Source organism: Demequina rhizosphaerae (assembly GCF_000971255.1).
Lineage (GTDB): Bacteria > Actinomycetota > Actinomycetes > Actinomycetales > Demequinaceae > Demequina > Demequina rhizosphaerae.
In genome coordinates, this window is sequence record NZ_BBMC01000003.1 from 455,215 (window position 1) to 512,060 (window position 56,846).

A 56,846-nucleotide genomic window follows, 5' to 3' on the forward strand; every position below is an offset into this window, starting at 1 on the left:
CGGACCCTCCCACGGAGACCGCGACCGACGCCTACCGCCGCTGGCGCGTCACACTCGCCGACGGCACCCGCGTGCGCGCGCAGGCGAGCCTGCGCTCCGGGCGTGCCGTCCTCACGCTCACGTGGTCCCGGCTGGGCTCCGAGGAGGACCGCGCGCGGGCGCGGGCGGCGCTCAAGGACCTCCTCGCGCGCCTCTGATCGGCCCGCCCCCGCCCCCTCTCGGTCCCGCCCCCGCCCCCGCTCCCTCGCGGCCGGGACACTGGGTACTCCCCTACGGCGTTTCGGCGCTCGTGCGGGACGCGGGGTACTCCTGGGCCGCCGGAGTACTGGGCGTCCCGGCCGACGGGGCGGTGGGGCTGGCGGAGGTCAGCGGGCGTCGATCTTGACGAGCAGCATGAGCACCAGGCCGAGCGCGACGACCGTGATGAGGCCCAGCACTCCCCAGATGGTCGCGCCGGTGAGCGCGATCGCGAGCGTCCACATGAGCGGCGCGAGGAACGAGACCGCGCGGCCCGTGGTGGCGTAGAGCCCGAAGATCTCGCCCTGCTTGCCCGGAGGGCACACGCGCGCCAGCAGCGAGCGCGATGCGGACTGCACCGGACCCACGAAGAGGCACAGGGTCAGCCCCGCGATCCAGAACACGATCGGCCCGACGTCGTGCAGGAAGGCGACCGCGAGCCCCGCGACCACCATGCCGGTGAGCGAGCCGATGATGAGGCGGCGCGGACCGATCCAGTCGTCGACCAGCCCCGCGAGCATCGTCGCGAGCCCGGCGACCAGGTTCGCGGCGATCCCGAACATGATGACCTGCGTCGCGTCGAAACCGTACGCGACCGAGGCGATCACGGCGCCGAACGCGAAGACGCCCGCGAGGCCGTCGCGGTAGACCGCGCTCGCGCCGAGGAACCACACCGTCGTGCGCGACTCGCGCCACAGCGCCACGAGGTCGCCCCACAGCCGCGTGTAGCTGCCCAGCATCGACACCGGCGGCCGTCCGGTCGCGGGAGCCTCCGGCACGAAGCGGAACACCGGCCACGCGAAGGCCGCCGCCCACAGCGCGCAGCCGACCGCGATGACGCGGTACGCCATGCCGTTGGACGTGTCCATGCCCCACCAGTCGGCGCCGTCGGCGACCACCACGATGACCAGCGCGACGATGCCGCCGACGTAGCCGAAGCCCCAGCCGAGGCCCGACACCCGCCCCACGTTGCGCGGGCTGCTCACCTGCGAGATCAGCGCGTTGTAGTTGACGCCGCCGATCTCGCCGAACACGCTGCCGAGCGCGATGAGCCCCACGCCGAGCGCGAAGAACGGCGGCGCGGCCTGGACGAAGAAGAGCCCCAGCATGCACAGCACCAGCAGGCCCGTGAAGAGCGCGAGCCAGGCCTTCCGCTTGCCCGAAGTGTCGGCGCGCTGGCCCAGCACGGGCGCGAGCACCGCGACGAGGATGCCGGCGACCGTCATGCCGGTGCCCAGACCGCCCGCGAGCTGGGACAGGCCGAGGTCGTACGCGGGGTGCCCCTCGCCGAGCGACGCGATCTCGGGATCGAGGAAGGACTCGGAGGTGAGGTAGAGCGCCACGAAGACGAACGTGACAATGACGGAGTTGAACGGCTGCGTCGCCCAGTCCCACAGCGCCCAGGCGACGACGCGGCCCCACCGCGTCGGCTGGGCCGCGTCGTCGGGGGCCGCCGCGTGCGAGGTCGCCTCGGAGGTCATGGCCCTAAGAGTGCCGTCCCCGGGTGAACGATGCGCGTCCAACACGCCAACGCTGGCTGAACGCCGGGCCCGTTGGTGGCACGATCGGGTTATGGACGACGCCGGGACCTGGGGCGACGATGTGCTCGCCGGGTTCGAGGCGCGCGCGCTGGGCCCCGCCACGCTGGTCCGGGCAACGCCGCCGATCGACTCCCCGCGGGGCGCGGTGCTGCACGTCCACGGCTACAACGACTACTTCTTCCAGACCCACCTGGCGGAGTTCTTCGCGGGGCTCGGGTTCGCGTTCTACGCCGTGGACCTGCGCCGCGCGGGCCGCTCGCTGCGGCCCGGGGACGTGCCGCACCTCATCGGCGACATCGGCGAGCTCGGCGACGACATCTCCGCCGCCGCGGAAGCGATCGCGGCAGAGCTGTCCGGCGTGCCCCTCGTGGTGCACGCGCACTCGACCGGCGGCCTCGCCGCCGCCATCTGGGCCGCGGACCGGCCGTTCCCCGTGCTCGCCGGGCTCATCCTCGACAGCCCGTTCTTCGCCCGGCCGGACAACCGGCGCGAGCGGGTGCTCCTTCACGCCGTCGGACCCGTCGCGCGGATGCGACCCGGCGCCGTCCTCGCGCACCACCCGTCGCGCTACGCCGCTCATCTCCTCTCCGAGCAGGGCGGCTCATGGGGGTTCGACCCCGACTGGAAGACCCCGCTCGGCATCCCCGCCCGGGCCGCGTGGCTGGCCGCCGTCCGCCGGGCGCAACGCAGGGTCGCGCGCGGCCTCGACATCCGCGTTCCGGTCCTGGTCGCGCGCGCTGGCTCGAGCGGCCCCGACACGCCCGACAACCCGCTCCTCGGCGTGCAGGACACGGCGGTCGACGTGGCGGCGATCGCGCGCCTCGCTCCCCGGCTCGGACCCGACGTCACCGAGGCCGTCATCACCGGCGGCATCCACGAGCTGTCGCTGTCCTCCCCCGTGCCCCGCGCCGCCTACCTCGCTTCCATCCGCTCCTGGCTCCCGAAGGCGATCCCATGACCCTCATGCGACCCGACCACCCGTACTTCGACGCCCCGTTCGCGGCGCTCGCGCATCGCGGCTTCTCCCTCGACGGCCTGGAGAACTCGATGACCGCGTTCCAGTCCGCGGTCGACCTGGGCTTCGCCTACGTCGAGACCGATGCGCACGGCACCGTCGACGGCGTCGCGGTCGCCCTTCACGACTCGTCGCTCGATCGCACGACCGACGCGGAGGGCGAGGTGTCCGAGCTGCCCTGGGCGCACGTCAAGGAGGCCCGGATCGGCGGCGTCGAACCGGTGCCCCTGCTCGAGGACGTGCTCGGCACGTGGCCCGAGCTGCGGGTGAACATCGACGTCAAAGCCGAGTCCGGCATCGTCCCGATCGCTGAGGCCATCGAGCGCACGGGCGCCCACGACCGTGTGTGCGTCGCCTCGTTCTCGGCGGAGCGACGCGAGGCGACCGTGCGGCGCCTCAGCCGTCCGGTCGCGACGAGCGCCGGCACGGGCGAGGCCGCGCGGTTCTTCCTGGGAGGGCTCCTGGGGCTGGGGACGCTGCGCTCGCTCGAGCACGTCCACGGACTGCAGATCCCCTGGCGCGTGGGCGTGGTCCCCGTGCTCACGGAGCGGCACGTGAGGCTCGCGCACGATGCGGGCCGCGTGGTCCACGTGTGGACGGTCAACAATCGCGCGGAGATGGAATCGCTGCTCGACGCCGGCGTCGACGGCATCGTCTCCGACCGGGCGGACCTGCTCCGCGAGGTGCTCGAGGCCCGCGGCCTATGGTGAGGAGATGAACAAGACCATCCCCACCGACGTGCCGGTCGAGGCCTTCGTCCAGGGCGTCGAGCCCGCGCGAAGGCGCGAGGAGGCCGAGCGCGTGGTCGCGCTGCTCACCGAGGTCACGGGCGTCGAGCCCGTGATGTGGGGCCCGTCCATCATCGGCTGGGGCGCGCTGCACTACCGCTACGCCACCGGGCGGGAGGGCGACATGCCCAAGGTCGGCTTCTCCCCGCGCAAGGCGCAGCTGACCTTCTACGGGCTCAAGGACACGCCGGAGGGCGAGGGGCTGCTGCCCCAGCTGGGCACCCACACGGTCGGGGCGGGATGCGTCTACGTCAAGCGCCTCGACGGGATCGATCTCGAGGTGCTCGCGGACCTCGCGGAGATCGCGTTCGCGCGGGGCGACTTCGACGCCACCGCCGGGTAGGGACCTGGCCGGGGGCGGGCCCCGACGCGGGGAAGGAGGGAGCGACCGATGAGCGATGACGACCAGCAGCCGCCGATCCGGCCGCTGCCGTTCGCCGCCGGCATGCTGCTCGGGTCGCTCATGGGCTTCCTCATCTGGATGGCGACCGACACCTTCGCGCTCTTCCCGGCGTTCATCGGCATCGGGTTCGTGCTGGGCCTGGTGTTCTCCCGGATGAGCGGCGGAGGGCCGCAGTAGCCGCCGGCCGGCAAGCCGGGTCTCTCAGGGGCCTCTGCTCGAACGCCGGCGAGCGATCGCTCGCACGCGGCGCCAGGCGCGCAGCTATGGAGCCGCCGCATCTCCCGGAAGCGCGCCACCCACCCCATCCGACTATTTCAGGATTTCCTAAAACAGTGCGGCGGGGGTGCGACGGTCGGCCGGACACGCCGGCTCTCGCGCGCGACGCGCCGCACGGCGACGCCCACGCACACCCGCGCACGGTGACGCCCACGCACACCCACGCACGGTGACGCCCACGCGCACCCACGCGCTCCGACATGAGGCCACGCCACCACCGCGGAGCCCGCCACCCAGTCCCGCCACCTATTTTGGGAATTCCTAAAACAACGGGATGGGAACCTTGCGGCTGTCGCGGCACGCCGGGGTCGCGCGCGACACGCGACCCGCGCGCCTCGCGCCCTACTTCTTGCGGCCCCGCTTCTCGCGCACGCGCACCGAGATCTGGATGGGCGTGCCCTCGAAGCCGAAGTTCTCGCGCAGGCGTCGCTCGATGAAGCGGCGGTACTGCGGGTCGAGGAAGCCGGAGGCGAAGATGACGAAGCGCGGCGGGCGGGTCGCCGCCTGCGTCGCGAACAGGATCTTGGGCTGCTTGCCGCCGCGCACCGGGTGCGGGTGCTCCGCGACGAGCTCGCCGAGGAACGAGTTGAGACGACCCGTGGAGATGCGCTGGTCCCAGCTCGACAGCGCGAGCTCGAGCGCCGGGAGCAGGCGGTTCGTGTGCCAGCCGGTCTTGGCCGACAGGTTCACGCGCGGCACCCACGTGTGCTGTACCATGTCCTGCTCGATCGAGCGCTCGAGCATGAAGCGCTCGTCCTCGCCCACGAGGTCCCACTTGTTGTAGACGAAGATCATCGCGCGGCCGGCGTCGACCACCTGCTGCACGACGCGCAGGTCCTGATCGGTGAGCGCCGCGGACGCGTCGAGCAGCACCAGCGCCACCTCGGCGCGCTCGATCGCGGTCTGCGTGCGCAGCGAGGCGTAGAAGTCCGCGCCCTTGGTCATGTGGACCCGGCGGCGGATGCCGGCGGTGTCGACCAGGGTCCACGGCCGGTCGCCGATCTCGACGATCTCGTCGACCGGGTCGCGCGTGGTGCCCGCGATCTCGTTGACGACGACGCGCTCCGCGCCGGCGAGCTTGTTGAGCAGCGACGACTTGCCGACGTTGGGGCGGCCGACGAGCGCGATACGGCGCGGCGCGTGCTCGTCGATCTCGATCTGGTGCATCTCCTCGGGAAGCACCGCCATCGCGGCGTCGAGCAGGTCGCCCGTGCCGCGGCCGTGCAGCGCGGACACGGGGTACGGCTCGCCGAGACCCAGGTTCCACAGCGCGGCCGCCTCGAGCTCGCCCTGCGGGCCGTCGACCTTGTTGGCGGCCAGCACGACGGGCTTGTCGGCCTTGCGCAGGAGGCGCACCACCTGCTCGTCGGTCGCGGTGGCGCCGACCACCGCGTCGACGACGAAGACGATCGCGTCCGCCATGTCGATCGCGGCCTCGGCGGCCTGCGCGACGGACAGGTCGATGCCGGTGACGTTCTTCTCCCAGCCGCCGGTGTCGAGCAGCGTGAAGTCGCGGCCCGCCCACTCGGCGCGGTACGCGACGCGGTCGCGCGTGACGCCGGGGGTGTCCTCGACGACCGCGAGGCGCTTGCCGATGATGCGGTTGACGAGGGTCGACTTGCCGACGTTGGGGCGGCCGACGATCGCGAGGACGGGCAGCGCCTCCTCGGTCTCGGGCAGCGCCTCGCCGGTCAGCTCGGCCAGGTCCTCGGGGGTGAGGTCGTACTCGTCGAGGCCGGCGCGCAGCGCGGCCTCGCGGATCTCGTCGAGCGACTCGGGCGCGTCCGACTCGTGGGGCGCCGGAAGCGGCTGCTCGTCCGTCATGCGTGGTCCTTCTCTTCGCGCGTCTCGCGGCGCGGGTCGTCGAGCGGAAGCTCGAGGTCTGTCGTGTCAAGGGTACGTGTCACCTGGTCGCGCAGCGCCTCGGCGAGCCTCTCGGCCGCCCACGCCTGCTTCGCGCGGCCGCCGCGGACGTCCGCGGGCGGGGTGAGAACCATGGGCTCGCCGAACGCCACCAGCAGCCGCCGACCGGGCCGGGGCCACACGTTCACGGACTCGCCGGTGTGCCGCGAGCCGATGATCGCGGTCGGCACGACGGGCGCGCCGGACTGGATGGCGAGCCACGCGGCGCCGCCGTGGACGGCCTCCGCGGTGCCGCCGCCGCGCGTTCCCTCGGGGAACACGCCGATCACGTCGCCGCGGCGCAGCACGGCCAGGCCCTGCGCGAGGGCCTCGCGGCCGGACTCGCGCACGGTGATCTGCTGCGCGGCGTTGAGGATCGCGCCGAGCGGGCCGGACATCATGCCCTCGCGGATGAGGAAGTGCGAGCCGCGCGGGATGACGCCGTGCACGACCGGGCCGTCGATGAGGCCCACGTGGTTGCACACGACGATCGCGGCGCCCTCGGCCGGGACGTTGGCGCGGCCGCGCACCTCGGTGCGCCACAGCACACGCGCGAGGAACCGGCCCACCCAGCGGGACCAGCGCGGTCCCCAGCGGCTCGGGACGGGCGCGCTCACTCCCCCGCCTCGTCGGCGGCCTCGGCCGCGGGGGCGTCCGCCGCATCGTCCCCGCTCTCGCCGCGGGTCTCGGCGACCAGGTCGAGCACGGCCTGGACGGCCTCCTCGATCGTGAGGTCGCTGGTGTCGAGCGTGTGGACGCCGTCCGCCGCGGTGTGGAACGAGACGACGGTCGCGTCCTTCTTGTCGCGGCCGAGCACGGCCTCGCGGACGGTGGCGACGTCCGCGCCCTCGCCGGCACGGCGGGCGACGCGGATCTCCTCGTCGGCGGTCATGAGGATGCGCACGTCGGCCTCGGGCGCGATGATCGTGGTGATGTCGCGGCCCTCGGACACGATGCCGCGGCCCTCCGAGTAGCCGCCCTCGAGCTCCGACGCGATGACCTCGCGCTGCCAGTGGCCGAGCGCGGCGCGCGCCTCGAGGTTGGTCGCCACCTTGGAGACGGTGAGCGCGACGGCGTCGGAGCGGATGAGCGAGGACACGTCCTCGTCCTCGAGCAGCACGCGCGGGTTGCGCGGGTCGAGCACGAGGCCGACGTTCATGGTCTCCACCATGGCGGCGACGTCGGACTCGATGCCGAGGTCGACCCCCTCGCGCATGCACCACAGCGTGGCGACGCGGTAGGTGGCGCCCGTGTCGAAGTACGCGAGCTGGAGCCGGCGCGCGACCTCCTTGGCCACCGTCGACTTGCCGGTGCCCGCGGGCCCGTCGATCGCGATCGAGATTCCGGTCATGATGCAGCGATCTCCCAACCCTGCCGCTCGAGCGCCGCGACCAGGTCGGGCGCGCGCGAGGGCAGCACGTAGAGCGTCGTGAGTCCCACCGGCTGCCGCGGCGAGTGCTCGATGGCGATGTCCTCGACGTTGACGTCGACCTCGGCGGTGTGCGCGAGCAGGCGCAGGAGCTGGCCGGGGGTGTCGGGGACGATGACGGTGACCGGCGTCCAGTCGCGCGTGGCCCCGCCGTGCTTGCCGGGGATGCGCGCGGTCTCGAAGCGGCCGCGGTCGATGAGGTCGGTGAGGGCCTCGCCGATGTCGTCGGCCTCCCTCACCTCCTCGAGGTCGGTGATGATGTGGTCGAGCGTCTCGACCAGGTGCCCGCGGTTGAGGCGCGCGATGTCCGCCCACATGCCGGGCAGCGAGCCCGCGATGCGGGTGACGTCGCGCAGGCCCTGGCCCGCGAGGGCGACGTCGTCGGCGTCGAGGATGCCGAGCGCGGCCGCGACGGCCGATGCCGCGACCTGCGGCGCGTGCGAGACGCGGGCGACCGCCGCATCGTGCGCGTCCGCCTCCATCGTCACGACGTCGCACTGGAGCGCCTCGGGCACGCGCGCGACCAGCGCGATGGCGTCCTCGGTGGCTCCGTTGGGGCACAGCACCCACGGGCGCGCCTTGAACAGGTCGCCCTGCGCGCCCAGGCCGCCGGAGACCTCGCGGCCGGCCATCGGGTGCGAGCCGACGTAGCGGGACGATGCGCCGGTCGCGGTGGCCGCGGCGGCGATGGGGGCCTTGACGCTCGCGACGTCGGTGACGACGGCGTCCGGATAGCGGCCGAGCGCGGCCGCGACCACCGCGGCGGCGGCGGACGGCGGGACGGCGACGATGACGAGCTCGGGCTGCTCGGCGCCCGGCTCGCCACCGGCGCCGATCGAGCGCGCGAGGGCCTGCGCCTCGGCGTCGTTGTCCTCGATGGTGACGGTCCAGCCCTCGGCGGACAGGCCGATGCCGATGCTCGCGCCGATGAGTCCGGCGCCGATGACGTGCGTGCGGGGAGACATGCCGCTCCTACTGGGCCAGGTCGCGGCGCAGCTTGACCGCGTCGCGCAGGTACACATGGGCGACCTCGTCGCGGGGCCGGTCGAGGTACGCGTGCATCATCACGCGCACGACCAGCGGGAGCGCGCCCGGGACGGCCATCTCCTGCGCGCACATGAGCGGCACGGCGCCGAAGCCCATGGTGCGGGCGGCCGCGGCCGGGAAGTCGCTCACGATGTCCGGGGTGCACGTGAAGACCACCGAGATGAGGTCGTCGGTCGAGAGCGAGTTCTCCCGCATCATCGCGTCCACCAGCTCGGTCGTGCGGTCGTGCAGGTGCTCCTTCTCGTCGCGGTCCAGGGTGATGGCGCCACGGATCGCTCGGATCGTCATGGCGACCATCGTATCGGTCGCGGGGGTCCCTCCCGGGCCCCTGCCGGCTACATGCCGGCGGCGTCCATGAGGCGGCCGACGTCCACCGGGCCCAGCTGGCGGACCTCGCCGGGCGCGAGGGTGCCCAGACGGATCGGGCCGAACTGCGTGCGCACGAGCTCGAGGACGGGGTGGCCCATCTGGTCGAGCATGCGGCGCACGATGCGGTTGCGGCCCTCGTGGAGCTCGACCTGCACGAGCGACGAGTCCTGGGTGACGTCGAGGATGTGGCAGGCGGTCGCGCGCACGGGACCGTCGTCGAGCTCGATGCCCTCCTTGAGGTGCGTGCACAGGTGCTTGGAGACGCGGCCGCGCACCTTGGCGACGTAGACCTTGGACACGCCGTGCGTGGGGTGCGCGAGGCGGTTGGCCAGGTCGCCGTCGTTGGTGAGGAGGATGAGGCCCGTGGTCTCCGCGTCGAGGCGGCCCACGTGGAAGAGGCGCTCGTCGTACTGCTGCACGAACTGGTCGAGCGCGGGGCGGCCCTGCGGGTCGCTCATCGTGCTCACCACGCCGAAGGGCTTGTTGAGCACCACGGTGACGTGGCTCGCGTCGACGGCGATGCGCTCGCCGTCGACCTCGATCACGACTTCCTCGGGCACGACGCGCACGCCGAGCTGGTCGACCACCTCGCCGTCGACCTTGACGCGGCCGGCCTCGATGAGGTCCTCGCACTTGCGCCGCGAGCCGACGCCCGCGGACGCGAGCACCTTCTGCAGCCGGATGCCCTCGGGGCGGTGGATCTCGAGCTCGGCCATCAGCGGCCCTCCCCATCGATGTCGGCGAGGTCGGGAAGGTACGGCGCGAGCGGCGGCAGGTCGTCGAGCGTGGACAGGCCCATGCGCTCGAGGAACTCCGTCGACGTGCCGTAGAGGACGGCGCCCGCGCTCTCCCCCACCTCGGTCACGAGCCCGCGCGCGGCGAGCGTCTTCATGACGGAGTCGACGTTGACCCCGCGGATCTGCGACACCTGGCCGCGGGTCACGGGCTGGCGGTACGCGACGACCGCGAGGGTCTCGAGCGCCGCCTGCGACAGGCGGGCCGACTGGCCCTCGACGATGAAGCGGCCGACGACGTCCGCGAACAGCCGCGACGAGTAGACACGCCAGCCGCCGTCGACCTCGCGCAGCTCGAAGCCGCGCGGCGCCTCGGGGTCGGCGTACTCGTCGCGCAGGGACTCGAGCGCCGCGGTGACGTCCGCGACCGGGACCTCGACGGCGGCGGCGAGCTCCGCGGCGGGCACGGGCTCGTCGACGACCATGAGCACGGCCTCGAGCGCGCCACGCAGGGCTGCAGGGTTCACGGCCTCTCCTCACCGGGTGCGGCCGCGATCCCCGCGGCCTCGGAGGCGACGCCCATCGCATCGTCCTCGTCGAACTCCGCCGACACCTCGACGGCGGACTCGCCGCCGGTCCACCGGACCGTCAGCTCGCCGAGGGAGCGTACCTGATCGAAGGCCACCACGGCCTCGCGGAACAGCTCGAGCAGCGCGAGGAAGCGCGCCACCACGACTCCGGTGCTGCCGGCGTCCCGCACGAGCGACCGGAACGACACGGCACCCTCGCGCTGCAGCCGGTTGGTGATGACCGCGGCCTGCTCCCGCACGCTCACGGCGGGGTTGTGCAGGTGGGCGATGCTCACGGAGGGGGCCGCCTTGGGCTGGAGCGCGTGCGCGGCGAGCTGCGCGAGCATCTCCGGCGTCGCGGTCCACACGAGCTCGGGCAGCAGCATCGCGAACTGCGGCTCGAGCGGGACGTCGCGCGGCACACGGCGCGGCGCGGACAGCAGCTCCGCGAAGCCGGCCGCGGCCTGCTTGAACGCGCGGTACTGGAGGAGGCGGGCGAACAGCAGGTCGCGCGCCTCGAGCAGCTCGAGGTCCTCGACGTCGTCGACCTCGCCCTGCGGCAGCAGGCGCGCGGCCTTGAGGTCGAGCAGCGTCGCGGCGACCACGAGGAACTCCGAGGCCTGCGACAGGTCCCAGTCGTCCTCGTGCGACGCGATGGTCGCGAGGAAGTCGTCGGTGACCCGCGCGAGCGCGACCTCGGTGATCTCCAGCTGGTGCTTGGAGATGAGGCTGAGGAGCAGGTCGAAGGGCCCCTCGAAGTTGTCGAGGTGGACCTCGAACCCCTTCGAGGACTCGGTCGCGACCTCGGCGGTCACGCTAGGCGGCGACCCCGCGCGCCACGAGCTCGCACGCGAGCTGACGGTAGGCCTCGGCGCCGGCGTGCGACGGGGCGAACGTGGTGATGGGCTCCGCGGCGACGGTCGCGTCGGGGAACTTCACGGTGCGGTGGATCATCGTCTCGGTGACCTGGTCGCCGAACGCGTCGCGAACCCGCTCGACGACCTCCTGCGCGTGCAGCGTGCGGCCGTCGTACAGCGTCGGCACGATCGCGTCGATGGTGAGGCGCGTGTTGAGGCGGTCCTGCACCTTGCGGATGGTGTCGACGAGCAGCTTGACGCCGCGCATCGCGAAGTACTCGGCGGCCAGCGGGATGACGACGCCGTGCGCGGCGACGAGCGCGTTGACGGTGAGCAGGCCGAGCGACGGCTGGCAGTCGATGAGGATCGCGTCGTAGTCGTCGAGCACCGGGCGCAGCGCGCGGGCGAGCGCGCTCTCGCGGGCGACCTCGCCGACGAGCTGGACCTCGGCGGCCGACAGGTCGATGTTGGCGGGCAGCAGGTCGAGTCCCGGCACCTTGGTCTCGAGGATGACCTCGCGGGTGGAGACGCCGGTCTCCATGAGCAGGTTGTAGACCGTGCTCTCGAGCGCGTCGGCGTTGATCCCGAGCGCGGCCGAGGCGGCGCCCTGCGGGTCGAAGTCGATGAGGAGCACCTTGCGCCCGTACTCGGCGAGCGCGGCGGCGAGGTTGACCGACGTGGTGGTCTTGCCCACCCCGCCCTTCTGGTTGCACAGCGCGACGACGCGCGCGGGACCGTGGCTGGGAAGGGGTTCGGGTGCAGGGAAGTCGGTCACGCGCCAACCCTACCGCCTGGTTGCGGCCGTTCTCAGCGGGCGCGCGGGTGCGTCGCGGCGTACACCTCGCGCAGCGTGTCGCGCGTGACGAGCGTGTAGATCTGGGTGGTCGTGACCGAGGCGTGGCCCAGCAGCTCCTGGACGACGCGGACGTCGGCGCCGCCGTTGAGCAGGTGCGTCGCGAACGAGTGCCGCAGCGTGTGGGGCGACACGTCCTCGACCCCGGCGCGCTCGGCCGCGACGCGCAGGATGGCCCACGCGGACTGGCGCGACAGCCGCCCGCCGCGGGTGTTGAGGAACAGCGCGGGCGTGCCGCGGCCGGCCTGGGCGAGCGGCCCACGGGCGCGCACCAGGTACGCGTCGAGCGCGTCGACGGCGTAGCCTCCCACGGGGACGATGCGCTCCTTGCGGCCCTTGCCCCGCAGCAGGACGGTCTCCTCGCCGCGGTCGAGGACCACGTCGTCGACGTCGAGGCCGACCGCCTCCGAGATGCGGGCGCCGGTCGCGTAGACGAGCTCGAGCAGGGCGCGGTCGCGCAGCGGCGCCGGGCCGTCGCCGGTCCCGGCCTGCGCGAGGATCCGGTCCACCTCGTCGGTGCTGATGGCCTTGGGCAGGCGCTTGGGGATCGCGCGGGGCTTGACCTGCGCCGAGGGATCTCCGGCGGTCCACCCCTCGAGGACCGCGAAGCGATGCCACCCGCGCACCGCGACCACGGTGCGGGAGGCCGATGCGGGAGCCAGGGCGCGGCCGCCGTCCTCGCCGGTGCTGACGCCCTGGGCGAAGGCGGCGACGTCTTCGCGGGTGACGTCCTTGAGGTCCGCGAGGCCGCGCGCGGCCAGGAAGGTGGCGTAGCGGTCGAGGTCGCGACGGTACGCGGCGACGGTGTTCGGGCTCAGCCCGCGCTCCACGGCGACGTGCGCGAGGTACGCGTCACGCTGCCGTTCGAGCATCGTCAGCGGACCGACAGCACGTCGGTGAGGAAGGGGTCCACCATGACCGCGGCGAACACGATCGAGAGGTACGTGATCGAGTCGCGGAACAGCCGCATCTCGTGGAGCTTCGACTCCCCCGCGCGCGAGCGGCGGTACATGCGCACGCAGCCGGCGAGGAACCAGGCGCCCGCGGCGGCGGCGACGCCGACGTACACCCATGTCATGCCCGCGACCCAGGCGAGCGCGAGGGTGGTGGCGACCATCGCGGCCGCGTAGCCGATCATCTCGATCGCGACCGTGCGGGCCGGCGCGATCACGGGCAGCATCGGCACGCGCGCGTTCTCGTAGTCGCCGCGGAACTTCATCGACAGCGGCCAGTAGTGCGGCGGCGTCCAGAAGAAGATGATGAGGAACAGCAGGAACGGCGTCCACGCGAGCTCGTTGGTGACGGCCGCCCAACCGATGAGGACCGGCATGCAGCCCGCGATGCCGCCCCACACGATGTTCTGCGCGGTGCGGCGCTTGAGGATCATCGTGTAGCCGACGACGTAGCCGAGGATCGCGAGCACCGACAGCACCGCGGCGAGCGGCGAGCCCACGACGAGCCAGAACCACAGCGTCGAGACCACCGACAGCACCCACGCGAAGACGAGCGCGCCGCGCTCGGACACCGCGCCGGTCACGAGGGGTCGGCGACGGGTGCGCTTCATCACCGCGTCGATGTCGCGGTCGAGGTAGCTGTTGAAGACCTGGGCGCCGCCCGCGGACAGCGAGCCGCCGATGAGCGTGCCCGCCAGCAGCCCCAGCGAGGGCCAGCCGTCGGCGGCGAGGACCATGGTGGGGATGGTGGTGACGAGCAGCAGCTCGATGATGCGGGGCTTGGTCAGCGCGACGTACGCTCCGATGGTCGCCATCACCCGGCGGGGGGCCGCGACGGGCACGGCGGCATGAGCCTCGGGGGTGGCGATCGGCATGCGGACAAGTGTAACCGCGCGCACCGGGACCAGGGTCCGTGGTGGGCTCGTCCCGACGCGTGAGATGGCACCGCTCCCAGAAATGTGAACGTACTACAAAGCCGCCCGGCCCTTGTAGGCTGACCCCCGTACCCGATACCTGTCGAGGGAGACACCTGTGACCATCAACTGGACCGACGTCGACCGCCGGGCGGTCGACACCCTCCGCGTCCTCGCGGCCGACGCCGTCGAGAAGGTCGGCAACGGCCACCCCGGCACGGCCATCTCGCTGGCCCCCGCCGCCTACCTGCTCTTCCAGAACGTGATGAAGCACGACCCGGCGGACTCGCACTGGCTCGGGCGCGACCGCTTCGTGCTGTCCGCGGGCCACTCGTCGCTCACGCTCTACCTCCAGCTCTTCGCCTCGGGCTACCAGCTCTCGCTCGACGACCTCAAGTCGCTGCGCACCGAGGGCTCGCTCACCCCGGGCCACCCCGAGTACGGACACACCGACGGCGTCGAGATCACCACGGGCCCGCTGGGCACCGGCATCGCGTCCTCGGTCGGCATGGCGATGGCCTCGCGCCGCGAGCGCGGCCTCCTCGACCCCGACGCCGCCCCCGGCACCTCGCCGTTCGACCACCATATCTACGTGATCGCGGGCGACGGCTGCCTCCAGGAGGGCGTGGCGCACGAGGCCTCGGCGCTCGCTGGCACGCAGGAGCTCGGCAACCTCATCGTCATCTGGGACGACAACAAGATCTCGATCGAGCACGAGACCGACATCTCCTTCACCGAGGACGTGCTCGGCCGCTACGAGGCGTACGGCTGGCACACCCAGAAGGTCTCGTGGGTCACCGAGGACGGCTACCAGGAGGACCCGCAGGCCCTCTACGACGCCATCGAGGCGGCGAAGGCCGAGACCGGCAAGCCCTCGATCATCGCGCTCAGCACCATCATCGGCTGGCCGTCCCCCACCAAGCAGAACTCGGGCGGCGTGCACGGCTCGGCGCTCGGCGCCGCCGAGGTCGCGGGCCTCAAGGAGGTGCTCGGCTTCGACCCCGAGCAGTCCTTCGCGGTCGAGCCCGAGGTCCTCGCCCACATGCACCAGGTCAAGGACCGCGGCCAGGCCGCGCACTCGGAGTGGAACGCCGCGTTCTCCCGCTGGGAGGCGGAAAACCCCGAGCGCGCCGCGCTGCTCGAGCGCCTCGTCAAGCGCGAGCTGCCCGAGGGCTGGGACGATGCGCTCCCCACCTTCGAGGCCGGCACCAAGGTGGCGACCCGCGCCGCTTCGGGCAAGGTCCTCACGGCCCTCGCGCCGGTGCTGCCCGAGCTGTGGGGCGGCTCGGCCGACCTCGCGGGCTCGAACAACACCACGATGGCCGGCGAGCCGTCGTTCCTCCCGCCGCACCACTCGACCCACTCCTGGCCCAACGGCCAGTGGTACGGCCGCACGCTGCACTTCGGCATCCGTGAGTTCGGCATGGGCGCGATCCTCAACGGCATCACGCTGCACGGCCTCACCCGCGTGTACGGCGGCACCTTCCTGGTGTTCTCCGACTACATGCGCGCCTCGGTCCGCCTCGCGGCGCTCATGCAGATCCCGACCACCTTCGTGTGGACCCACGACTCGGTAGGCCTCGGCGAGGACGGCCCGACGCACCAGCCGATCGAGCACATCGCGACGCTCCGCGCGATCCCCGGCCTCGACGTGATCCGCCCCGCGGACGCGAACGAGACCGCGGCCGCCTGGAAGGCGATCCTGGAGACCACCGACCGTCCGTCGGCGATCATCCTGTCGCGCCAGAACCTGCCGGTCCTCGAGGGCACCTCGACGGAGGGAGTGCTCAAGGGCGCCTACGTCGTCGCGGGCGCCGACGAGGACGCCGACGTGCTCCTCATCGCCACGGGCTCCGAGGTGTCGGTGGCCGTCGAGGCGCGCGAGCTCCTGGCCGCCGAGGGCGTCAAGGCCCGCGTCATCTCGATGCCGTCGCGCGAGCGCTTCTCGCGTCAGGACGCCGAGTACCGCGAGTCGGTCCTCCCGGCGGGCATCAAGGCGCGCGTGTCGGTCGAGGCCGGCTCGGCGCTCGGCTGGCGCGACCTGGTCGGCGACGCCGGCCGCACGGTCGCGGTCGACCACTTCGGCGAGTCCGCCGACGGCGCGCTGCTGCTGAAGAAGTACGGCTTCAACGCGGAGAACGTGGCCGCCCAGGCACGCGAGAGCATCGCCGCCGCGGGCTGATCCGCACGATCCACGACGAGGGGCCCCGCCGACGGCGGGGCCCCTCGCTGCGTCTCCCCCGCCCCCGGCCGACCCGTCGCCCACTACCGCCGCTCGTCGCCCCGCCCTCATGCGGCCGCCCCGCCCTTATGCGGCAACTTCGAGAATTCTGGGAGGGAAGCGCACGTTCTTCTCCCGGGATCCTCCAAGTTGCCGCACCGCCGCACCGCCGCACCGCCGCACGGCCGCACCGCCGCACGGCCGCACCGCCGCACGGCCGCACCGCCGCACCGTCGCAGCGGTGACCGCCGACCGCCGCCCGTCTCACCTGGTGGCGCCGCCGCATCGTGCCCGCGCAATAGGATGACGGGAGCGTCCCTGTCCGACTTGACGTCCCCCCTGGAAGGTCGAAGAGTGAACAATCCCCTGCGCGATCCGCGTGATCGCCGCCTGCCCCGCATCGCCGGATCGTGCGGCCTCGTCATGTTCGGCGTGACCGGCGACCTCGCGCGCAAGAAGCTCATGCCGGCGGTGTACGACCTCGCGAACCGCGGCCTGCTGCCGCCGGCCTTCGCGCTCACCGGCTTCGCCCGCCGCGACTGGGACGAGCAGGACTTCGCGCAGGTCGTCCACGACTCGGTGAAGAAGTACGCGCGGACGCCGTTCCGCGAGGAGACGTGGCAGCAGCTCGCCGAGGGCATCCGCTTCGTCCAGGGCACGTTCGACGACCCGGAGGCCTTCCAGCGCCTGCGCGAGACCGTCGAGGAGCTCGACCGGGAGCGCGGCACGGGCGGCAACCACGCCTTCTACCTGTCGATCCCGCCGTCGGCGTTCCCGCAGGTGGTCACTCAGCTGCGCGAGTCGGGCCTGTCGGACCCGCACGAGGGCACGTGGCGCCGCGTCGTCATCGAGAAGCCGTTCGGCCACGACCTCGAGTCCGCGGAGGAGCTCGACGCGGTGGTGTCGGAGGTCTTCCCGCCCGACTCGGTGTTCCGCATCGACCACTACCTGGGCAAGGAGACGGTGCAGAACCTGCTCGCGCTGCGCTTCGCGAACCAGCTGTTCGAGCCGATCTGGAACTCGCAGTACATCGACCACGTGCAGATCACGATGGCCGAGGACATCGGCATCGGGTCGCGCGCGGGCTACTTCGACGGCATCGGCACCGCCCGCGACGTCATCCAGAACCACCTGCTCCAGCTCTTCGCGCTCACCGCGATGGAGGAGCCCGCGAGCTTCGAGGCCGACGACCTCCGCATGGAGAAGGAGAAGGTGCTCCGCTCGACCGTGCTGCCGGAGGACCTCGGCGAGGGCACGGCCCGCGGCCAGTACGCGGCCGGCTGGCGCGGCGGCGAGCAGGTGGGCGGATTCCTCGACGAGGACGGCATCTCCGCGGACTCGATCACCGAAACGTACGCCGCGATCCGCCTCGAGGTGCCCAACCGGCGCTGGGCGGGCACCCCGTTCTACCTCCGCGCCGGCAAGCGCCTGGGCCGCCGCGTCACCGAGATCGCCCTCGTGTTCAAGAAGGCGCCCTCGCCCCACTTCCAGGAGGTCAGCGGCGGCGACGCCGGCGCGAACGCCCTGGTCATCCGCGTCCAGCCCGACGAGGGTGTGACGCTGCGCTTCGGCTCCAAGGTGCCCGGCACCGCGATGGAGGTGCGCGACGTCACGATGGACTTCGCGTACGGCAACGCGTTCACCGAGAGCTCGCCGGAGGCCTACGAGCGCCTCATCCTCGACGTGCTGCTCGGCGACCCGCCGCTGTTCCCCCGCCAGGAGGAGGTCGCCCTCTCCTGGAAGATCCTCGACCCCATCACCGAGTACTGGTCCACCCAGGGTCAGCCCGAGCCTTACCGCAGCGGCACCTGGGGCCCGCCCAGCTCGGACGCGATGATGGCCCGCGACGGACGTGCCTGGAGGCGCCCATGATCATCGAGATCCCCGACACCACCACCGGCGAGATCAACAAGCGGCTCGTCGACTCGCGCAAGGAGGGCGGCGTCATCACGCTCGCCCGCGTGATGACCCTCGTCATCGACGCGACGGACGCGGACGCCGAGCAGGCCATCGCGACCGCCAACGTGGCGTCCCGCGAGCACCCGTGCCGCATCATCGTCATCGCGCCCGGCGCCTCCGACGAGGCCCGCCTGGACGCGGAGATCCGCGTGGGCGGCGACGCCGGCGCGTCCGAGGTCATCGTCCTGCGCCCGTCCGGCGCGCAGATCGGGCACGACGACACGCTCGTCACCCCGCTGCTGCTGCCCGACGCCCCCATCGTCGTGTGGTGGCCCGCCGCGGTCCCGGACGACATGGCGGAGTGCTCGCTCGGCCGGATGGCGCAGCGCCGCATCACCGACACCAAGGGCGAGGACGACCCCGTGGGCACGCTGCTGTCGCTCGCGCACTGCTACCGCCCCGGCGACACGGATCTCGCGTGGACGCGCCTCACCCGCTGGCGCGCGCTGCTCGCGGTCGCGCTCGAGCAGGTGCCGGACCCGCAGGTGACGCGCGCCCGCATCCACGGCGACTTCAACAGCCCGTCGATCCTGCTGCTGGGCGCGTGGCTCAAGCGCGCGCTGGACTGCGAGGTCGAGGCCGAGTACGACGACTCGGTCGCGGCGCTGCAGAGCATCGTGCTCGAGACGCCCTCCGGGCAGATCTCGATCAGCCGCCCGGACCGCTACAACGCCCGCATCACCCAGCCCGGCCAGCCGGACCACGTCATCGCGCTGCCGGCCCGCTCGCTCGAGGAGGCGCTCGCCGAGGAGCTGCGCCGCCTCGACTCCGACGAGGTCTACGGCGAGGCGCTGGCCTCGTTCACGGCCGAGACGGTGGTGCCGCTGTGACCGCCGTGTCCGACCACGCCACCCGGGTCGTCGTCCACCCGTCCGCCGAGGCCGTGGCCGACGCGACCGCCGCGCGCCTGCTCGTCACCCTCATCGACACGCTGTCGGTCCAGGACCGCGCGGACATCGTCCTCACGGGCGGCACGGTGGGCATCGCGACGCTCGCCTCCGCGGCGCGCTCCCCGCTCGCGTCCGCCGTCGATTGGACGAGCGTGCACGTGTGGTGGGGCGACGAGCGCTTCGTGCCCGCCGGCGACCCCGACCGCAACGAGGGCCAGGCGCAGGAGGCCCTGCTGGGGTCGCTCCCGCTGCCCGAGGAGAACATCCACCGGATGGGCGCGTCCTCGGACTTCGCCACCGCGGAGGAAGCGGCCTTCTCGTACGCCGAGGACGTCGCCGTCGAGGGCACGCCCGAGTGGGACGTCCTCATGCTCGGCATGGGTCCCGACGGCCACGTGGCCTCGCTCTTCCCGGGCCACCCCGGCTACGCGGAGCGCGGCGCGGAGGCGATCGCGGTGCACGACTCCCCCAAGCCTCCGCCCACGCGGGTCTCGCTCACGCTCGAGTCGATCCGCCGCGCACGCCGCGTGTGGGTGGTCGCCGCCGGCGCCGCGAAGGCGGACGTGGTGGCGCGGTCGCTGCACGGCGACCTCGAGCTTCCGGCGGCCGCGGTGCGCGGCACGGTCGAGACGCTGTGGCTGGTCGACGCGGAGGCCGTCGCGAAGGTCTAGCCGCTCGTCCCGCCTGACACTGGCAACGGAATCCAGTTCGACACGCCGACGGCCGGCCCCGAAACGGGGCCGGCCGTCGGCGTGTCGCGCTGAGATCCGTTCCTGGTGTCAGGTGCGGAGGTGGATCAGTGGCGCTTGCCCATGAGCAGGTCGCGGCCCTCGGGCTGCACGCCGTCGCGCTCGGGCAGGCGGCCGCGCACGGTCGTCACGATGTCCTCGATGTCGAACTCGGCGGGCTTGGCGTAGATCTCCTCGCCGTCGGCGCGGAAGGTGAAGACGCCCTTGCGGCCGGTCTTGAGCGTGACGCCGGCGATCGCGTTGCCGAACTCCTCGAGGAGGCGGGTCTGGGCGGCGGTCGCGCGCGGCAGGTAGCCGCAGGGCACGCAGTACTCGATCTCGATCTGCACGGTGGGTCCTTTCGTTCGTGCTGGGGCCAACGGTAGCGGCGCCTCGGAGATTCCTGCACCGCCGGCGGTACGTCCGGCGGTAGGGGTGGACGATGCGCGGGCCGGCCGCCGCGCGCGGGGACGACGAAGGGGCCGCCCTCCCCGCTGGGGGAAGGGCGGCCCCTTCGTCACGACCGTGTCAGTCGGCGACCGCGAGATCGCCGCGACGGACGCGGAGCGAGGTGAGCGCCTCGTCGAGGAGGGCGGCGCCCTCCTCGTCGCTGCGACGCTCCTTCACATACGCGAGGTGCGTCTTGTACGGCTCGTTGCGGATCGGCTCCGGAGGGTTGTCCGGGTCCAGACCGCCGGGAAGCCCGCAGCGCGGGCAGTCCCACTCGACCGGGATCTCCTGGTCGTCGCCGGTGGCGAAGCTCGGCGAGGTCACGTGACCTCGCGCACAGTAGTAGGAGACGACCTGACGCGGCGCGGATTCGCCCCGCTCGTCCTCTCCCATGGGCCCGGCGCCTACGCGCGAGCCTCGGATGGCGTTGCCCCCTGCCATGGGTACGACCTCCGTCGCCTTGCTAGAGGGAGAACCGGGACACGAGCCCGAGCAGCACGACCACGGCCACCCAGACGATCGCGGTGCCCCACGTGATGCGCGTGAGGTTGCGCTCGCCTACGGCGGACGACTGGACGCCGGACGCGATGCCGCCGCCGAACATGTCCGTGATGCCGCCGCCGCGACCGCGGTGGATGAGCACCAGCGCGATGATCAGCAGCGAGGTCACGACCAGCATGACCCACAGGATGGTCTCGAGGATGTCCACTGTTCTCCCAGATGATGGATTGCGCTCACAAGGATACGCGACGCACAGCACCGGCCCGGCCCCTCGAGGGGCCGGGCCGGTGGTGAGTCACATCGCGACGTTGTGCGACTTGAAGCGCGCGATCTTCGAGAACTCCTCGGGGTCGAGCGAGGCGCCGCCGACGAGGCCGCCGTCGACGTCCTCCTCCGCCATGAGCTGCGCGATCGACGAGGACTTCACCGAGCCGCCGTAGAGGACGCGGACGCCGTCCGCGAGCTCCTGGTCGTGCAGCTCCGCGAGACGCCCGCGGATGGCCGCGCAGACCTCCTGCGCGTCCGCCGGGGTCGCGACCTCGCCGGTGCCGATGGCCCACACGGGCTCGTAGGCGATGACGACGTCCTTGGCCTGCTCGGCCGGGAGGTCCTTGAGCGCGCCGTCGACCTGCGCGAGCGTGTAGGACACGTGCTCGCCGGCCTTGCGGATGTCGAGGCCCTCGCCGACGCAGACGATCGGCACGATGCCGTGCTCGAAGGCCGCCTTGGTCTTGGCCGCGACGACCTCGTCGGTCTCGCCGTGGTACTGGCGGCGCTCCGAGTGGCCGACGGCCACGAACGAGACGCCGAGCTTCGACAGCTGGGTGCCGGAGACCTCGCCGGTGTACGCGCCGGACGCGTGCTCGGAGATGTCCTGCGCGCCGTACTTGAGCTCGAGCTGGTCGGCGTCCACGAGCGTCTGCACGGAGCGCAGCGACGTGAACGACGGCAGCACGGCGACCTCGACCTCGGAGAAGTCGTGCTTGGCGTCGCGCAGCAGCCAGGCGAGCTTCTGGACGGTGTGCGTCGCCTCGAGGTGGTCGAGGTTGAGCTTCCAGTTGCCGGCGATCAGCGGGGTACGTGCCATGGGTCAGTCCTCCAGAACGGCGAGGCCCGGCAGGACCTTGCCCTCGAGCAGCTCGAGCGACGCGCCGCCGCCCGTGGAAATGTGGCCGAAGCCGGCCTCGTCGAAGCCGAGCAGGCGCACGGCGGCGGCGGAGTCGCCACCACCGACGACGGAGAAGCCGTCGGAGTCGATCATGGCCTGGGCGACCGCCTTGGTGCCGGCAGCGAAGGCCTCCATCTCGAACACGCCCATGGGGCCGTTCCAGACGATGGTCTTGGCGTCGGCGAGCTTGGACGCGAACAGCGCGGCCGAGTCGGGGCCGATGTCGAGGCCCATGCGGTCCGCGGGGATGGCGTCCGCGGCGACCACGAGCGCGTCGGCGTCGGCAGCGAACTTGTCGGCCGCGACGATGTCCGTCGGGAGCACGATCTCGACGCCGTTCTCCTCGGCCGTCGCGAGGTAGCCCTTGACGGTGTCGATCTGGTCCGCCTCGAGGAGCGAGGTGCCGACCTCGTAGCCCTTGGCCGCGAGGAAGGTGAAGACCATGCCGCCGCCGATGAGGAGGCGGTCCGCCTTGGTGAGGAGGTTCGCGATGACGCCGAGCTTGTCGGAGACCTTCGAGCCGCCGAGGACGACCGCGTAGGGGCGCGCCGGGTCGGTGACGGCCTTGCCCAGCGACACGACCTCCTTCTCGACGAGGGTGCCGGCCGCGGCGGGCAGCTTCTTCGCGATGTCGTAGACCGAGGCCTGCTTGCGGTGGACGACGCCGAAGCCGTCGGACACGAACACGTCGGCGAGCGCGGCGAGCTCCGCGGCGAGCGCCTCGCGCTCCTCGTCGACCTTGGAGGTCTCGCGGGCGTCGAAGCGGACGTTCTCGAGCATCGCGACCTGGCCCGGCTCGAGCGCGGCGACGACGGCCTTGGCCGAGTCGCCGACGAGGTCGTCGGCGAGGGTCACGGGGCGGCCGAGCAGCTCCGCGAGGCGGGCCGCGGCGGGCGCGAGCGAGTACTTGGCGTCGGGCTCGCCCTTGGGGCGGCCGAGGTGCGCGGTGACGATGACGGCGGCGCCGGCGTCGAGGAGCTTCTGGATCGTGGGCACGGAGGCGCGCACGCGGCCGTCGTCCGTGATCGTGGTGCCGTCGAGCGGGACGTTGAGGTCCGAGCGCACGAGCACCTTCTTGCCGGCGAGGTCGCCCAGCGAGTCGATGGTCTTCATGGAGGTTCCTGTCCTATCGGAGGTGGAAGGGAGAGCAGGGTGACGCGACGACGGCCGCACACGCCAGAGCGTGCACGGCCGTCGAAGCGATCACATCGAGAGTGCTTAGAGGCGCTCGCCGACGTAGTTCGTGAGCTTGGCGAGCGACGCCGAGTAGCCCCACTCGTTGTCGTACCACGACACGACCTTGACGGTGGAGCCGTTCACGCGGGTGAGCTTCGCGTCGAAGATCGACTGGTGCGGGTCGCCCACGATGTCCGCCGAGACGATGTCGTCCTCGGTGTAGTACAGCGTGCCGGCCATCTCGCCCTCGGCGGCAGCCTTGATCGCGGCGTTGACCTCCTCGACGGTGGTCTCACGCGAGGCCTCGAAGGTGAGGTCGGTGGCCGAGCCGGTGATGGTCGGGACGCGCATCGCGAAGCCGTCCAGCTTGCCCTTGAGCTCGGGGAGCACGAGGGCCACGGCCTTGGCGGCACCGGTGGTGGTCGGCACGATGTTCTGCGCGGCCGCACGGGCGCGGCGCAGGTCCTTGTGCGGGCCGTCCTGGAGGTTCTGGTCGCCGGTGTAGGCGTGGATCGTGGTCATGAGGCCACGCTCGATGCCGATGGCGTCGTTGAGGGCCTTCGCGAACGGCGCGAGGCAGTTCGTGGTGCACGACGCGTTCGAGATCACGTTGTGGGCGGCAGGGTCGTAGTCGGTGTGGTTGACACCGACGACGAAGGTGGCGTCCTCGTTCTTCGCCGGGGCGGAGATGATGACCTTCTTGGCGCCGGCGGCGATGTGCGCGGCGGCCTTGGTGGCGTCGGTGAAGAAGCCGGTCGACTCGATCACGATGTCGGCGCCGAGCTCGCCCCACGGGAGGGCGGCGGGGTCGCGCTCCGCCAGGGCCTTGATCGCCTTGCCGTCGACGTAGATGTTGTCGTCGTCGTAGGTGACCTCACCGGGGAACTTGCCCAGCACGGTGTCGTACTTGAGGAGGTGGGCGAGGGTCTTGTTGTCCGTGAGGTCGTTGACGCCAACCACCTCGAAGTCGAAGCCGAGCTCGCGCGCGGCGCGGAAGAAGTTACGTCCGATGCGGCCGAAGCCGTTGATACCGACCTTGATGGTCACAGTGTGTCTCCTCCGTGCGTCGCCGGGGCGACGCGGTTGTGGATGTGGTGTGGTGCGCACGCCCACGTGCGCCGGACGCCGCTGCTGGAGCGGGCCACTGATTGAGAGCCTACTACTTACCCGTTGAGCCGCCAGCCGGACAGAAGTCCCAGGTGAGGGCCCCGCGACGGCCCTAGTCGTCCTCGAGCAGCTCCTGGCTGATGCCCGCCTCGGTGTCGGGGATGCCGAGCTCCTCGGCACGCTTGTCGGCGGTCGCGAGGAGGCGTCGGATGCGGCCCGCGACGGCGTCCTTCGTGAGCGGCGGGTCGGCCAGCTTGCCCAGCTCCTCGAGCGATGCCTCGCGGTTGGCGAGGCGCAGCTCGCCCGCCTCGCGCAGGTGCTCGGGGAGGTCCTCGCCGAGGATCTCGAAGGCCCGCGCGACGCGCGCGCCGGCGGCGACGGCGGCCCGCGCGGAGCGGCGCAGGTTGGCGTCGTCGAAGTTCGCCAGGCGGTTCGCGGTGCCGCGCACCTCGCGGCGCGTGCGCTTCTCCTCCCAGGCGAGCACGGAGTCGTGCGCGCCCAGGCGCGCGAGCAGCGCCGAGATCGCGTCGCCGTCGCGGATCACCACGCGGTCGACGCCGCGCACCTCACGCGACTTGGCGCCGATGCCGAGGCGGCGGGCCGCGCCGACGAGCGCGAGGGCGGCCTCGGGGCCGGGCGACGTCACCTCGAGCGCGGACGAGCGGCCGGGCTCGGTGAGCGAGCCGTGCGCGAGGAACGCACCGCGCCACGCGGCCACGGTGTCCTCGAGCGCCCCGCCCACGACGTGCGGTGGCAGGCCGCGCACGGGGCGGCCGCGGTGGTCGAGCAGGCCGGTCTGGCGCGCGAGCGCCTCGCCCTCCTTGACCACCCGCACCACGTAGCGGTTGCCCTTCTTGAGGGCGCCCCCGGAGACCACGATGATCTCCGAGCCGAGCCCGTACGTCTCGTGGATGAACGTCCGCAGACGACGCGCCGCGGCGGCGGTGTCGAGCTCCGCCTCGATGACGATGCGCCCGGAGACGATGTGGAGACCCCCCGCGAAGCGGAGGGTCGCCGCGATCTCCGCCTTGCGTGCGGACACCTTCTCGACCGGGACGCGCGCGAGCTCGTCCTTCACCTGTGCCGTCAAAGCCATGGCGACAATCCTGCCATCAGTCAGCGCGCGAGCGCGCCGCCGCTGCGCACCCAGCTCACGAGGGACTGGTACTGAGCCCGCAGCAGGGCCGGATCGTGCCGGTCCAGCGTGCCCAGCTCGCGCATCGGCGCCACCACGTAGCGCGCGCCCCAGGACTCGACCGCGGCCCGCAGCACCGCATCGTCCTCCGACGCGTCGACGAGAACGGCAGCCGGGACGAAGCCCGGCGCGGCGTCGCGCAGCGCGGCGAGGTCGTCGATCCGGTCGGTGCCGGCCGTCTCCTCGTCCTCGTGCGCGATGTTGAGGGTGAGGATGGTGCGCGGACCCGCGTCGACGAGCGCGGCGGCCACGCGCGGCACGAGGAAGTGCGTGAGCACCGACGTGTACCAGCTGCCGGGGCCGAGGATGATCGCGTCCGCCTCGGCGATCGCCTCGAGCGTCGCGGCGGGCACCGCGGGGTCGACGGGGTCGATCGCGAGGCACCGCATGCGGCCCGGCGCGGTCGCGACCGCGACCTGCCCGACGGCCCTCTCGACGCGGCCGCCGACGGCGAAGTCCGCGCTCACCGTGATGGGCTCGGTCGAGACCGGCAGCACCCGACCCTCGCACCGCAGCAGCCGCGCGACCCAGTCCAGCCCCTCGACGATGCCGCCCGTGCGGTCCCACAGGCCCGCGATGAGCAGGTTGCCGACGGCGTGGCCGTCGAGCGGACCGCCGGTCGCGAAGCGCCACTGGAGGACGTCGCGCCACGTGTGGCCCCACTCGGTGTCCTCGCACAGCGCGGACAGCGCCATCCGGAGGTCGCCCGGCGGCGGCACCGGCATCTCGGCGCGGATCCGGCCCGAGGACCCGCCGTCGTCCGCGACGGTCACGACCGCGGTGATCGTCTCGCACACGCCGCGCAGCGCCGTGAGCGACGCGTAGAGCCCGTGGCCGCCGCCCAGGGCGACGACGTGCGGCCCGGTCACCGCGGCTCCCGATCGCGATGCGTGACGCGCACGTGGTACCCGCGGTCGCCGAGCACGCGGCCCAGCTCCTCGGCGATCGCGACGGAACGATGCTTGCCGCCCGTGCAGCCGACGCCGATGGTGACGGAGTGCTTGTCGTGGGCGCGGTAGCGGTCGAGCACCCCCGCGATGACGTCCGCGTAGCCGTCGACGAAGTCGCGGGCGCCGTCCGAGGCGAGCACGTAGTCGCGCACGGGCGCGTCGAGGCCGGTGAGGGGCCGCAGCTCGGGCTCCCAGTGCGGGTTCTGGAGGAAGCGGACGTCCGCGACGAAGTCGGCGTCGTGCGGGGAGCCGTTCTTGAAGCCGAAGGACTGGACGTTGACCTGGAGCGGGCGCTCGGTCTCCCCCGCCACCTCGGTCATGACGTCGCGCAGCTGGTGCACGTTCAGCCGGCTCGTGTCGACCACCTCGGTGGACCGCTCGCGGACCTCGGTGAGCGCGGCCCGCTCGCGCGCGATCCCCTCGAGGATCGTGCCGTCGCCCTGGAGCGGGTGCGGGCGGCGGGCCTCCTCGAAGCGGTGCACGAGCGCCGCGTCGGAGGCGTCGAGGAACACGAGGCGGACGATGATGCCGCGCTCCTCGAGGTCGTCGAGCACCGCGATGACGTCCTGGAAGAAGTCGCCGCCGCGCACGTCGACGACCGCCGCGAGGCGGTGGTGGCGGCCGCGGCCGACCATCTCCACGAGGCCGGCGAGCAGCTGCGGCGGCAGGTTGTCGACGACGTACCAGCCCAGGTCCGCCAGCGCGGCGGCGGCCTTGGTGCGGCCGGCGCCCGACATGCCCGTGAGGACCATGACCTCGGCGTCGACGCCGGTCATGTCCAGCGCGGGGCGCGGGATGCCGGAGGGGAAGGTGACCGGGGGGACCTCGTCCATCATGCGTCCAGCATGCCAGCCTCGCCCCGCAGGGCCTGGTAGACAGTCCGGGCGGTGCCCGCGCCCACCCCGGGCACGAGCGCGATCTGCTCGATCGACGCCTCCTTGAGGCGCGCGAGCGAGCCGAAGTGCGTGAGCAGCGCCTTCGCGCGGCCCGGACCGACGCCGGGGACCTCGTCGAGCTGCGACACCTTCATCGCCTTGGTGCGCTTGGCACGGTGGTGCTTGATCGCGAAGCGGTGCGCCTCGTCGCGGACGCGCTGCAGCAGGTACAGCGCCTCCGAGCCGCGCGGCAGGATGACGGGGAACTCGTCGCCCGGCACCCACACCTCCTCGAGCCGCTTGGCGAGGCCGACGACCGCGATCTCCGGCACGCCGACCTCGTCGAGCGTCCTCCGGGCGGCGTTCACCTGCGGCAGGCCACCGTCGACGACCACCAGCTGGGGCGGGTACGCGAACCGCGCGGTCTCGCGCTCCTCCGGCGGCAGCTGCGACTCCTCGAGGTAGCGCCGGAAGCGCCGGGACAGCACCTCGCGCATCGCCTCCGTGTCATCGACGGCGTCCGCGATCGAGAACTGCCGGTACTCGGGCTTGCGCGCGATCGCGTCCTCGAACACCACCATCGAGCCGACCTGGTTGGTGCCCTGCGTGTGGGAGATGTCGTAGCACTCGATGCGCAGCGGCGCCTCGTCCAGCCCGATCGCCTCCTGGAGCTCCTGCAGCGCGGCCGAGCGCGTGGTGAGGTCCGAGGCCCGCTTGAGGCGGTGCTGCTCGAGCACCTGCTTCGCGTTGCCCGCGCCGGTGGAGGCGAGCTCGGCCTTCTTCCCGCGCGCCGGCACGCGCATCGACACCTTGGCTCCGCGCAGCCCGCTCAGCCACGCGGTGAGGACCGTGGAGTCGTCGGGCAGGTGCGGCACCAGCACCTCGGGCGGGATCTCCTCGGCGTCGGCGGCGCCGTAGGCCTCCTCGAGGAGGCGCACCACCATCCCCGCCGGGCCCAGCGGCTCGGGCTTGTCGACCACCCAGCCGCGCTCGCCCGCGATGCGGCCGTCGCGGACGTGGAAGACGTGGGCCGCGGCCTCCAGCTCGTCGTCCTCGAGCGAGAAGATGTCCGCGTCCACGCCGGCGTCGAGCACGATCGCGTTGCGCGCCATCACCGAGTCGAGCGCGCGCAGCCGGTCGCGGGCGCGCGCCGCCGCCTCGAAGTCCTCCCGCTCGGCCGCGGCCTGCATCGTCCCGGTGAGGTCGCGCACGAGGGACTTGGCGTCGCCCGCGAGCACCTGGCATGCGCGCTCCGCGAGGGCCTTGTGGTCCTCGGGCGAGATGCGGCCCACGCACGGCGCCGAGCACTTGTCGATGTAGCCGAGCAGGCACGGCCTGCCCTGCCGCTCGGCCTTCCGGAACACGCCGGGGGCGCAGGTCCGCACCGGGAGCGCGGTCAGCAGCGTGTCGACGGTCTCGCGGATCGCCCACGCCTTCGCGTACGGCCCGAAGTACCGGACGCCCTTCTTGCGCTCGCCGCGCATCACCTGGATCCGGGGGAACCTCTCGTTCATGGTGACCGCGAGGTACGGGTACGACTTGTCGTCGCGGAACACCACGTTGAAGCGCGGGTCGTACTGCTTGATCCACGTGTGCTCGAGGATGAGCGCCTCGACCTCGTTCCGCACCACCGTCCATTCGACGGACGATGCGGTGGTCACCATGGCGCGCGTGCGCGGGTGGAGCTGCGCGGGGTCCTGGAAGTAGTTCGCCAGCCGCGCGCGCAGGCTCTTCGCCTTGCCCACGTAGACCACGCGCCCGTGCGGGTCCCGGAACCGGTACACGCCCGGCTGGGTCGGGATCGTGCCCGGCGCGGGGCGGTACGAGGCGGGGTCGGTCACGTCGCCAGCCTAGGGATCAGGCGGGCGCCGGCGCGCCGAGGATCTCCGCGAGGAACGCGCCCGTGTGGGAGCCCTCCGCCCGCGCGACGTCCTCGGGGGTGCCCTCCGCGATCACCATGCCGCCGCCGGAGCCGCCCTCGGGACCCATGTCGATGAGCCAGTCCGAGGACTTGATGACGTCGAGGTTGTGCTCGATGACGATGACCGTGTTGCCCTTCTCCACCAGGCCCTGGAGCACGCCGAGCAGCTTGCGGACGTCCTCGAAATGCAGGCCCGTCGTGGGCTCGTCGAGGACGTACATGGTGCGGCCGGTCGAGCGGCGCTGGAGCTCGGAGGCGAGCTTGACGCGCTGCGCCTCGCCGCCCGACAGCGTGGGCGCCGGCTGGCCGAGGCGGACGTAGCCGAGGCCCACGTCGACGAGGGTGGTGAGGTGGCGCGCGATGGACGGGATCGCCTCGAAGAAGTGCGAGGCCTCCTCGATCGGCATGTCGAGCACGTCGGCCACGTTCTTGCCCTTGAAGTGCACCTCGAGGGTCTCGCGGTTGTACCGCGCGCCCTTGCAGACCTCGCACGGGACGTACACGTCGGGAAGGAAGTTCATCTCGATCTTGAGCGTGCCGTCGCCCGCGCACGCCTCGCATCGTCCGCCCTTGACGTTGAACGAGAAGCGACCGGGGCCGTAGCCGCGGACCTTCGCCTCCTGCGTCTCGGCGAAGAGCTTGCGCACCTTGTCCCACACGCCCGTGTACGTCGCGGGGTTGGAGCGCGGCGTGCGGCCGATGGGGCCCTGGTCGACGTGGACGATCTTGTCGAGCTGGTCCGTGCCCGTGATGCGGGTGTGGCGCCCGGCGACCTGGCGCGCGCCGTTGAGGGTGTTGGCGAGGCTCGTGTAGAGGATCGAGTTCACCAGCGTCGACTTGCCCGAGCCGGACACGCCCGTGACCGAGGTGAGCACGCCGAGCGGGAAGCTCACGTCGATGCCGCGGAGGTTGTGCTCGCGGGCGCCGACGACCGTGACCTCGCGCGTGGGGTCGATGGGACGGCGCGTCTCCGGCAGCGCGATCGAACGGCGGCCCGCGACGTACGCGCCGGTGACGGAGCGCTCGTTGGCAAGCAGGTCCTCGTACGTGCCGGAGTGGACGACCTCTCCCCCGTGCTCGCCGGCGCCGGGGCCGATGTCGACCACCCAGTCGGCGGTGCGGATGGTGTCCTCGTCGTGCTCGACGACGATGAGAGTGTTGCCCAGGTCGCGCAGGCGCGTGAGGGTGTCGATGAGGCGGCGGTTGTCGCGCTGGTGGAGGCCGATGCTGGGCTCGTCGAGCACGTAGAGCACGCCGACGAGGCCCGAGCCGATCTGCGTGGCGAGGCGGATGCGCTGCGCCTCGCCGCCCGACAGGGTGCCGGCCGCGCGGGCCAGGGTGAGATAGTCGAGGCCCACGTCGAGCAGGAAGCCCAGGCGGGCGTCGATCTCCTTGAGGACCTGGACCGCGATGTGGCGGCCGCGCTCGTCGAGCTCGGCGGTGATGAGGAAGTCGCGCGCCTCGGCGATGGACAGCTCGCAGACCTCGGCGATCGACCGGCCGCCGATGGTGACGGACAGCACCTCGGGCTTGAGGCGCGCGCCGCGGCAGACGGGGCACGGGACCTCGCGCATGTACGACTCGTACTTCTCGCGCGACCACTCGGACTCGGTCTGCTCGTGCAGGCGCTCGATCCAGGTGATCACGCCCTCGAAGCCGGTGGTGTACTGACGCTCGCGGCCGTAGCGGTTCTTGAAGCGGACGTGCACCTGGTAGTCCTTGCCCGTGAGGATCGCGGTGCGCGCCTCCTTGGGCAGGTCCTTCCACGGGGTGTCCATGTCGAAGCCGAGGTCGTCGGCGAGGGCCGTGAGGGTGCGGTTGAAGTAGTCGGAGCTGGTGGCCGCCCAGGGCGCGACGGCGCCGCCGTTGAGCGACAGCTCGCGGTCCGGGACCACGAGGTCCGGGTCGACCTCGAGACGGATGCCGATGCCGGTGCACTCGGGACACGCGCCGTAGGGCGCGTTGAAGGAGAAGGTGCGGGGCTCCATCTCCTCGAGCGTGAGGACGTGGTCGTTGGGGCACGCGCGCTTCTCGGAGTAGCGGCGCGGCTCGACGTCGCCGTCGACCGGGTCGATGATGACGAGGCCGTCGGCGATGCGCAGCGCGGTCTCCACCGAGTCGGTGAGGCGCTGGCGGACGCCGTCGCGGGCGACCAGGCGGTCGACCACGACCTCGATGTCGTGCTTGAGCTTCTTCTCGAGCTGCGGCGGCTCGGTCAGCTGGACGGTCTCGCCGTCGACGCGGGCACGGGCGAAGCCCTGCTGCTGGAGGTCCTCGAAGAGGTCCTGGTACTCGCCCTTGCGGCCGCGGACCACGGGCGCGAGCACCTGATACCGGGTGCCCTCGGGCAGCGCGAGCACGGAGTCGACGATCTGCTGCGGGGTCTGCGCCTGGATCTGCTCGCCGCAGACCGGGCAGTGCGGCGTGCCGACGCGCGCGTAGAGCAGGCGCAGGTAGTCGTAGACCTCGGTGATGGTGCCCACCGTCGAGCGCGGGTTGCGGTTGGTCGACTTCTGGTCGATCGACACCGCCGGGCTGAGGCCCTCGATGAAGTCGACGTCGGGCTTGTCCATCTGGCCCAGGAACTGGCGGGCGTACGCGCTCAGCGACTCGACGTAGCGCCGCTGCCCCTCGGCGAAGATCGTGTCGAAGGCCAGCGAGGACTTGCCGGAGCCGGACAGGCCGGAGAAGACGATGAGGGCGTCGCGGGGAAGGTCGAGGTCGACACCCTTGAGGTTGTGCTCACGCGCACCGCGGACGAGGAGACGGTCGTTCACCCGGCCATGCTACGCGGAAACCGCTTCGAACACACGTTCGATCCGGCGTGTCGCGGGTCGGCCCCCGCGCCGCGTCACCCTCGGAGGTGCTCCGTGCTCGAGGGTCGCGCGATCGGGCACCGCGCACCTCCCCCGGCGCTGCCGCGGCCGTGCCGAGGCGTGGGTCGGGCAAGATTGGCCGCATGAGCCTCTTCGCGATCCACTACGTCTACGACGACCGCGCCGCCGAGCGCGACGAGATGCGCCCCGTCCACCGCGCCTGGATGCTCGGCCTGGCCGAGCGCGGCATCGCCAAGGTGTTCGGCCGCTACGAGGACGAGGGCGAGCCGGGCGCGCTGCTGGTATTCGAGGCGGAGTCCGCGGAGGCCGTCGAGGGCTTCCTGGCCGCCGACCCGTACCAGGAGGCCGGCCTGGTCGTGTCCCACTCGATCCGGGCCTGGCCGGCGGGCGGCCCCTGGACCGCCTGAGCCGCCGAGGGGTCAGTCGTCCTCGGGCGACTCGAGCGGCTCGGCGTGGACGGCGTGCTGCGAACGGCGGTCGTGCCCGCCCTTGGTGACGCGCACGCTGGCGAGGGCCGCGATGCCGATGACGCCGATGATGACCAGCAGCGACTGGCCCGAGGACGGGACCCAGACGTCGAAGGGCTGGCCGTCGTTGAGGAACGGCAGCGAGTTCGCGTGCAGCGCCTCGAGCACGAGCTTGACGCCGATGAAGCCCAGCACGACCGACAGCCCGTACGACAGGTAGACGAGGCGCGCGAGCAGCCCGTCGACGAGGAAGAACAGCTGGCGCAGGCCGAGCAGCGCGAAGGCGTTGGCCGTGAACACGATGTACGGGTCCTGCGTGAGCCCGAAGATCGCGGGGATCGAGTCGAGCGCGAACAGCACGTCCGTGCCGCCGATCGCCAGGACGACGAGCAGCAGCGGCGTGATCGCCCGGCGCCCCGCCTCGCGCACGACGAAACGGCCGTTGCGGAAGCCGTCCGTCACGGGCATGATGCGGCGCGCGGTGCGGACGAGCAGGTTCTCCTTGTACTCGACGTCGCCCTCCTCGGCGCCGCCCTCGCGCGCGATCACGATCGCCGTGTAGAGCAGGAAGGCGCCGAAGAGGTAGAAGGTCCAGCTGAAGGTGGACAGCGCGGCCGCGCCGGCCGCGATGAAGAGGCCGCGCAGGACCAGCGCGATCGCGATGCCGATGAGCAGCACGCGCTGCCGGAGCTTGGGCGGCACGGCGAACCGCGACAGGATCACCAGGAAGACGAAGAGGTTGTCGATCGACAGCGACTTCTCGGTGATGAAGCCGGCGATGAACTCGGTGCCCTTGTCGGGCGAGTTCCACCACCACATCGACGCGCCGAAGAGGAACGCGAGCGCGATGTAGAAGACCGACCACCACGCCGACTCCCGGAACGAGGGCACGTGCGGCTTCGCCACCACGACCACGAAGTCGAACACGAACAGTCCGACGATGCCGGCGATGGTGATCGCCCAGACGAGCCCAGATTCCACCGGTCCATCCTAGGGGCGCGCGGGTGGAGGGCCGAGCGGCCGCGGGCCATGCGGGCGGGCGGCCGAGCACCGCCGGCCCCCTCGAGCCCGCGTCAGCCGGCGTCGATCATCTGGCGGAGCTCCTTCTTGAGCTCGCCGATCTCGTCGCGCAGGCGCGCCGCGATCTCGAACTGCAGGTCCGCGGCGGCGGCGCGCATCTGGTCGGAGAGGTCCTCGATGAGCTGCGACAGCTCCTCGGCGGGGCGCTGCGCGAGCAGCGTCTTCTTGCCGTCGCCGCCCGGCGTGGGCGCCCGCTTGGCCTGCTCGAGCGCCTCCGCGGTGTCCGCCTCCTCGCGCGCGAGCATCTCGGTGATATCGCCGATGCGCTTGCGCAGCGGCTGCGGGTCGATGCCGTTCTCCTCGTTGAACGCGACCTGGAGCTCGCGGCGACGGTTGGTCTCGTCGATCGCCGACGCCATCGAGTCCGTGATCGTGTCCGCGTACATGTGGACCTCGCCGGAGACGTTGCGCGCGGCACGCCCGATGGTCTGGATGAGCGACGTCCCCGACCGCAGGAAGCCCTCCTTGTCCGCGTCGAGGATCGACACGAGCGACACCTCGGGAAGGTCGAGCCCCTCGCGCAGGAGGTTGATGCCGACCAGCACGTCGTAGCGGCCCATCCGCAGCTCGCGCAGCAGCTCGACGCGGCGCAGCGTGTCGACGTCCGAGTGCAGGTACTCGACGCGGACGCCGCGATCCCCCAGGTACTCGGTGAGGTCCTCGGCCATCTTCTTGGTGAGCGTCGTGACGAGCACGCGCTCGTCCTTCTCGACGCGCTCCCGGATGCACTCGAGCAGGTCGTCGATCTGGCCCTCGGTGGGCTTGACGACGACCTTGGGGTCGACGAGCCCGGTGGGACGGATGATCTGCTCGACCACGCCGTCGGAGCGCTCGAGCTCGTACTTGCCCGGCGTCGCGGACAGGTAGACGGTCTGGCCGATGCGCTCCTGGAACTCGGGCCACTTGAGCGGCCGGTTGTCCAGCGCGGACGGCAGCCGGAAGCCGTGCTCGACCAGCGTGCGCTTGCGCGACGTGTCGCCCTCGTACATCGCGCCGATCTGCGGGACCGTCACGTGCGACTCGTCGATGACGAGCAGGAAGTCGTCCGGGAAGTAGTCGAGCAGCGTGTGCGGCGGCGTGCCGGCCTCGCGCTGCTCGATGTGCCGCGAGTAGTTCTCGATGCCCGAGCACGTCCCGACGGAGCGCATCATCTCGAGGTCGAACGTGGTGCGCATCTTCAGCCGCTGCGCCTCGAGCAGCTTGTTCTGCCGCTCGAGCTCCTGCAGCCGTTCCCCCAGCTCGAGCTCGATGGTCGAGATCGCGCGGTTCATGCGCTCCTCGCTCGCGACGTAGTGCGACGCCGGGAAGATGTGCACCTGCTGGCGCCGCTCGACCACCTCGCCCGTGAGCGGGTGGAGCGTGTAGAGCGCCTCGACCTCGTCGCCGAACATCTCGATGCGGATCGCGAGCTCCTCGTACACCGGGATGATCTCCACGGTGTCGCCCCGCACGCGGAACGTGCCGCGCGTGAACGCGAGGTCGTTGCGCGAGTACTGCATCTGCACGAACTCGCGCAGCAGCGCGTCCCGGTCGAGCACGTCGCCGATCCCCAGGGTGACCATGCCCTGGATGTACTCCTCCGGCGTCCCGAGCCCGTAGATGCACGACACCGACGACACGACCACCACGTCGCGCCTGGTGAGCAGCGAGTTGGTGGCCGAGTAGCGGAGCCGCTCGACCTCCTCGTTGATCGATGAGTCCTTCTCGATGAAGGTGTCCGTCTGCGGCACGTACGCCTCGGGCTGGTAGTAGTCGTAGTACGACACGAAGTACTCGACCGCGTTGTTCGGCAGCAGGTCGCGGAACTCGTTCGCCAGCTGCGCCGCCAGCGTCTTGTTGTGCGCCATCACCAGCGTGGGCCGCTGGAGCCGCTCGACCAGCCACGCCGTCGTCGCGGACTTTCCGGTACCCGTCGCACCGAGCAGCACGACGTCCCGCTCCCCCTCCTGGATGCGCCGCGCGAGCTCGTCGATGGCCTTCGGCTGGTCGCCGGACGGCTGATACTCGGAGATCACCTGGAACGGTGCCTCGCTGCGGCGGAGATCGGGGCTGCTCATGCGACTACGGTACGCCGGGGCTCCGACAGCAGGATGCGCCGGACGCCCGGGAGGGGACGATGCGGCGCACGCCCGGGAGGGGACGATGCGGCGCACGCCCCGGCGCGACAGCCGCGCGCGGTCAGCGCGGGACGTTGAGGTCCCAGAACGCGTCGACCTGACGGTCGAGCGCCGCGACGTCGCCGGACCCGTCGAGCACGACGTCCGCGATCGCGGCGCGCTCCTCGTCGGTGGCCTGCGCGCGGATCCTCGCCAGCGCATCGTGCTCCGTCATGCCGCGCGTCGCGACCATGCGGCTCACCCGCACCTGCTCGGGCGCCTCCACCGTCACGACGAGGTCGAAGTCCGGTCCCTGCCCGCTCTCGAGCAGCAGCGGGATGTCGTGGACGATCACCTTGACGCCGTCGCGCCGCGCCTGGCGGTCCGCGGCGGCGCCCATCGCGATGACGTAGGGGTGGACGATCGCGTTGAGGCGCTCGCGCGCGCTCTCGTCGTGGAAGACGATCGCGGCGAGCGCGCGGCGGTCGAGCGCATCGTCCCGGATCACGCGGTCGCCGAACTCGGAGACGATGTCGACGAGCGCGGCCGAGCCCGGCTCGACGGCCCGCCGCGCGAGCGCGTCGTGGTCGATGACCCGGGCGCCGCGCGCGCTGAAGCGCGCCGAGGCGGTGGACTTGCCCGAGGCGATCCCGCCGGTGAGGCCGATACGAAGCACAGCGGCAGTCAAGCACGCCCGTCCGACAGCCGCCAATCCAGGGCGGATACGACGAAGGCCGCCACCCCCGCAGGGGTGACGGCCTTCGTACGGGACAGGCTTAGTTGCCGGTCAGCTTCTCGCGGAGAGCGGCGAGGCGCTCGTCCGAGGCAAGCGTGCCCTGGTCGCCCTGCTCGTCGTGCGACGAGTACGAGGTCGGACCGTCGGCCTTGCGGCCGGCACCCTTGCGCGGAGCGGCGGCGGCCGGAGCGGCAGCCTCGGCCTCGGCGGCCTGGGCGTCCTGCTTGGCGACGAACGCCTTGTGGGCCTCCCAGCGCTCGTGCGCCTTGGCGTACTCGGCCTCCCAGGCCTCGCGCTCGGACTCGAAGCCCTCGCGCCACTCCTGGGTCTCCGGGTCGAAGCCCTCGGGGTACTTGTAGTTGCCCTGGGCGTCGTACTCGGCGGTCATGCCGTAGAGCGCGGGGTCGAAGTCCTCGCCCTGCGGGTCCACGCCCTCGTTCGCCTGCTTGATGGAGAGCGAGATGCGGCGACGCTCGAGGTCGATGTCGATGATCTTGACGAAGACGTCCTCGTCGGCCGACACGACCTGCTCGGGCAGCTCGACGTGGCGGGTCGCCAGCTCCGAGATGTGCACGAGGCCCTCGATGCCCTCGTAGACGCGGACGAACGCGCCGAACGGGACGAGCTTGGTGACCTTGCCCGGGACGATCTGGCCGATCGCGTGGGTGCGGGCGTAGACCGCCCACGGGTCCTCCTGGGTCGCCTTGAGCGACAGCGAGACACGCTCGCGGTCCATCTCGACGGTGAGGACCTCGACCTCGACCTCCTGGCCGACCGAGACGACCTCGGACGGGTGGTCGATGTGCTTCCACGACAGCTCGGAGACGTGCACGAGGCCGTCCACGCCGCCGAGGTCGACGAACGCACCGAAGTTGACGATCGACGAGACGACACCCTTGCGGACCTGGCCCGGCGCGAGCGCGGTGAGGAACGACGAGCGGACCTCGGACTGCGTCTGCTCGAGGAAGGCACGGCGCGACAGGACCACGTTGTTGCGGTTCTTGTCGAGCTCGATGATCTTCGCCTCGATCGACTGGCCGATGTACGGCGCGAGGTCGCGGACGCGACGCATCTCGACGAGCGACGCGGGGAGGAAGCCACGGAGGCCGATGTCGACGATGAGGCCGCCCTTGACGACCTCGATGACGGTACCGGAGACGACGCCGTCCTCGTCCTTGATCTTCTCGATCGAGCCCCACGCGCGCTCGTACTGCGCACGCTTCTTCGAGAGGATCAGGCGACCCTCCTTGTCCTCCTTGGTGAGGACGAGCGCCTCGACGGTGTCGCCGACGTTGACGACCTCATCCGGGTTGGCGTCGTGGCGGATGGAGAGCTCGCGCGAGGGGATGACACCCTCGGTCTTGTAGCCGATGTCGAGGAGGACCTCGTCACGGTCGACCTTCACGATGGTGCCCTCGACAAGGTCACCGTCGTCGAAGTTCTTGATGGTCGCGTCAACGGCGGCGAGGAAGTCCTCCTCGGTACCGATGTCGTTGACTGCGATGCTGGACTCGGGGGTGGAAACGGACATTAAGGAATTGCTCCGGTGGACAGGGAATCGTATGGATAGGGTCGGCCGGGCACGAGGACGCACCAGACCAACGGATATCCTACCGCGTTCTGCCCGTGAGGGCCACCGCGGCGATCCCGCCGCCGGAAGGACGATGCGCCTGGTCGCCGGCGCATCGTCCCCGGCGGGCGACGGGGGGGTCAGAGCCCGCGCGCCGCCGTGAGCAGCTCGTCCGGCACCCACTTGGTCTTGCCCATCATCGTCTCGAAGGGCTCGAGCACGATGTGGTTGCCCTGGAGCGCGGTGAACTTGTCGCTCTCGCCGTTGACGATGCCGTCGATCGCGGCGACGCCCATGCGGGTGCCGAGCAGGCGGTCGGACGCGGTGGGGACGCCGCCGCGCTGCACGTAGCCGAGCACGGTGAGGCGCGTGGTGAAGCCCGTGGCGGCCTCGATCGCCTTGGTGACCTCGTGGCCGATCGAGCCGGCGATCGGGTTGCCCTTCTCGTCGAGCGTCTGCTTGCCGGTCCAGTTGGACCCCTCGGCGGGGATCGCGCCCTCGGCGACCGCGACGATGGAGAAGTTCTTGTAGCGGTGACGGTGCTTGATGCGCTTGGCGATCACGTCGATGTCGAACGGCTCCTCGGGCGCGAGGATGATGTCCGCGCCGCCCGCGATGCCCGCGGTCACCGAGATCCAGCCGCTGTGGCGGCCCATGAGCTCGACGACCATGACGCGGTTGTGCGACTCGGCCGTGGAGTGGAGGCGGTCGATCGCCTCGGTCGCGATGGACACTGCGGTGTCGAAGCCGATCGCGGCGTCCGTGCCGACCACGTCGTTGTCGATGGTCTTGGGGATGCCGATGACCGGCACGCCCAGCGCCTTCGACACCTTGCCGGCCGCCTTGAGCGTGCCGTCGCCGCCGATGCAGATGAAGCCGTCGAGCTTCTCGTTCTCGAAGGTCTCCTGGACCGCCTCCATGCCGCCCTGCACCTTGTGCGGGTGGCACCGGGCGGTGCCGAGCATCGTGCCGCCGTGAACGAGGATGCCCGAGACGTCGTCGCGGGTCAGGGGCCGGGCGTCGCCATCGATGACGCCCTGCCAGCCGTTGTTGAACCCGACGATCGAGCAGCCGAGCTCCGAGGTACCTCGTTTGACGACGGCGCGGATCGCCGCGTTGAGACCGGGGCAGTCGCCGCCGCCCGTGAGTAGACCGATTCGCATGGCACCAACCCTAGTGTCCGGCGGTGCGCCAGTCACCGCCCGTTCCGACGTTGACATCGAGAGGGACGCTGAGGTCGCCTGCGGCGCGCATCTCCTCCCTGAGAATGGTCTCGACCGCCGCGCGCTCACCGGGGGCTGTCTCGACCACGAGCTCATCATGCACCTGAAGTACCTGCCGGGATGCCAGACCTTCGTCCTTGAGCCGCGCCTCGACGCCCAGCATCGCGCGCTTGATGAGGTCCGCCGCCGAGCCCTGGATGGGCGCGTTGAGCGCGACCCGCTCCGCGATGTCGCGGCGCTGCCGGTTGGTCGACGTGAGGTCGGGCACGTAGCGGCGGCGACCGAAGATCGTCTCCGTGTAGCCGTCCTTGCGCGCCTGCTCGACCACCGCGTGGAGGTAGTCGCGCACGCCGCCGAAGCGCGAGAAGTAGTCGTCCATGAGCGCCTGCGCCGCGCCGACCGGCAGCCCCAGCTGGCGTGCGAGGCCGAACGAGGACAGTCCGTACGCGAGCCCGTAGGACATCGCCTTGACCTGCGAGCGCATCTCGGGGGTGACGCCCTCCGGCTCGACGCCGAACACGCGCGAGCCGACGAAGCGGTGGAGGTCCTCCCCCGCCGCGAACGCCTCGATGAGCCCGGAGTCGCCGGACAGGTGCGCCATGATGCGCATCTCGATCTGCGAGTAGTCCGCCGTCACGAGCGTCTCGAAGCCGTCGCCCACGACGAAGGCCTCGCGGATCCGGTGCCCCTCGGGCGTGCGGATCGGGATGTTCTGCAGGTTGGGGTCCTTGGAGCTGAGGCGCCCGGTGGCCGCGACCACCTGCGAGAAGGTCGTGTGGATGCGGCCGTCCGGCTGCACCGCCTGCGCGAGCGTCTCGATGATCTGCGACAGCTTGGACGCGTCGCGGTGCGCCAGCAGGGCCGTGAGGAACGGGTGCGGCGACTTCTCGTTGAGGTCGTGCAGGGACGATGCGTCGGTCGAGTAGCCGGTCTTGATCTTCTTGGTCTTGGGCATGCCCAGGCGGTCGAACAGCACCTCCTGGAGCTGCTTGGGCGAGCCGAGGTTGACGCGGTCGCCGCCGATCGCGGCGTACGCCTCCTCCGCGGCGCGGTCGGCGCGGCCGCGGGCCTCGTCGGACAGCGCGCCGAGCTTCTCGCGGTCGACCGCCATGCCCGCGTGCTCCATGCGCGCGAGCACCGTGACGAGCGGGATCTCCAGGTCGGCGTACAGGTCGGCCATGCCGCGCTCCTCGACCATGGGGTCGAGCACCGCGGCGAGGGCGCGCACGTGCGCGGCCCGCTCGCCGGCACCCTCGGCGGCCGAGCCACCGAGGCCGAGGTCGAGCTCGCCCGACGCCGCGGCCGAGTCGAGCGTGAGTCCCAGGTGGCGCTGGAGGATCTGGTCGAGCTCGAAGCCGCGCTGGTCGGGGTTGACGAGGAAGGCCGCGATCTGGGTGTCGCCGGCGATGCCGGCGAGGTCCCAGCCGCGCGCCTGGAGCGCGTGCCACGCGTCCTTCGCGGCGTGCAGCACCTTGGGCACGGACGCGTCCGCGAGCCAGGCCGCCAGCGCCTTCTCGTCGTCCGGCCCGAGCGCGGTGAGGTCGATGCCCCACGCGACGTCGGCGGCGTCCGCGACGCCCAGGGCCCACGCGTCGGCGTCGGCCCCGCCGCGGCCGTCGACGTGCACCGCGACGGGTCCGGTCATCGCCGTGACGGCCTCGACGGCGCCCTCGGTGCGGACGACCACGGCGGCCGTCTCGACGGCGGCCTCCCCCGCATCGTCCCCCGCGGCGAACGGCAGCAGCCGGTCGCGCAGCGTGCGGAACTGGAGCGCGTCGCACACCTGGTGGATGGCGTCGGCGTCGCCGCCGCCGTACTCGAGGTCCTCGACCGGCACATCGACCTCGAGGTCGGTGAGCAGGTGGTTGAGCTCGCGGTTGAGGCGCACCTGGTCGACATGGTCGCGCAGCGACTGCCCGGCCTTGCCGGGGACGTCCTCGGCGCTGTCGAGGATGCCCGTGAGCCCGCCGTACGTGCCGATCCACTTCGCGGCGGTCTTGGGGCCCACGCCGGGCACGCCCGGCAGGTTGTCGCTGGTCTCGCCGACGAGCGCCGCCATGTCCGGGTACTGCTCGGGGCGCACGCCGTACTTCTCCTGCACCGCGTCCGGGGTGAAGCGCACGAGGTCCGAGACGCCCTTGCGCGGGTAGAGCAGGGTGACGTCGTCGTTGACGAGCTGGATGGTGTCGCGATCTCCCGACACGACGAGGACGCGCAGCCCGGCCTCGCGGCCCAGGCGCGCGTACGTCGCGAGCAGGTCGTCGGCCTCGTAGCGGGGCTTGTCGACCGCGGCGACGCCGAGCGCGCCGAGCACCTCGCGGATGAGCGGCACCTGCGGCTCGAACTCCGGCGGCGTCTCGTCGCGGGTGCCCTTGTAGGACGGCAGGCGCTCGGTGCGGAACGTGCCGCCCGGCAGGTCGAACGCGACCGCGAGGTGCGTGGGCTCGTGGTCCTTCATCAGCGTCGCGAGCATCGTGGTGAAGCCGTAGACCGCGTTGGTCGGCACGCCGGTGCTCGTCGCGAAGTTCTCGACCGGGAGACCGAAGAAGGCCCGGAAGGCCATCGAGAGGCCGTCGACGAGCAGGAGTGTTCCCTTGGTGGATTCGCTCACAGGTGCCAACCTATCTTCCATGTCAGACGCCGAGGTCTCCCTGCCGCCGCTGCCCGAGGACGGGCTCATCGCCCGGATGGGCATCTCCATCATGACCGTCACCCCCGACAGCGCGACGGGGACGATGCCCGTCGAGGGCAACACGCAACCCTATGGCCTGCTGCACGGCGGAGCGTCCGCCGTGCTGGCCGAGAGCCTCGCCTCCCTCGCGGCCGCCGCGCACGCCGGACCCGACGGGATCGCGGTGGGCGTCGACCTCAACATGACGCACGTGCGCGGGGCGCGCCACGGCATCGTCACCGGCGTCGCCACCGCCATCCACCGGGGCCGCACCGTCGCGGCGTACTCCATCGAGATCACGGACGAATCGGGCGCGACCGTGTCCGTGGGACGGCTGACCTGCGCGATTCGGCCGCGCCATGCCACATGAACGAAACATCCCTCGGGTAGGTTCGGCGGCAACCTTGACCTTGGAGGGGGTTCCGTGTTGGCCACTCTTGACCGACGAGCGCTGCTGAGGGCAGCGCTCGTCTTCCTGATCGCGGCGGTAGGCATCACCGCGATCCTTTCGATGGGAGGCGCGGCGGAAGCCGCGACCGCCGAGACGGAGGCCGTGACGACCACGGCCACCTCCGGCGGCACCAACCTCCTCGTCCAGAACCTGTTCAACGGCATCGTCTTCGGCCTGCTGCTCGCGCTCGCCTCGGTGGGCCTGTCGCTCATCTACGGCACCACCGGCCTGAGCAACTTCGCGCACGGCGAGATGGTGACCTTCGGCGCGATGATCACATACTTCCTCGCCACCCCGCAGGAGGTCTCGTTCCCGCTGCTGCCGTTCTCCTTCTCGGTGAACTGGCCGTTCTGGCTCGCCGCGCCCGTCGGCATCGCGATCGCGACGTTCTTCGGCTGGGTGCAGGACAAGATCATCTGGAGCCAGCTGCGCCGCCGTCGCGTCGCGATGGTCCAGCAGATGATCGTGTCCATCGGCCTCTCGCTCGCGCTCGTCAACTTCATCCAGTGGTGGATGGGCGGCCGCCCGGTGCGCCTCGTCACCTCGATCGACCCGCGCAAGCAGTACGGCCCGATCTCGGTCGGCAACGTCACGCTCATCTCGATGGCCATCGCGATCATCGCGATCATCGGTGTGGCGTTCTTCCTGCAGCGCACCCGCCTGGGCCGCGCGACCCGCGCCGTGTCGGACAACCCGGCCCTCGCGTCGGCCTCCGGCATCAAGGTCAACTCGATCATCCGCATCGTCTGGATGATGGCCGCCGGCCTCGCCGCGCTCGGCGGCATCCTGCTCGCGCTGTACCAGCAGGGCATCGGCTTCGACGACGGCACCAAGCTGCTCATGATGATGTTCGCCGCGGTGACGCTGGGCGGCCTCGGCCACCCGTACGGCGCGCTCGTCGGCTCGCTCATCATCGGCGTCGTCGCGGAGGTGTCGACCGTGTGGCTGCCGCCGGACCTCAAGTTCGCCACCGCGCTCGGCATTCTCATCATCGTGCTGCTGGTGCGCCCGCAGGGCATCCTCGGCAAGGCGGAAAGGGTCGGCTGACATGGACATCATCTTCGACGTGCTCCGCACGGCCATCGCGCCGTCGACCGCCGCCTTCGCGCTCGCCGCGATCGGCCTCAACTTCCACTTCGGCCTCACCGGCCTGCTCAACATGGGCCAGGCGGGCTTCATGCTCCTGGGCATGTACGGCTTCGCCATCTCCATCCAGCAGGGCTGGCCGATCTGGATCGCCGTCATCGTGGGCCTCATCGCCGCCGCGATCTTCGCGGTGCTGCTCGGCTGGCCGACGCTGAAGCTGCGCGGCGACTATCTCGCCATCGTGACGATCGCCGCCGCGGAGATGGTCCGCTTCCTCGGCCGCTCGCAGAGCCTCAAGGACCTCACGGGCGCCTCGAGCGGCATCCGCGGCTCGGACTACAAGGCCCCGTTCGAGGAGCTGTCGCCGTTCCCCGACAGCATCGTCACGCTCGGCCCGTTCTCGATGCACGGCTCCCGGTCGTCGTCGTGGTGGCTCACCACCGTCACCTGGGTGCTCGTGCTCCTGTGCGCCGGCCTGTTCTGGCGCCTCGCGAACTCCCCGTGGGGCCGCGTGCTCAAGGGCATCCGTGAGGACGAGGACGCCGTGCGCTCGCTCGGCAAGAACGTCTACTCGTACAAGATGCAGGCGCTCATCATCGGTGGTGTCATCGGTGCGCTGGGCGGCATCACGTGGGCGCTCGGCAACTCGGTGCAGCCCGACTCGATGGGCCGCCCCACCACGTTCTGGCTGTGGACGCTGCTGCTGCTCGGCGGTGCCGCGACCGTGTTCGGACCGCTGCTCGGATCGATCCTCTTCTGGTCCTCGTTGACCCTGGTGAAGAGCCTCGCGTCCGCGTTCATCCCGTCCGACGTGCTCGCACCCACCGAGCTCGAGCCGTTCTCGCTGGTGCTCGTCGGCGTGACGCTCATGCTGCTGGTGGTGTTCCGCCCCCAGGGTGTCCTGGGCAACAAGAAGGAGCTGGCGTTCTGATGGCCGACACCGCATTCGCCTCTGTCCCCCACGAGGCGGGCTCGAAGAAGCCCGACCCGATCCTCATCGCCGACGGCGTCACGCGCCGCTTCGGCGGCCTCACCGCGGTGAACGTGGACCACTTCGAGGTCCAGCGCAACACCATCACGGCGCTCATCGGCCCCAACGGCGCTGGCAAGTCCACGTTCTTCAACCTGCTCACGGGCTTCGACTCGGCGCAGGAGGGCGAGGGCCAGTTCAACGGCAGGCCGCTGCGGGGCATGGCGCCGGCGAAGGTGGCCCGTGCGGGCATGGTGCGCACGTTCCAGCTGACCAAGGCGCTCAGCCGCATGACGGTCATCGAGAACATGCGCCTGGGCGCGCAGGAGCAGCCGGGCGAGAACCTGCTGCGCGCGTTCGCGCCGCCGCTGTGGAAGGCCCGCGAGCGGGAGATCACGGAGCAGGCCCACGACCTGCTCCACCGCTTCAAGCTCTACGAGAAGCGGGACGACTACGCCGGCTCGCTCTCGGGCGGCCAGCGCAAGCTCCTCGAGATGGCGCGCGCGCTCATGTCGAAGCCGACCATGGTGATGCTCGACGAGCCGATGGCAGGTGTGAACCCCGCGCTCACCGAGTCGCTCCTCGACCACATCGTCGAGCTCAAGGAGGACGGCATGACCGTCCTGTTCGTCGAGCACGACATGCACATGGTGCGACGGATCTCCGACTGGGTGGTGGTGATGGCCGAGGGCAAGATCATCGCCGAGGGCCCGGCCGGCACCGTGATGTCGAACCCGGCGGTGCAGGACGCCTACCTCGGCGCCCACCACGACACCGACCTGTCCGAGCTGTCCGAGCTGTCCCTGGAGGATGACGCATGACCGACAAGCCCGTGATCCTCGACGCGGACAACCTCATCGCCGGCTACCTGCCGGGCATCAACATCCTCAACGGATGCTCGATGGAGGTGAAGGAGGGCGAGCTCATCGGCATCATCGGCCCCAACGGTGCCGGCAAGTCGACCTTCCTCAAGGCGCTGTTCGGCCTCGTGCCGGTGCGCGACGGCTCGGTGACGCTCGGCGGTGAGGACATCACCAACCTGCGCGCCGACGAGCTCGTCAAGCGCGGCGTCGGCTTCGTCCCGCAGACGAACAACGTGTTCCCGTCGCTCACCATCGAGGAGAACCTCGAGATGGGTGCGTACCAGGCCAGCAAGAACTTCAAGAAGCAGCTGAAGAAGATCGGCGACCTGTTCCCGGTGCTCATCGAGCGCAAGAACCAGCGGGCCGGCTCGCTGTCCGGCGGTGAGCGCCAGATGGTCGCCATGGCCCGTGCGCTCATGATGGACCCGCACGTGCTGCTGCTCGACGAGCCCAGCGCCGGCCTCTCCCCCGCGCGTCAGGACGAGACGTTCGTCCGCACCCGGGAGATCAACAAGACCGGTGTCACGGTGATCATGGTCGAGCAGAACGCCCGCCGCTGCCTGCAGATCTGCGACCGCGGCTACGTCCTCGACCAGGGCACGTCCGCCTACACCGCGACCGGCCAGGAGCTGCTCAAGGACCCCAAGGTCATCGAGCTCTACCTGGGCACGCTCGGCGCGTAGCGCCCGTCCCGGTCTCTGAAGGCCCGGTCCCGCCTCGGCGGGGCCGGGCCTTTCGCTTGCGCGGAGTCCCCCGCTCTCCGGTCTGCGGTGCCTGCTCGCCGCCCCGCCGCTCGCCGCAACCGGCGTACGAGACCCCGCTGGATCGCATCGTCCCTGGGCAAGTTGCACATGCCCGATGCGGTACGCCGGTTCGCGCGCGGCGGGGCGGGGCGGGACGGGGTGGCGTGAGGTGGGGCGGGACGATGCGTCGGTCCCGTCTCCCCTGCGCCGGGCGGCCCGCTCGCATGACGGAGCGATGAGCGGACGGTCCGACCCACGAGCCGGTACCGCCCTGACCGTAGGACCCTTCGCCGGGTGATCCGACGGACAAGCCGGCGAAGGCCGGGTCTCCCCTGCGTCGGGCGGTCTCCCCTGCACTGGGCGGCCCGCTCGTATGACGGAGCGATGAGCGGACGGTCCGACCCACGAGCCGGTGCCGACCTCCCCGTAGGACCCTTGGCCGGGTGATCCGACGGACGTGCCGGCGTCGGTTGCGGCGCCATCGCGACGCGCGTCGCGGCCCACATCGCGTTCCGCGCCCCAGCGTTCACATCCAGTTGGCCGAGCCGCCCCCGGACAGACGGAAGGGCCCCCGGCCGAAGCCGGGGGCCCTCCGAGTGTCGCGAGGCTGGATCAGCCCTGCGGCACCTCGCCGTAGACCGAGGTCAGCAGCGAGTAGGTGTTGTCGTCGCCGTACTCGTAGACGCCGATGTAGGCGGACGAGGGGTCGTTGGCCGAGTTGAACGGGCCGGCACCGGAGATCGTCTGGTAGTTGATCTCCTCGCCGTCCTCGAGCAGCGCGACGCAGTCGGCGAAGCCGGTGCACTCCGTGCCGCCCTCGGCGCCCGAGACCGCCGCGAGGTTGTCCGCGATGGTCTGGCCGTCGACCGCACCGCCGCGCACGGCCGCGAGGGCCGAGAGCATGACGGCGTCGTAGGACTCGGCGCCGTACGCGTACTCGTCGAGCGAGCCGCCGTCGGCGACGGAGTCGAGCATCGAGCGGAAGTCGCTCTCCGGGCTCGCGCCGGGCAGGGTGCCCTTGGCGCCGGTGAGGGCGCCCGCCTCGAGCTCGTCCGAGTAGTCGGCCAGGTTGCCGTCCACGAGGTACAGCTTCGACGTGTCGAAGCCGGCCGCGACGAGCTCGGGGATGATGAGCGCCGTCTGGTCGAACGCGATGAGCGCGATCGCCTCGGGGTTGGTGGCGAGGATCGCCTGGACGTCGGAGGCGAAGCTCGAGGCCGACGGGTCGAACTCCTGACCCGACGAGCCGTAGGTGAGCGAGCCGCCGGCGGCCTCGACGGTCTCCTGGACGACGTCGCGCAGCGAGGTGCCGTAGTCGTCGTTGAAGACGAGGACACCGATGTTCGAGTAGCCGTCCTCGAGGATGAGGTTGCCGAGCGCGTTGCCCTGGACGGTGTCCGGCGGAGCGGTACGGAAGTACAGCGGCGAGTAGCCGGAGAGGCTGGTCGCGGTGTTCGCCGGCGAGATCTGCACGACGCCCGCGTTGGTGATGTCGTCCACCGCGTTGAGCGTGACCGAGGACGAGGCCGCACCGACGACGACGGAGACGCCGCCGCTGAGAAGCTTGGTGACCGAGTCCGAGGTGATGTTCGGGTTGTCGGTGTCCGAGGAGTCCTCGTGCTGGACGGTGACGTCCGAGCCGAGCACACCGCCGGCCTCGTTGATCTCCTTGATCGCGAGGTCCACACCGGCGATCTCCGGCGGGCCGAGGAACGCGAGCGAACCGGTGATCGGCAGCAGCGAACCAACCTTCAGACCCTCGCCCGAGCCACCGTCGGCGCTCGAGCTCGAACCGCTGTCGCTCGCCTCAGACGAGCACGCGGCGAGGGAAATGGTCGCGACGGCGGCGACGGCCGCGCCACGGGCGATGGAGTTCCATCGTGCCATGTTTCTTCCTCCCACTAGGTGAGACGATCTCACCTTGGTTAGTGCGCGGCGAGGGGAGTTCCTCGTCGCGGTAACCGTCACGGTAGCGGGAGCCTGTTACGCGATTGCGTCGTGTCCATCACGATTTTGTGACCGAACTGAGCACGGCAGAGCGGTTTGCTCTACTTTCCGCCCATCTGCTCGATGACCGCCTCAGCCACTTCTCGCATGGTGAGACGACGGTCCATCGAGGTCTTCTGGATCCACCGGAAGGACTCGGGCTCGTTGAGCTTCATCTTCTCCATGAGGAGGCCCTTGGCGCGCTCGACCTTCTTGCGGGTCTCCATGCGCTCGTTGATGTCGGCGATCTCCGACTCGAGGGCCCGGATCTCCACGTAACGGGACGCGGCGATCTCCACGGCGGGCAGCAGATCGCCCGGGGTGAAGGGCTTCACCACGTACGCCATGGCACCCGCGTCGCGCGCGCGCTCGACGAGCTCGGTCTGCGAGAACGCGGTGAGGAGCACGACCGGGGCGATGCGCTCCTTGGCGATCTGCTCCGCGGCCGTGATGCCGTCCATCACGGGCATCTTCACGTCCATGACGACCACGTCGGGCTTGTGCTCGCGCGCGAGGGCGACGCCCTCCTCGCCGTTCGCGCCCTCGCCGACGACGTCGTAGCCGCCCTCGCGGAGGGTCTCGACGATGTCCATGCGGATGAGCGCCTCGTCCTCCGCGACGACGGCGCGGCGCGCACGCTTGGGGGCCTGGGTCTCCTGCTCCGCCTGGGGAGCGTCCTTCGCATCAGTCACAGGCGCTAGCCTAGTGCCCTCGCCCCGGTAGCCCAACTGGCAGAGGCACGCGGCTCAAACCCGCGGTGTTGTGGGTTCGAATCCCACCCGGGGTACGCATCGGTCCTAGGACCGAGGTCGCAGATGCGGCCGTCCCAGCGCCGGCCCCCATGCCCCGCCCGCGCGAGCGCGACCGTGCGGGACCTCCGGCGACGCCTCTCGCGCCCGGCCGTGGGATGCTCGTCTCGAGACGTGAGGAGCGCCCCCATGACGCATGCCACCACCCTGCACATCGCGCTGGTTGCGCACGACAACAAGAAGGCCGAGCTGCTCGAGTGGGCCTCCTTCAACAAGGGCAGCCTCGCCCACCACCAGCTCTACGCGACCGGCACCACGGGCACGATGCTCGAGTTCGAGCTCGGCTTCCGGGTGCACCGCTTCCTCTCGGGCCCGGTGGGCGGCGATCAGCAGATCGGCGCACGGATCGCCGAGGGCGCGATCGACATGCTCATCTTCTTCTGGGACCCACTCGAGCCGCAGCCGCACGACCCCGACGTCAAGGCGCTGCTGCGCCTGGGCGCGCTGTGGAACATCCCCATCGCGTCGAACGTCGCGACCGCCGACTTCCTCATCTCCTCGCCGCTGTTCGCGCGCGGCTACGAGCGCAAGGTGCCCGACCTCGGCCCCCGCGACTGGGAGTCGATGCGGGGCGGGCCCGATGCCCAGGAGGGCGCGGCCGACGAGCTGACGGCCGAGTAGCCGCGCGGGCGCCCCGAGGCGCCCGTGGAGCCTGTCGGAAGCCGGCCCGGCTGACGGTCGGGCTGACGTTCCGGCTGACAGTCGACGGTCGGTAGGCGGCCGGTCCGGAGAGCAGGTCCTGCGAGCAGGCCGGCCCATGGCCGAGCGCGCCATCGCAGAGGCCCGCGTCGCGCAGATCTTGCGACGAACATGACAGTTCGTGCCATAAGTCACGTGTGCGCCATTGCGCGTCTTCCAGGGTCGATAGCGTCCGAGCACCGGACGGCAATGCAGCCGGCCGGCGTCCCGCGATCTACGCGGGACCCCTGCGATCTCAACGAGGAGACTCCCTCATGACAGCCCTGTGGACCAGAACCGCAGCAGTCACCGCGGCGGCGCTCGCCGCCACCGCCTGCGGCGCCGCCGCAACGGCCGCCGTCGACACCGACGGCGCCACCGCCATCGACGCGACCCTCATCACCCAGGTGGCGCCCGACGGCCTCAAGGTCGCCGCCGTCGCGATCGAGTACGACCGCGAGCTGAAGTTCGGCCAGTCGGGCCTCGACGCCGCGGCCTTCGACGTCGACGTGGACCTCGGCGAGGGCGGCATCGCGCCGCTCGTCGGCGAGCGCACCGTCACCGCGGCGTACACGAGCGCCACGCCCGAGATCACCGGCGAGCAGCGCGCCGGCCGGTACGTCATCCTCGAGCTCGACCAGACCGAGGCCACGGCCACGGCGTCCTACGTCGACTGGTCGACCACGATCACCCACTACTACGACCTCTCCGGCGGCTACACGGTCGCGCAGGTCGGCGACATCGGCAAGCGCAACCACATCGTCGCGGCGCAGCCCGACAACGTCGTGACGAGCTCCGACGTCGACAACCTCCTCATCGACGACTACGCCGTGGGCAGCCTCGCCACGACCGCGGGTCCGGTGCTCGACTACCGCTACTTCACCCCGGAGGGCACGGCCGAGAAGGACGGCTACCCGCTCGTCGTGTCGCTGCACGGCTTCGGCGAGAGCGGCTCGAACAACTTCAGCCAGCTGGCGGGCAACCAGATCTCGACGGTCTTCGCCTCCGACGAGCGCCAGAAGGCCGACCCTGCCTACGTCCTGTCGCCCCAGGCCGACCCGTTCGACGCCACCAAGGGCGCCTGGTGGGCCCCGCAGATGCAGGCGGCCGTGATCGAGCTGGTCGAGGACTTCGTCGCGTCGCACCCCGACGTCGACACCTCGCGCATCTACCTGACCGGCCTGTCGATGGGCTCGTACGGGTCGTGGGCGATCCTGCAGGAGCACAGCGACCTCTTCGCCGGCGCCGTGGTGGTGTGCGGCGGCGGTGTCCAGGACGTCGAGGCGGCCGCGGCCGAGCTCGCCGACTTCCCGATCTGGGCCGTCCACTCCGAGGACGACTTCGTGGTCGACTACTACGCGGACGGCTCCGACTTCCGCGTGTTCGAGGCGCTCGAGTCCGCCGGCACGCCGGTCGTGTGGTCGGAGTGGTCGGGCCTGCTGCCCGACGCCGAGCAGGAGGTCCTCGCGAAGGCGGCCGCCAAGGAGGCGAAGCACGCCGGCAGCGAGCACATCTTCACCACCATCGAGGCGGGCACCACGCCGGTCTTCAGCCACCTGTCGTGGATCCCGACGTACTCGAGCGACGTCATCCTCGACTGGCTGTTCGCGCAGGACGCGGACCGCTAACCCCGCCCCGGAGCGCTCGACCCTGACGCGGAGGCCCCGCCGGTGCACGCCGGCGGGGCCTTCGCGCGTCACCGGCGGGCCGACGGAGCGCGGGCCGCTCAGCCCTCGAGGACCGGCGGGTCCGCCAGCAGGTCGTCGGTCGACCCGTCGAGGCCCGCGTGGCGCCACCACAGCCCCGCGCGGTGCGACAGCAGGTCCACCGTGAGCTGCGCCTCGTCCTCCCCCGCCCGCCAGCTCATGGTGAGCACGCCGTCCTCGAGCGCGAACGCGAACTCGCCGTCGAACACGGGCAGCTCCGACCGGAACGTGCACAGCGCCATGAGCGCGCGCACCACGGGACGCTCGAGCTCCCGGCCCACCTCCCCCGGCGCGTAGCGATGCCGGTTGATGTCGCGGCCCACGCCGCTCTCGCGCAGCAGGTCGACGTCGTTGCGGCCCGCCAGCGCGCCCACGTAGTAGACCTGCGGGATCCCCGGGGTGAAGAACTGCACCGCCCGCGCCGCCAGGTACGCGTGATCGTCGGCTCCCATCGCGTCGTAGAAGGTGCAGTTGACCTGGTAGAGGTCCAGGTTGGAGGCCGCGGCGCCCGTGGCGAGGCGCGACGTGCCGCCGGACGATGCGTGGATCCGCTCGACGAGCGCGTCGAGCTCCGCGGGCGGCAGCAGCCCGGGCGCGTCGGGCGCGGTCTGGTCCGCGCCGACGTCGATCACCCCGATGCCGTCGTGCGTGTCGAGCACCGTGACGGCGTTGCCGGGCCGGATCTCGAGCCACCGGGCGAGCGGCTCGCCGTCGCCCGTCGCGAGGGCGTGGAGGACGAGAGGCGGCAGCGCGAAGTCGTACACGCGGTCGACGGCCGCGCCGATCTCCACCTGGCGCCGGTAATACGAGTGCACCTCGACCAGCACCTCGAGCCCGCGCTCGCGCGCGCTCGACGTGAACTGCTCGATGAACGTGAAGGTGTCGGGCGTCATGAAGCAGGTCTCGCCCGGCGTCTTGATCGCGTAGCCCACCGCGTCGAGACGGACGAGCGTCGCCCCGGCTCCCGCGATCGCGTCGAGGATCGCGTCGAGGTAGGCGCGGGCCCCGGGATGCGCGACGTCGAGGTCGATCTGCTGCGGCGTGAAGGTCGTCCACACCAGCCGCTTGTCCCCCGCCACGGTGTACGGCGTGAACGGCAGCCCGGGGCGCGGCCGGTAGATGCGCGCGAGCTCGTCCTCGGTCGCGCCGTAGGGGAACACCGTGGCCATGGTGAGGAACATGCCCGCGTACGGGGACGCGTCGCCCCTCTCCTGCCAGTCGCGGAAGGCCGCCGAGTCCGCGGACACATGGTTGACGATGACGTCGACCATGAGGTCGCGGCCCGACCCGACCGCGCCGACGTCGTCCCACGTCCCCAGCCGCGGGTCGACGGCGGTGTGGTCGACGGGGTCGAAGCCCGCATCGGCCCCGTCGTACGGCGTGAAGAAGGGCAGGACGTGCACGCCGGTGAACGCCGCGGACCACGGCGGCGAGCCGAGCAGCCGCGCGAGCCCGGGCAGGTTCCCCGCGAGCCTGTCGGCGTAGGTGATGAGCTGGACCCCGTTGCGGGCCATGGCGCGCCTCCTCGCCCGGCGCATCGTCGCGCCTGCTCCCACCTTAGGTCGGGACGATGCGCGCCCGCCCGGGGAAGGCGAAGGGCCCCGCCGGCCGAAGCCGACGGGGCCCTGAGAGGCGGGTGCCGCTAGCCGCGGACCTGACCCACCTTGTGCACGAAGATCGAGTTCGTGGTGCCGGGCACGCCCACCGGGGTGCCGGACACGACGACCACGTAGTCGCCGTCCACCGCGCGGCCCGAGGTCTTGAGGTAGCCGTCGACGAGGTTGACCATCTCGTCGGTCGACTCGACCTTCTCGACCAGCTCCGCCTGGATGCCCCAGGACAGCGCGAGGCGCTTCTGGGTGTCCGCCGACGGCGTGAAGGCGATCATCGGGGTCGACGGACGCAGGCGCGACATGCGCAGCGCCGAGTCGCCCGACTGGGTGAACGTCACGATGTACTTGATGTCGAGGTTCTCGGCGATCTCGGCGGCCGCGTGCGTGACGGCGCCACCGCGGGTGTGCGGCGTCGACAGGTACGGCGCGATGCGCGAGTAGCCCTTCTCCTCGGTGTTCTTGACGATGCGGGCCATCGTCTCGACCGTGACGATCGGGTAGTCGCCGACCGACGTCTCGCCCGAGAGCATGACCGCGTCGGTGCCGTCGAGGATCGCGTTGGCGCAGTCGGAGGTCTCCGCACGCGTCGGGACCGGCGAGTGCGTCATCGACTCGAGGACCTGGGTGGCGACGATGACGGGCTTGGCCTGCGAGCGGCACAGCTCGATGGCACGCTTCTGGACGAGCGGCACCTCCTCGAGCGGGAGCTCGACGCCGAGGTCGCCGCGGGCGACCATGACGCCGTCGAACGCGTCGACGATCTCGGCGAGGTTGTCGACCGCCTGCGGCTTCTCGACCTTGGCGATGACGGGGACCGTGCGGCCCTCCTCGGCCATGATCGCGGCGACGTCTTCGTAGTCCTTCGCGTTGCGCACGAAGGACAGCGCGATGAAGTCCGCGCCGAGCTTGAGGCCCCAGCGGAGGTCAGCCTCGTCCTTGTCCGACATCGCGGGCACCGAGACGGCGACGCCGGGCAGGTTGATGCCCTTGTTGTTGGACACGGGGCCCGGCACGACGACCTTGGTGACGACGTCGGTCTCGGTCACGTCGGTGACCTCGAGGCGCACCTTGCCGTCGTCGATGAGGAGCGTGTCGCCGACGCGGCAGTCGCCCGGCAGGCCCTTGAAGGTGGTGCCGCAGATGTCCTTGGTGCCCTCGACGTCACGCGTGGTGATCGTGAAGACGTCGTCGACGGCCAGGTCGTGCGGGCCGTCGGCGAACTTCTCGAGGCGGATCTTGGGGCCCTGCAGGTCGACGAGCACGGCGACGTTGCGACCCGACTCCTCGGCGGCCTGGCGGATGTTGCGGTACACCTGCTCGTGCTCCTCGGCGGAGCCGTGGCTGCGGTTGATGCGGGCGACGTCCATGCCCGCGCCCACAAGCTTGCGCATCTGCTCAATCGGCGCGGTGGCCGGTCCGATAGTGCAGACGATCTTCGCGTTTCGCATGTTCTCCAACCTCGGTTCAGGCGCGCAGCGCCGACGTGTGCGCCGTCACCGGCGCCGGGAGCTCGGTGCTCCCTGTCAAGTATTCATCCATCGCGGCCGCGGCCGCGCGTCCTTCGGCGATCGCCCAGACCACGAGCGACGCGCCACGGCCGGCATCGCCGGCCACGAACACGCCGTCCTGGGTGGTCGCGAAGTTGTCCGCACGCTCGATCTGAGCGCGCGACGTCAACGCTACCTGGGACTGTGCCTGGAGGTTCGTGACCTCCGGCCCAGTGAATCCCATAGCGATGAGGACAAGGTCCGCCGGGATCTCCCGCTCGGTCCCCGGGGTCGGGGTGCGGGAGCCGTCGGCGTTGTACTGCGTGACCGCCACCTTGAGCGATCGCACATGTCCGTTCTCGTCGCCCACGAACTCGACGGTCGACGCGAGGTACTCGCGCGCGCCGCCCTCCTCGTGGCTCGAGGAGACCTCGAACACACGGGGGTCGGTGGGCCACGGCTGGTTGTCGGGGCGGTCGACCGGCGGCTTCTTGCCGATCGCGAGCGTGGTGACGCTCGCGGCTCCCTGACGCAGGGCGGTGCCGATGCAGTCCGAGCCGGTGTCGCCGCCGCCGATGACGATGACGTGCTTGCCGTCCGCGTGGATCTGGTCCTCGACCTCGTCCCCGGCGACCGCCTGGTTGCCCTGGTGGAGGTACGGCATCGCGAAGTGGATGCCGTCGAGGTCGCGGCCCGGGATCGGCAGGTCGCGCTCGACCGGCGCGCCGGTCGCGATGAGCACCGCGTCGTAGCGGGCGCGGAGGTCGTCCCACGTCATGTCCGTGCCGATCGCGATGCCGGTGCGGAATCGCGTCCCCTCGCGCTCCATCTGCGCGACGCGGCGGTCGATGACGTGCTTCTCCATCTTGAAGTCCGGCACGCCGTAGCGCAGCAGGCCGCCGATGCGGTCGTCCTTCTCGTACACCGCGACGGTGTGGCCGGTGCGCGTCAGCTGCTGCGCGGCGGCGAGGCCCGCCGGACCCGAGCCGACGACCGCCACCGTCTTGCCGGTGTGGCGCTGCGCGATGTGCGGCGTGACGTTGCCCTCCTCGAACGCGTGCTCGATGATCTCGACCTCGACGTTCTTGATGGTGACGGCGGGCTGGTTGATGCCCAGCACGCAGGACGTCTCGCACGGCGCCGGGCAGATGCGGCCCGTGAACTCCGGGAAGTTGTTCGTCGCGTGCAGGCGCTCGATGGCGTCGGGGTACTGGCCGCGCCACACGAGGTCGTTCCACTCGGGGATGAGGTTGCCGAGCGGGCAGCCCTGGTGGCAGAACGGGATGCCGCAGTCCATGCAGCGGCCGGCCTGGCGCTTGAGGACCACCTCGTCGCGCCCGAGCTCGTCCTTCACCTCGGACCAGTCGCGCAGGCGGACCGGCACCGGCCGGTAGGCCGGGACCTCCCGCTCCCGGACCTTCAGGAATCCACGGGGGTCAGCCACCGGTCACCTCCAGGAACTCGGCCCAGGCACCCGGCGCGGAGAGGTCCCCGCCCTTCGCCTCGAGCTCGTTGAGCGCGTCGCGGACGCGTGCGTACTGTGCGGGGAGGACGCGCGTGAAGCGCGCCACGGTCGAGGGCCAGTCGGACAGCAGCTCGCGCGCCACGGGCGACCGGGTCTCGGCCTCGAAGCGCTCGACGAGCGTGCGGACGATGACCGCGTCCTCCTCGTCGAGCGGGCTCAGCGTGAGCTCGCCCGAGGCGAGGGCCTGCGCGTTGACGCGCTCGGGACGCAGGTCGAGCACGTAGGCCGTGCCGCCGGACATGCCGGCGCCGAGGTTGCGGCCGGTGCGGCCGAGGATGACCGCGGTGCCGCCCGTCATGTACTCGAGGCCGTGGTCGCCCACGCCCGAGACGACGGCTGTGACGCCGGAGTTGCGGACCAGGAAGCGCTCGCCCACCTGGCCGCGCAGCAGGATCTCGCCGCCGGTCGCGCCGTAGCCGACCACGTTGCCCGCGATGACGTCGCTGGTCTCGTCGAGCATCGACTCGCGTGCCGGGCGGACGATGACGCGGCCGCCGGACAGGCCCTTGCCGACGTAGTCGTTGGCGTCGCCCTCGAGGCGCAGCGTGATGCCGCGCGGGACGAAGGCGCCGAACGACTGGCCCGCGCTGCCGCGGAACGTCACGTCGATGGTGTCGTCGGGCAGGCCCGCGCCCCGGTACCGGCGCGTGACCTCGTAGCCGAGCATCGTGCCGACGGTGCGGTTGATGTTGCGCACCTCGCGCTCGATGGCAACGGCCTCACCGCGCTCGAGCGCGGGCTTGGCGGCCGCGATGAGGTCGTTGTCGAGCGCCTCGTCCAGGCCGTGGTCCTGCGTCGTGGAGTTCATGAGCGCCGCGCCCTCCTGGGGACGGGCGAGCACCGGGGCGAGGTCGAGACCCTGCGCCTTCCAGTGGTCGATCGCGGCGCGCGTCTCGAGCACCTCGACGTGGCCCACGGCCTCGGCGATGGTGCGGAAGCCCAGCGACGCGAGGTGCTCGCGCACCTGCTCCGCGATGAACTCGAAGAACGTCTCGACGAACTCGGGCTTGCCGGAGAAGCGCGCGCGCAGCTCGGGGTTCTGGGTCGCGACGCCCACCGGGCACGTGTCGAGGTGGCACACGCGCATCATCACGCAGCCCTCGACCACGAGCGGCGCGGTCGCGAAGCCGAACTCCTCGGCGCCGAGCAGCGCCGCGATGACGACGTCGCGTCCCGTCTTCATCTGGCCGTCGACCTGGACCACGATGCGGTCGCGCAGGT

Annotated in this window: 52 protein-coding genes and 1 tRNA gene (2 of these 53 only partly in view); 18 read left to right on the plus strand and 35 right to left on the minus strand. The window is 71.4% G+C overall.

Features of this window, described 5'->3' with window-relative positions; translation table 11 throughout:
* A protein-coding gene (locus AOM07_RS05795; protein ID WP_062311833.1) for a hypothetical protein crosses the window boundary here: on the plus strand, positions 1 to 197 show its 3' end. The gene continues 343 nt to the left of window position 1, outside the view; 197 of the gene's 540 nt are visible here — the last part of the coding sequence; its start codon lies off the left edge, out of view; its stop codon occupies positions 195 to 197.
* Between the two features lie 168 nt (positions 198 to 365).
* On the opposite strand, the gene AOM07_RS05800 is transcribed toward AOM07_RS05795, so the two are convergent.
* A complete protein-coding gene (locus tag AOM07_RS05800; protein ID WP_062311834.1) occupies positions 366 to 1,718 on the minus strand; it encodes an MFS transporter in 1,353 nt (450 codons plus the stop codon).
* 91 nt (positions 1,719 to 1,809) lie between these two features.
* Here AOM07_RS05800 and AOM07_RS05805 point away from each other — a divergent pair, with 91 nt between their 5' ends.
* Genes AOM07_RS05805 through AOM07_RS05820 form a run of 4 tightly spaced genes read left to right on the plus strand, consistent with a single transcriptional unit; the run spans position 1,810 to position 4,161 of the window.
* A complete protein-coding gene (locus AOM07_RS05805) occupies positions 1,810 to 2,736 on the plus strand; it encodes an alpha/beta hydrolase (protein WP_062311835.1) in 927 nt (308 codons plus the stop codon).
* Complete coding sequence (locus tag AOM07_RS05810; RefSeq protein WP_082101515.1) at positions 2,733 to 3,503, plus strand: glycerophosphodiester phosphodiesterase family protein; 771 nt, start codon at positions 2,733 to 2,735, stop codon at positions 3,501 to 3,503. The genes AOM07_RS05805 and AOM07_RS05810 overlap by 4 nt, the downstream gene beginning before the upstream one ends.
* A gap of 4 nt (positions 3,504 to 3,507) precedes the next feature.
* On the plus strand, positions 3,508 to 3,924 hold the full coding sequence (locus tag AOM07_RS05815) for a DUF1801 domain-containing protein (RefSeq protein WP_062311836.1): 417 nt from the start codon (positions 3,508 to 3,510) through the stop codon (positions 3,922 to 3,924).
* 48 nt (positions 3,925 to 3,972) lie between these two features.
* Entirely contained in the window at positions 3,973 to 4,161 is a 189-nt protein-coding gene (locus tag AOM07_RS05820; RefSeq protein ID WP_062311837.1) for a hypothetical protein, read from the plus strand.
* 441 nt (positions 4,162 to 4,602) lie between these two features.
* On the opposite strand, the gene der is transcribed toward AOM07_RS05820, so the two are convergent.
* The 11 genes from der to AOM07_RS05875 are packed head-to-tail and all read right to left on the minus strand — an operon-like array spanning position 4,603 to position 13,848.
* A complete protein-coding gene (der, locus tag AOM07_RS05825; RefSeq protein WP_062311838.1) occupies positions 4,603 to 6,084 on the minus strand; it encodes a ribosome biogenesis GTPase Der in 1,482 nt (493 codons plus the stop codon).
* A complete protein-coding gene (locus AOM07_RS05830) occupies positions 6,081 to 6,779 on the minus strand; it encodes a lysophospholipid acyltransferase family protein (RefSeq protein ID WP_062311839.1) in 699 nt (232 codons plus the stop codon). The genes der and AOM07_RS05830 overlap by 4 nt, the downstream gene beginning before the upstream one ends.
* Positions 6,776 to 7,513, minus strand: a complete 738-nt coding sequence (cmk, locus tag AOM07_RS05835) for a (d)CMP kinase (RefSeq protein WP_084830134.1) — start codon at positions 7,511 to 7,513, stop codon at positions 6,776 to 6,778. Before cmk ends, AOM07_RS05830 begins: the two co-directional genes overlap by 4 nt.
* The gene (locus tag AOM07_RS05840; RefSeq protein ID WP_062311840.1) at positions 7,510 to 8,556 is read right to left on the minus strand and encodes a prephenate dehydrogenase; all 1,047 of its coding nucleotides are present in this window, start codon (positions 8,554 to 8,556) and stop codon (positions 7,510 to 7,512) included. Before AOM07_RS05840 ends, cmk begins: the two co-directional genes overlap by 4 nt.
* Positions 8,557 to 8,563: 7 nt before the next feature.
* Positions 8,564 to 8,926, minus strand: coding sequence for a chorismate mutase (gene aroH, locus AOM07_RS05845; RefSeq protein WP_062311943.1), 363 nt, complete (start codon positions 8,924 to 8,926; stop codon positions 8,564 to 8,566).
* Positions 8,927 to 8,973: 47 nt separating this feature from the next.
* Positions 8,974 to 9,723, minus strand: coding sequence for a pseudouridine synthase (locus AOM07_RS05850; RefSeq protein WP_062311841.1), 750 nt, complete (start codon positions 9,721 to 9,723; stop codon positions 8,974 to 8,976).
* A complete protein-coding gene (scpB, locus tag AOM07_RS05855) occupies positions 9,723 to 10,268 on the minus strand; it encodes an SMC-Scp complex subunit ScpB (RefSeq protein ID WP_062311842.1) in 546 nt (181 codons plus the stop codon). Before scpB ends, AOM07_RS05850 begins: the two co-directional genes overlap by 1 nt.
* Positions 10,265 to 11,125 carry a segregation and condensation protein A gene (locus tag AOM07_RS05860; protein WP_062311843.1) on the minus strand — a complete coding sequence of 287 codons (861 nt, stop codon included), beginning with the start codon at positions 11,123 to 11,125 and terminating at the stop codon, positions 10,265 to 10,267. The genes scpB and AOM07_RS05860 overlap by 4 nt, the downstream gene beginning before the upstream one ends.
* Position 11,126: 1 nt before the next feature.
* Positions 11,127 to 11,942 carry a ParA family protein gene (locus AOM07_RS05865; RefSeq protein WP_062311844.1) on the minus strand — a complete coding sequence of 272 codons (816 nt, stop codon included), beginning with the start codon at positions 11,940 to 11,942 and terminating at the stop codon, positions 11,127 to 11,129.
* Between the two features lie 32 nt (positions 11,943 to 11,974).
* Positions 11,975 to 12,892 (minus strand): site-specific tyrosine recombinase XerD, encoded by a 918-nt coding sequence (locus AOM07_RS05870; RefSeq protein ID WP_062311845.1) that lies wholly within the window; start codon positions 12,890 to 12,892, stop codon positions 11,975 to 11,977.
* A gap of 2 nt (positions 12,893 to 12,894) precedes the next feature.
* A complete protein-coding gene (locus AOM07_RS05875; RefSeq protein ID WP_082227156.1) occupies positions 12,895 to 13,848 on the minus strand; it encodes a heme o synthase in 954 nt (317 codons plus the stop codon).
* A 157-nt stretch (positions 13,849 to 14,005) separates the two neighbouring features.
* On the opposite strand from AOM07_RS05875, the gene tkt reads away from it, so the two are divergent.
* The 4 genes from tkt (at position 14,006) to pgl (ending at position 19,628) form a co-directional block, all read left to right on the plus strand.
* Positions 14,006 to 16,069, plus strand: coding sequence for a transketolase (tkt, locus tag AOM07_RS05880; RefSeq protein WP_228374387.1), 2,064 nt, complete (start codon positions 14,006 to 14,008; stop codon positions 16,067 to 16,069).
* A 393-nt stretch (positions 16,070 to 16,462) separates the two neighbouring features.
* Entirely contained in the window at positions 16,463 to 17,980 is a 1,518-nt protein-coding gene (zwf, locus tag AOM07_RS05885; protein WP_228374527.1) for a glucose-6-phosphate dehydrogenase, read from the plus strand.
* Complete coding sequence (locus AOM07_RS05890; RefSeq protein ID WP_062311848.1) at positions 17,977 to 18,897, plus strand: glucose-6-phosphate dehydrogenase assembly protein OpcA; 921 nt, start codon at positions 17,977 to 17,979, stop codon at positions 18,895 to 18,897. Before zwf ends, AOM07_RS05890 begins: the two co-directional genes overlap by 4 nt.
* The gene (gene pgl / locus AOM07_RS05895) at positions 18,894 to 19,628 is read left to right on the plus strand and encodes a 6-phosphogluconolactonase (RefSeq protein WP_228374388.1); all 735 of its coding nucleotides are present in this window, start codon (positions 18,894 to 18,896) and stop codon (positions 19,626 to 19,628) included. The genes AOM07_RS05890 and pgl overlap by 4 nt, the downstream gene beginning before the upstream one ends.
* Before the next feature lie 125 nt (positions 19,629 to 19,753).
* On the opposite strand, the gene AOM07_RS05900 is transcribed toward pgl, so the two are convergent.
* The 11 genes from AOM07_RS05900 to uvrA all read right to left on the minus strand — a co-directional run bounded on the left by AOM07_RS05900 (position 19,754) and on the right by uvrA (position 31,805).
* The gene (locus tag AOM07_RS05900) at positions 19,754 to 20,035 is read right to left on the minus strand and encodes a SelT/SelW/SelH family protein (RefSeq protein WP_062311849.1); all 282 of its coding nucleotides are present in this window, start codon (positions 20,033 to 20,035) and stop codon (positions 19,754 to 19,756) included.
* 178 nt (positions 20,036 to 20,213) lie between these two features.
* Complete coding sequence (locus tag AOM07_RS05905) at positions 20,214 to 20,576, minus strand: RNA polymerase-binding protein RbpA (RefSeq protein ID WP_062295965.1); 363 nt, start codon at positions 20,574 to 20,576, stop codon at positions 20,214 to 20,216.
* Between the two features lie 22 nt (positions 20,577 to 20,598).
* On the minus strand, positions 20,599 to 20,844 hold the full coding sequence (gene secG / locus AOM07_RS05910) for a preprotein translocase subunit SecG (protein ID WP_062311850.1): 246 nt from the start codon (positions 20,842 to 20,844) through the stop codon (positions 20,599 to 20,601).
* Positions 20,845 to 20,931: 87 nt separating this feature from the next.
* Positions 20,932 to 21,723 (minus strand): triose-phosphate isomerase, encoded by a 792-nt coding sequence (gene tpiA / locus AOM07_RS05915; protein ID WP_062311851.1) that lies wholly within the window; start codon positions 21,721 to 21,723, stop codon positions 20,932 to 20,934.
* Between the two features lie 3 nt (positions 21,724 to 21,726).
* Positions 21,727 to 22,917 carry a phosphoglycerate kinase gene (locus AOM07_RS05920; RefSeq protein WP_062311852.1) on the minus strand — a complete coding sequence of 397 codons (1,191 nt, stop codon included), beginning with the start codon at positions 22,915 to 22,917 and terminating at the stop codon, positions 21,727 to 21,729.
* Positions 22,918 to 23,022: 105 nt separating this feature from the next.
* Positions 23,023 to 24,027 (minus strand): type I glyceraldehyde-3-phosphate dehydrogenase, encoded by a 1,005-nt coding sequence (gap, locus tag AOM07_RS05925; RefSeq protein ID WP_062311853.1) that lies wholly within the window; start codon positions 24,025 to 24,027, stop codon positions 23,023 to 23,025.
* A gap of 172 nt (positions 24,028 to 24,199) precedes the next feature.
* Positions 24,200 to 25,183, minus strand: coding sequence for a DNA-binding protein WhiA (gene whiA, locus AOM07_RS05930; protein ID WP_062311854.1), 984 nt, complete (start codon positions 25,181 to 25,183; stop codon positions 24,200 to 24,202).
* A gap of 20 nt (positions 25,184 to 25,203) precedes the next feature.
* Positions 25,204 to 26,151 (minus strand): gluconeogenesis factor YvcK family protein, encoded by a 948-nt coding sequence (locus AOM07_RS05935; RefSeq protein WP_062311855.1) that lies wholly within the window; start codon positions 26,149 to 26,151, stop codon positions 25,204 to 25,206.
* Positions 26,148 to 27,068 (minus strand): RNase adapter RapZ, encoded by a 921-nt coding sequence (rapZ, locus tag AOM07_RS05940; RefSeq protein ID WP_082101518.1) that lies wholly within the window; start codon positions 27,066 to 27,068, stop codon positions 26,148 to 26,150. The genes AOM07_RS05935 and rapZ overlap by 4 nt, the downstream gene beginning before the upstream one ends.
* Positions 27,065 to 28,948 (minus strand): excinuclease ABC subunit UvrC, encoded by a 1,884-nt coding sequence (gene uvrC / locus AOM07_RS05945; RefSeq protein WP_062311856.1) that lies wholly within the window; start codon positions 28,946 to 28,948, stop codon positions 27,065 to 27,067. Before uvrC ends, rapZ begins: the two co-directional genes overlap by 4 nt.
* Positions 28,949 to 28,964: 16 nt before the next feature.
* Positions 28,965 to 31,805 (minus strand): excinuclease ABC subunit UvrA, encoded by a 2,841-nt coding sequence (gene uvrA, locus AOM07_RS05950; protein ID WP_062311857.1) that lies wholly within the window; start codon positions 31,803 to 31,805, stop codon positions 28,965 to 28,967.
* A 182-nt stretch (positions 31,806 to 31,987) separates the two neighbouring features.
* On the opposite strand from uvrA, the gene AOM07_RS05955 reads away from it, so the two are divergent.
* Entirely contained in the window at positions 31,988 to 32,272 is a 285-nt protein-coding gene (locus AOM07_RS05955) for a YciI family protein (RefSeq protein ID WP_062311858.1), read from the plus strand.
* 12 nt (positions 32,273 to 32,284) lie between these two features.
* Here the strand turns inward: AOM07_RS05955 and AOM07_RS05960 are convergent, their stop codons facing one another.
* The 6 genes from AOM07_RS05960 to polA all read right to left on the minus strand — a co-directional run bounded on the left by AOM07_RS05960 (position 32,285) and on the right by polA (position 41,669).
* Complete coding sequence (locus tag AOM07_RS05960; RefSeq protein ID WP_062311859.1) at positions 32,285 to 33,313, minus strand: TerC family protein; 1,029 nt, start codon at positions 33,311 to 33,313, stop codon at positions 32,285 to 32,287.
* A 92-nt stretch (positions 33,314 to 33,405) separates the two neighbouring features.
* Positions 33,406 to 35,469 (minus strand): excinuclease ABC subunit UvrB, encoded by a 2,064-nt coding sequence (uvrB, locus tag AOM07_RS05965; protein WP_062311860.1) that lies wholly within the window; start codon positions 35,467 to 35,469, stop codon positions 33,406 to 33,408.
* A 121-nt stretch (positions 35,470 to 35,590) separates the two neighbouring features.
* Positions 35,591 to 36,184, minus strand: a complete 594-nt coding sequence (coaE, locus tag AOM07_RS05970) for a dephospho-CoA kinase (RefSeq protein ID WP_062311861.1) — start codon at positions 36,182 to 36,184, stop codon at positions 35,591 to 35,593.
* Positions 36,185 to 36,284: 100 nt separating this feature from the next.
* Positions 36,285 to 37,775, minus strand: coding sequence for a 30S ribosomal protein S1 (gene rpsA, locus AOM07_RS05975; protein ID WP_062311862.1), 1,491 nt, complete (start codon positions 37,773 to 37,775; stop codon positions 36,285 to 36,287).
* A gap of 179 nt (positions 37,776 to 37,954) precedes the next feature.
* Positions 37,955 to 38,977 (minus strand): 6-phosphofructokinase, encoded by a 1,023-nt coding sequence (locus AOM07_RS05980; RefSeq protein ID WP_062311863.1) that lies wholly within the window; start codon positions 38,975 to 38,977, stop codon positions 37,955 to 37,957.
* A 10-nt stretch (positions 38,978 to 38,987) separates the two neighbouring features.
* Positions 38,988 to 41,669, minus strand: coding sequence for a DNA polymerase I (gene polA, locus AOM07_RS05985; protein WP_062311864.1), 2,682 nt, complete (start codon positions 41,667 to 41,669; stop codon positions 38,988 to 38,990).
* Here polA and AOM07_RS05990 point away from each other — a divergent pair.
* Genes AOM07_RS05990 through AOM07_RS06010 form a run of 5 tightly spaced genes read left to right on the plus strand, consistent with a single transcriptional unit; the run spans position 41,668 to position 45,761 of the window.
* Positions 41,668 to 42,078: a PaaI family thioesterase gene (locus tag AOM07_RS05990; protein WP_062311865.1), complete on the plus strand. Its 411-nt coding sequence runs from the start codon at positions 41,668 to 41,670 to the stop codon at positions 42,076 to 42,078. The genes polA and AOM07_RS05990 overlap by 2 nt on opposite strands.
* 57 nt (positions 42,079 to 42,135) lie before the next feature.
* Positions 42,136 to 43,206, plus strand: coding sequence for a branched-chain amino acid ABC transporter permease (locus AOM07_RS05995; RefSeq protein ID WP_156171810.1), 1,071 nt, complete (start codon positions 42,136 to 42,138; stop codon positions 43,204 to 43,206).
* Between the two features lies 1 nt (position 43,207).
* Positions 43,208 to 44,176 (plus strand): branched-chain amino acid ABC transporter permease, encoded by a 969-nt coding sequence (locus tag AOM07_RS06000; RefSeq protein WP_062311867.1) that lies wholly within the window; start codon positions 43,208 to 43,210, stop codon positions 44,174 to 44,176.
* Entirely contained in the window at positions 44,176 to 45,036 is an 861-nt protein-coding gene (locus AOM07_RS06005) for an ABC transporter ATP-binding protein (RefSeq protein ID WP_062311868.1), read from the plus strand. The genes AOM07_RS06000 and AOM07_RS06005 overlap by 1 nt, the downstream gene beginning before the upstream one ends.
* Complete coding sequence (locus tag AOM07_RS06010; protein WP_062311869.1) at positions 45,033 to 45,761, plus strand: ABC transporter ATP-binding protein; 729 nt, start codon at positions 45,033 to 45,035, stop codon at positions 45,759 to 45,761. Before AOM07_RS06005 ends, AOM07_RS06010 begins: the two co-directional genes overlap by 4 nt.
* Positions 45,762 to 46,433: 672 nt before the next feature.
* Here the strand turns inward: AOM07_RS06010 and AOM07_RS06015 are convergent.
* Together AOM07_RS06015 and AOM07_RS06020 are read right to left on the minus strand one after the other, a co-directional pair.
* Positions 46,434 to 47,708 (minus strand): ABC transporter substrate-binding protein, encoded by a 1,275-nt coding sequence (locus AOM07_RS06015; protein WP_062311870.1) that lies wholly within the window; start codon positions 47,706 to 47,708, stop codon positions 46,434 to 46,436.
* Positions 47,709 to 47,869: 161 nt separating this feature from the next.
* Positions 47,870 to 48,499, minus strand: a complete 630-nt coding sequence (locus AOM07_RS06020) for an ANTAR domain-containing response regulator (RefSeq protein WP_062311871.1) — start codon at positions 48,497 to 48,499, stop codon at positions 47,870 to 47,872.
* A 21-nt stretch (positions 48,500 to 48,520) separates the two neighbouring features.
* On the opposite strand from AOM07_RS06020, the gene AOM07_RS06025 reads away from it, so the two are divergent.
* From AOM07_RS06025 to AOM07_RS06035, 3 genes are all read left to right on the plus strand, one after another.
* Positions 48,521 to 48,594 (plus strand) — tRNA-Leu (locus AOM07_RS06025).
* Between the two features lie 151 nt (positions 48,595 to 48,745).
* The gene (locus tag AOM07_RS06030) at positions 48,746 to 49,237 is read left to right on the plus strand and encodes a methylglyoxal synthase (protein ID WP_062311872.1); all 492 of its coding nucleotides are present in this window, start codon (positions 48,746 to 48,748) and stop codon (positions 49,235 to 49,237) included.
* 332 nt (positions 49,238 to 49,569) lie between these two features.
* Positions 49,570 to 50,922: a PHB depolymerase family esterase gene (locus tag AOM07_RS06035; RefSeq protein WP_062311873.1), complete on the plus strand. Its 1,353-nt coding sequence runs from the start codon at positions 49,570 to 49,572 to the stop codon at positions 50,920 to 50,922.
* A gap of 98 nt (positions 50,923 to 51,020) precedes the next feature.
* Here the strand turns inward: AOM07_RS06035 and gtfA are convergent, their stop codons facing one another.
* The 4 genes from gtfA to gltB all read right to left on the minus strand — a co-directional run.
* A complete protein-coding gene (gtfA, locus tag AOM07_RS06040) occupies positions 51,021 to 52,514 on the minus strand; it encodes a sucrose phosphorylase (RefSeq protein ID WP_062311874.1) in 1,494 nt (497 codons plus the stop codon).
* A gap of 128 nt (positions 52,515 to 52,642) precedes the next feature.
* A complete protein-coding gene (pyk, locus tag AOM07_RS06045) occupies positions 52,643 to 54,061 on the minus strand; it encodes a pyruvate kinase (RefSeq protein ID WP_062311875.1) in 1,419 nt (472 codons plus the stop codon).
* 16 nt (positions 54,062 to 54,077) lie between these two features.
* Positions 54,078 to 55,544, minus strand: a complete 1,467-nt coding sequence (locus AOM07_RS06050; protein ID WP_062311876.1) for a glutamate synthase subunit beta — start codon at positions 55,542 to 55,544, stop codon at positions 54,078 to 54,080.
* On the minus strand, positions 55,537 to 56,846 hold the 3' portion of the coding sequence (gene gltB / locus AOM07_RS06055; protein WP_062311877.1) for a glutamate synthase large subunit. Its footprint extends 3,226 nt past the window's final position; only the last 1,310 of its 4,536 coding nucleotides appear in the window; its start codon lies beyond the right edge, outside the window; its stop codon occupies positions 55,537 to 55,539. Before gltB ends, AOM07_RS06050 begins: the two co-directional genes overlap by 8 nt.

What these genes read in the sequence shown, in the direction of transcription:
- uvrB (WP_062311860.1), bottom strand. Translation starts at nt 35,469, where the DNA reads ATGAGCAGCCCCGATCTCCGCCGCAGCGAGGCACCGTTCCAGGTGATC.
- pyk (WP_062311875.1), bottom strand. Translation starts at nt 54,061, where the DNA reads ATGCGAAACGCGAAGATCGTCTGCACTATCGGACCGGCCACCGCGCCG.
- AOM07_RS05820 (WP_062311837.1), top strand. Translation starts at nt 3,973, where the DNA reads ATGAGCGATGACGACCAGCAGCCGCCGATCCGGCCGCTGCCGTTCGCC.
- AOM07_RS05955 (WP_062311858.1), top strand. Translation starts at nt 31,988, where the DNA reads ATGAGCCTCTTCGCGATCCACTACGTCTACGACGACCGCGCCGCCGAG.
- AOM07_RS05805 (WP_062311835.1), top strand. Translation starts at nt 1,810, where the DNA reads ATGGACGACGCCGGGACCTGGGGCGACGATGTGCTCGCCGGGTTCGAG.
- der (WP_062311838.1), bottom strand. Translation starts at nt 6,084, where the DNA reads ATGACGGACGAGCAGCCGCTTCCGGCGCCCCACGAGTCGGACGCGCCC.
- AOM07_RS05800 (WP_062311834.1), bottom strand. Translation starts at nt 1,718, where the DNA reads ATGACCTCCGAGGCGACCTCGCACGCGGCGGCCCCCGACGACGCGGCC.
- polA (WP_062311864.1), bottom strand. Translation starts at nt 41,669, where the DNA reads ATGGAAGATAGGTTGGCACCTGTGAGCGAATCCACCAAGGGAACACTC.
- AOM07_RS05990 (WP_062311865.1), top strand. Translation starts at nt 41,668, where the DNA reads ATGTCAGACGCCGAGGTCTCCCTGCCGCCGCTGCCCGAGGACGGGCTC.
- AOM07_RS05810 (WP_082101515.1), top strand. Translation starts at nt 2,733, where the DNA reads ATGACCCTCATGCGACCCGACCACCCGTACTTCGACGCCCCGTTCGCG.
- AOM07_RS05840 (WP_062311840.1), bottom strand. Translation starts at nt 8,556, where the DNA reads ATGTCTCCCCGCACGCACGTCATCGGCGCCGGACTCATCGGCGCGAGC.
- cmk (WP_084830134.1), bottom strand. Translation starts at nt 7,513, where the DNA reads ATGACCGGAATCTCGATCGCGATCGACGGGCCCGCGGGCACCGGCAAG.
- whiA (WP_062311854.1), bottom strand. Translation starts at nt 25,183, where the DNA reads ATGGCTTTGACGGCACAGGTGAAGGACGAGCTCGCGCGCGTCCCGGTC.
- AOM07_RS06000 (WP_062311867.1), top strand. Translation starts at nt 43,208, where the DNA reads ATGGACATCATCTTCGACGTGCTCCGCACGGCCATCGCGCCGTCGACC.
- AOM07_RS06010 (WP_062311869.1), top strand. Translation starts at nt 45,033, where the DNA reads ATGACCGACAAGCCCGTGATCCTCGACGCGGACAACCTCATCGCCGGC.
- AOM07_RS06015 (WP_062311870.1), bottom strand. Translation starts at nt 47,708, where the DNA reads ATGGCACGATGGAACTCCATCGCCCGTGGCGCGGCCGTCGCCGCCGTC.
- gtfA (WP_062311874.1), bottom strand. Translation starts at nt 52,514, where the DNA reads ATGGCCCGCAACGGGGTCCAGCTCATCACCTACGCCGACAGGCTCGCG.
- AOM07_RS05815 (WP_062311836.1), top strand. Translation starts at nt 3,508, where the DNA reads ATGAACAAGACCATCCCCACCGACGTGCCGGTCGAGGCCTTCGTCCAG.
- rapZ (WP_082101518.1), bottom strand. Translation starts at nt 27,068, where the DNA reads ATGATGGACGAGGTCCCCCCGGTCACCTTCCCCTCCGGCATCCCGCGC.
- AOM07_RS05980 (WP_062311863.1), bottom strand. Translation starts at nt 38,977, where the DNA reads ATGCGAATCGGTCTACTCACGGGCGGCGGCGACTGCCCCGGTCTCAAC.
- AOM07_RS05875 (WP_082227156.1), bottom strand. Translation starts at nt 13,848, where the DNA reads ATGCCGATCGCCACCCCCGAGGCTCATGCCGCCGTGCCCGTCGCGGCC.
- rpsA (WP_062311862.1), bottom strand. Translation starts at nt 37,775, where the DNA reads ATGTCCGTTTCCACCCCCGAGTCCAGCATCGCAGTCAACGACATCGGT.
- AOM07_RS06035 (WP_062311873.1), top strand. Translation starts at nt 49,570, where the DNA reads ATGACAGCCCTGTGGACCAGAACCGCAGCAGTCACCGCGGCGGCGCTC.
- AOM07_RS05870 (WP_062311845.1), bottom strand. Translation starts at nt 12,892, where the DNA reads ATGCTCGAACGGCAGCGTGACGCGTACCTCGCGCACGTCGCCGTGGAG.
- tpiA (WP_062311851.1), bottom strand. Translation starts at nt 21,723, where the DNA reads ATGGCACGTACCCCGCTGATCGCCGGCAACTGGAAGCTCAACCTCGAC.
- aroH (WP_062311943.1), bottom strand. Translation starts at nt 8,926, where the DNA reads ATGACGATCCGAGCGATCCGTGGCGCCATCACCCTGGACCGCGACGAG.
- AOM07_RS05850 (WP_062311841.1), bottom strand. Translation starts at nt 9,723, where the DNA reads ATGGCCGAGCTCGAGATCCACCGCCCCGAGGGCATCCGGCTGCAGAAG.
- AOM07_RS05905 (WP_062295965.1), bottom strand. Translation starts at nt 20,576, where the DNA reads ATGGCAGGGGGCAACGCCATCCGAGGCTCGCGCGTAGGCGCCGGGCCC.
- AOM07_RS05890 (WP_062311848.1), top strand. Translation starts at nt 17,977, where the DNA reads ATGATCATCGAGATCCCCGACACCACCACCGGCGAGATCAACAAGCGG.
- AOM07_RS06030 (WP_062311872.1), top strand. Translation starts at nt 48,746, where the DNA reads ATGACGCATGCCACCACCCTGCACATCGCGCTGGTTGCGCACGACAAC.
- AOM07_RS06005 (WP_062311868.1), top strand. Translation starts at nt 44,176, where the DNA reads ATGGCCGACACCGCATTCGCCTCTGTCCCCCACGAGGCGGGCTCGAAG.
- AOM07_RS05920 (WP_062311852.1), bottom strand. Translation starts at nt 22,917, where the DNA reads ATGAAGACCATCGACTCGCTGGGCGACCTCGCCGGCAAGAAGGTGCTC.